The organism is Actinoplanes sp. NPDC049668 (assembly GCF_044465445.1).
GTDB lineage: Bacteria > Actinomycetota > Actinomycetes > Mycobacteriales > Micromonosporaceae > Actinoplanes.
In genome coordinates this window covers 167,460-225,130 of sequence record NZ_JBITLR010000011.1, presented here as the reverse complement: position 1 = coordinate 225,130, position 57,671 = coordinate 167,460, and the positions used below count along the sequence as shown (strand labels likewise).

At 72.8% G+C, this 57,671-nt stretch carries 40 protein-coding genes (1 of these 40 only partly in view); 26 read left to right on the top strand and 14 right to left on the bottom strand.

The genetic code is table 11. The annotated features are described in order from the left end of the window. Positions 1-210, top strand: partial view of a cellulase family glycosylhydrolase gene (locus tag ACIBSW_RS38425; protein WP_354721827.1) — the 3' portion only. Its footprint begins 1,671 nt before the window's first position; 210 of the gene's 1,881 nt are visible here — the last part of the coding sequence; the start codon falls outside the window, past its left edge; its stop codon occupies positions 208-210. Here ACIBSW_RS38425 and ACIBSW_RS38420 read toward each other — a convergent pair. Then, positions 207-4,427 (bottom strand): CHAT domain-containing protein, encoded by a 4,221-nt coding sequence (locus ACIBSW_RS38420; protein ID WP_404799589.1) that lies wholly within the window; start codon positions 4,425-4,427, stop codon positions 207-209. The genes ACIBSW_RS38425 and ACIBSW_RS38420 overlap by 4 nt on opposite strands. 340 nt (positions 4,428-4,767) lie before the next feature. On the opposite strand from ACIBSW_RS38420, the gene ACIBSW_RS38415 reads away from it, so the two are divergent. The 5 genes from ACIBSW_RS38415 (at position 4,768) to ACIBSW_RS38395 (ending at position 20,634) form a co-directional block, all read left to right on the top strand. Continuing rightward, positions 4,768-6,312, top strand: a complete 1,545-nt coding sequence (locus ACIBSW_RS38415) for an AMP-binding protein (protein ID WP_354721829.1) — start codon at positions 4,768-4,770, stop codon at positions 6,310-6,312. Continuing rightward, on the top strand, positions 6,306-7,607 hold the full coding sequence (gene gntF, locus ACIBSW_RS38410) for a guanitoxin biosynthesis pre-guanitoxin forming N-methyltransferase GntF (protein WP_354721830.1): 1,302 nt from the start codon (positions 6,306-6,308) through the stop codon (positions 7,605-7,607). The genes ACIBSW_RS38415 and gntF overlap by 7 nt, the downstream gene beginning before the upstream one ends. Positions 7,608-7,706: 99 nt before the next feature. Then, positions 7,707-19,001: a LamG-like jellyroll fold domain-containing protein gene (locus ACIBSW_RS38405; protein ID WP_354721831.1), complete on the top strand. Its 11,295-nt coding sequence runs from the start codon at positions 7,707-7,709 to the stop codon at positions 18,999-19,001. 5 nt (positions 19,002-19,006) lie between these two features. Beyond that, positions 19,007-19,498 carry a hypothetical protein gene (locus ACIBSW_RS38400; protein ID WP_354721832.1) on the top strand — a complete coding sequence of 164 codons (492 nt, stop codon included), beginning with the start codon at positions 19,007-19,009 and terminating at the stop codon, positions 19,496-19,498. After that, entirely contained in the window at positions 19,471-20,634 is a 1,164-nt protein-coding gene (locus tag ACIBSW_RS38395) for a Dyp-type peroxidase (RefSeq protein WP_354721833.1), read from the top strand. The genes ACIBSW_RS38400 and ACIBSW_RS38395 overlap by 28 nt, the downstream gene beginning before the upstream one ends. Positions 20,635-20,640: 6 nt before the next feature. Here ACIBSW_RS38395 and ACIBSW_RS38390 read toward each other — a convergent pair whose 3' ends face one another. Both ACIBSW_RS38390 and ACIBSW_RS38385 read right to left on the bottom strand, forming a co-directional pair. Then, on the bottom strand, positions 20,641-22,011 hold the full coding sequence (locus ACIBSW_RS38390; RefSeq protein ID WP_354721834.1) for an aldehyde dehydrogenase family protein: 1,371 nt from the start codon (positions 22,009-22,011) through the stop codon (positions 20,641-20,643). Beyond that, positions 22,008-22,877 (bottom strand): fumarylacetoacetate hydrolase family protein, encoded by an 870-nt coding sequence (locus ACIBSW_RS38385; protein WP_354721835.1) that lies wholly within the window; start codon positions 22,875-22,877, stop codon positions 22,008-22,010. The genes ACIBSW_RS38390 and ACIBSW_RS38385 overlap by 4 nt, the downstream gene beginning before the upstream one ends. A 103-nt stretch (positions 22,878-22,980) precedes the next feature. Here ACIBSW_RS38385 and ACIBSW_RS38380 point away from each other — a divergent pair, with 103 nt between their 5' ends. The 4 genes from ACIBSW_RS38380 (at position 22,981) to ACIBSW_RS38365 (ending at position 27,801) form a co-directional block, all read left to right on the top strand. Beyond that, on the top strand, positions 22,981-23,751 hold the full coding sequence (locus tag ACIBSW_RS38380) for an IclR family transcriptional regulator (protein ID WP_354721836.1): 771 nt from the start codon (positions 22,981-22,983) through the stop codon (positions 23,749-23,751). A gap of 181 nt (positions 23,752-23,932) precedes the next feature. After that, complete coding sequence (locus ACIBSW_RS38375) at positions 23,933-25,363, top strand: extracellular solute-binding protein (RefSeq protein WP_354721837.1); 1,431 nt, start codon at positions 23,933-23,935, stop codon at positions 25,361-25,363. Positions 25,364-25,389: 26 nt separating this feature from the next. Next, positions 25,390-27,378 (top strand): ABC transporter permease subunit, encoded by a 1,989-nt coding sequence (locus ACIBSW_RS38370; protein ID WP_354721838.1) that lies wholly within the window; start codon positions 25,390-25,392, stop codon positions 27,376-27,378. 18 nt (positions 27,379-27,396) lie between these two features. Further along, positions 27,397-27,801, top strand: a complete 405-nt coding sequence (locus tag ACIBSW_RS38365) for an MmcQ/YjbR family DNA-binding protein (RefSeq protein WP_354721839.1) — start codon at positions 27,397-27,399, stop codon at positions 27,799-27,801. Here ACIBSW_RS38365 and ACIBSW_RS38360 read toward each other — a convergent pair. Genes ACIBSW_RS38360 through ACIBSW_RS38345 form a run of 4 tightly spaced genes read right to left on the bottom strand, consistent with a single transcriptional unit; the run spans position 27,796 to position 33,718 of the window. Then, positions 27,796-28,410, bottom strand: a complete 615-nt coding sequence (locus tag ACIBSW_RS38360; protein WP_354721840.1) for a TetR/AcrR family transcriptional regulator — start codon at positions 28,408-28,410, stop codon at positions 27,796-27,798. The genes ACIBSW_RS38365 and ACIBSW_RS38360 overlap by 6 nt on opposite strands. Continuing rightward, the gene (locus ACIBSW_RS38355) at positions 28,403-30,400 is read right to left on the bottom strand and encodes a biotin carboxylase N-terminal domain-containing protein (protein ID WP_354721841.1); all 1,998 of its coding nucleotides are present in this window, start codon (positions 30,398-30,400) and stop codon (positions 28,403-28,405) included. The genes ACIBSW_RS38360 and ACIBSW_RS38355 overlap by 8 nt, the downstream gene beginning before the upstream one ends. A gap of 7 nt (positions 30,401-30,407) precedes the next feature. Beyond that, complete coding sequence (locus ACIBSW_RS38350; protein ID WP_404799588.1) at positions 30,408-32,006, bottom strand: acyl-CoA carboxylase subunit beta; 1,599 nt, start codon at positions 32,004-32,006, stop codon at positions 30,408-30,410. Next, positions 32,003-33,718 (bottom strand): acyclic terpene utilization AtuA family protein, encoded by a 1,716-nt coding sequence (locus ACIBSW_RS38345; protein WP_354721842.1) that lies wholly within the window; start codon positions 33,716-33,718, stop codon positions 32,003-32,005. Before ACIBSW_RS38345 ends, ACIBSW_RS38350 begins: the two co-directional genes overlap by 4 nt. 233 nt (positions 33,719-33,951) lie before the next feature. Here ACIBSW_RS38345 and ACIBSW_RS38340 point away from each other — a divergent pair, with 233 nt between their 5' ends. From ACIBSW_RS38340 to ACIBSW_RS38330, 3 genes are all read left to right on the top strand, one after another. Next, positions 33,952-35,097 (top strand): acyl-CoA dehydrogenase family protein, encoded by a 1,146-nt coding sequence (locus ACIBSW_RS38340; protein ID WP_354721843.1) that lies wholly within the window; start codon positions 33,952-33,954, stop codon positions 35,095-35,097. A gap of 81 nt (positions 35,098-35,178) precedes the next feature. After that, positions 35,179-35,730 (top strand): hypothetical protein, encoded by a 552-nt coding sequence (locus ACIBSW_RS38335; protein WP_354721844.1) that lies wholly within the window; start codon positions 35,179-35,181, stop codon positions 35,728-35,730. 133 nt (positions 35,731-35,863) lie between these two features. After that, complete coding sequence (locus tag ACIBSW_RS38330; RefSeq protein WP_354721845.1) at positions 35,864-36,367, top strand: hypothetical protein; 504 nt, start codon at positions 35,864-35,866, stop codon at positions 36,365-36,367. Between the two features lie 3 nt (positions 36,368-36,370). Here ACIBSW_RS38330 and ACIBSW_RS38325 read toward each other — a convergent pair whose 3' ends face one another. Further along, positions 36,371-37,495, bottom strand: coding sequence for an AI-2E family transporter (locus ACIBSW_RS38325; protein WP_354721846.1), 1,125 nt, complete (start codon positions 37,493-37,495; stop codon positions 36,371-36,373). Positions 37,496-37,582: 87 nt separating this feature from the next. Next, positions 37,583-38,005: a hypothetical protein gene (locus ACIBSW_RS38320; protein WP_354721847.1), complete on the bottom strand. Its 423-nt coding sequence runs from the start codon at positions 38,003-38,005 to the stop codon at positions 37,583-37,585. 179 nt (positions 38,006-38,184) lie between these two features. Between ACIBSW_RS38320 and ACIBSW_RS38315 the strand changes: the two genes are divergently transcribed. Beyond that, a complete protein-coding gene (locus tag ACIBSW_RS38315; protein WP_354721848.1) occupies positions 38,185-39,966 on the top strand; it encodes a sulfate permease in 1,782 nt (593 codons plus the stop codon). Positions 39,967-40,002: 36 nt separating this feature from the next. On the opposite strand, the gene ACIBSW_RS38310 is transcribed toward ACIBSW_RS38315, so the two are convergent. Further along, on the bottom strand, positions 40,003-40,395 hold the full coding sequence (locus ACIBSW_RS38310) for a hypothetical protein (RefSeq protein WP_354721849.1): 393 nt from the start codon (positions 40,393-40,395) through the stop codon (positions 40,003-40,005). A 151-nt stretch (positions 40,396-40,546) separates the two neighbouring features. Here ACIBSW_RS38310 and ACIBSW_RS38305 point away from each other — a divergent pair, with 151 nt between their 5' ends. The 3 genes from ACIBSW_RS38305 to ACIBSW_RS38295 all read left to right on the top strand — a co-directional run bounded on the left by ACIBSW_RS38305 (position 40,547) and on the right by ACIBSW_RS38295 (position 43,169). Then, positions 40,547-41,182, top strand: a complete 636-nt coding sequence (locus tag ACIBSW_RS38305) for a hypothetical protein (RefSeq protein ID WP_354721850.1) — start codon at positions 40,547-40,549, stop codon at positions 41,180-41,182. A gap of 150 nt (positions 41,183-41,332) precedes the next feature. Continuing rightward, positions 41,333-41,755 (top strand): hypothetical protein, encoded by a 423-nt coding sequence (locus ACIBSW_RS38300; protein ID WP_354721851.1) that lies wholly within the window; start codon positions 41,333-41,335, stop codon positions 41,753-41,755. A gap of 109 nt (positions 41,756-41,864) precedes the next feature. After that, positions 41,865-43,169, top strand: coding sequence for a cation:proton antiporter (locus tag ACIBSW_RS38295; protein WP_354725035.1), 1,305 nt, complete (start codon positions 41,865-41,867; stop codon positions 43,167-43,169). A gap of 1 nt (position 43,170) precedes the next feature. Here the strand turns inward: ACIBSW_RS38295 and ACIBSW_RS38290 are convergent, their stop codons facing one another. Further along, positions 43,171-44,358, bottom strand: coding sequence for a hypothetical protein (locus ACIBSW_RS38290; protein ID WP_354725037.1), 1,188 nt, complete (start codon positions 44,356-44,358; stop codon positions 43,171-43,173). Positions 44,359-44,569: 211 nt separating this feature from the next. On the opposite strand from ACIBSW_RS38290, the gene ACIBSW_RS38285 reads away from it, so the two are divergent. From ACIBSW_RS38285 to ACIBSW_RS38270, 4 genes are all read left to right on the top strand, one after another. After that, the gene (locus ACIBSW_RS38285; RefSeq protein WP_354725039.1) at positions 44,570-45,004 is read left to right on the top strand and encodes a hypothetical protein; all 435 of its coding nucleotides are present in this window, start codon (positions 44,570-44,572) and stop codon (positions 45,002-45,004) included. Between the two features lie 32 nt (positions 45,005-45,036). Beyond that, on the top strand, positions 45,037-45,585 hold the full coding sequence (locus ACIBSW_RS38280; protein ID WP_354725041.1) for a DUF2231 domain-containing protein: 549 nt from the start codon (positions 45,037-45,039) through the stop codon (positions 45,583-45,585). A 4-nt stretch (positions 45,586-45,589) separates the two neighbouring features. Then, positions 45,590-48,304 (top strand): MGH1-like glycoside hydrolase domain-containing protein, encoded by a 2,715-nt coding sequence (locus ACIBSW_RS38275; RefSeq protein ID WP_354725043.1) that lies wholly within the window; start codon positions 45,590-45,592, stop codon positions 48,302-48,304. A 73-nt stretch (positions 48,305-48,377) separates the two neighbouring features. Next, positions 48,378-49,829, top strand: coding sequence for an alpha-amylase family glycosyl hydrolase (locus ACIBSW_RS38270; protein ID WP_354725045.1), 1,452 nt, complete (start codon positions 48,378-48,380; stop codon positions 49,827-49,829). Between the two features lie 22 nt (positions 49,830-49,851). Here ACIBSW_RS38270 and ACIBSW_RS38265 read toward each other — a convergent pair whose 3' ends face one another. Both ACIBSW_RS38265 and ACIBSW_RS38260 read right to left on the bottom strand, forming a co-directional pair. Further along, positions 49,852-51,267, bottom strand: coding sequence for an MFS transporter (locus tag ACIBSW_RS38265; RefSeq protein WP_354725047.1), 1,416 nt, complete (start codon positions 51,265-51,267; stop codon positions 49,852-49,854). Positions 51,268-51,331: 64 nt separating this feature from the next. Further along, positions 51,332-51,667, bottom strand: a complete 336-nt coding sequence (locus ACIBSW_RS38260) for a carboxymuconolactone decarboxylase family protein (RefSeq protein WP_354725049.1) — start codon at positions 51,665-51,667, stop codon at positions 51,332-51,334. A gap of 150 nt (positions 51,668-51,817) precedes the next feature. On the opposite strand from ACIBSW_RS38260, the gene ACIBSW_RS38255 reads away from it, so the two are divergent. Genes ACIBSW_RS38255 through ACIBSW_RS38245 form a run of 3 tightly spaced genes read left to right on the top strand, consistent with a single transcriptional unit; the run spans position 51,818 to position 53,644 of the window. Continuing rightward, a complete protein-coding gene (locus ACIBSW_RS38255; protein WP_354725051.1) occupies positions 51,818-52,873 on the top strand; it encodes an AI-2E family transporter in 1,056 nt (351 codons plus the stop codon). Between the two features lie 50 nt (positions 52,874-52,923). Then, positions 52,924-53,343 (top strand): hypothetical protein, encoded by a 420-nt coding sequence (locus ACIBSW_RS38250; RefSeq protein ID WP_354725053.1) that lies wholly within the window; start codon positions 52,924-52,926, stop codon positions 53,341-53,343. 19 nt (positions 53,344-53,362) lie between these two features. After that, positions 53,363-53,644 (top strand): hypothetical protein, encoded by a 282-nt coding sequence (locus ACIBSW_RS38245; protein WP_354725055.1) that lies wholly within the window; start codon positions 53,363-53,365, stop codon positions 53,642-53,644. Here the strand turns inward: ACIBSW_RS38245 and ACIBSW_RS38240 are convergent. After that, positions 53,641-55,686, bottom strand: coding sequence for a GDSL-type esterase/lipase family protein (locus ACIBSW_RS38240; protein ID WP_354725057.1), 2,046 nt, complete (start codon positions 55,684-55,686; stop codon positions 53,641-53,643). The two genes, ACIBSW_RS38245 and ACIBSW_RS38240, sit on opposite strands and share 4 nt — an antisense overlap. Before the next feature lie 175 nt (positions 55,687-55,861). On the opposite strand from ACIBSW_RS38240, the gene ACIBSW_RS38235 reads away from it, so the two are divergent. Both ACIBSW_RS38235 and ACIBSW_RS38230 read left to right on the top strand, forming a co-directional pair. Then, entirely contained in the window at positions 55,862-56,980 is a 1,119-nt protein-coding gene (locus ACIBSW_RS38235; RefSeq protein ID WP_354725059.1) for a CinY protein, read from the top strand. 155 nt (positions 56,981-57,135) lie between these two features. Beyond that, a complete protein-coding gene (locus ACIBSW_RS38230) occupies positions 57,136-57,525 on the top strand; it encodes an SHOCT domain-containing protein (RefSeq protein WP_354725061.1) in 390 nt (129 codons plus the stop codon). Positions 57,526-57,671: the final 146 nt, after the last annotated feature.

Sequence of the window (57,671 nt, the reverse complement as noted above, 5' to 3'; positions counted from 1 at the left end):
ACGGCGGCGACCGCGCTGGCGGGCACCGGCCGGACGGTGTGGTTCGACCGCGGCGACAACCGCCCGCCGGGCAACCCCGGCGGCGACTTCGCCACCGGCGACTACAAGGGCCAGTGCGCCGACGGCGAGTACCTGGCCGGCATCGCCTACACCGGCCGCCTCGGCTCCTCCCGCACCCCCGACGCCCTCTACTGCCGTCAACTCACCTAAGGGGTGTCCTCGTCAGCCTCGAGCTCGCGTATCTTCGCAGCAATCTGAGTGGCCTCGCGTTGCCACTTGGTGTTGCTCGGGTCGGCGGTGGCCAGCCGTTGTGCGATCTCGTGGCTGGCCTGGTAGTGCTCGCGGGCGGTGGCAAGGTCCCCGGCCGCGACAGCGATGTCCCCGAGCCGTTCGCGGCTGACCGACAGGTCGCGTTGCCATGCGGTGTTGCTCGGGTCGGCGGTGGCCAGCCGTTGTGCGATCTCGTGGCTGGCCTGGTAGTGCTCGCGGGCGGTGGCAAGGTCCCCGGCCGCGACAGCGATGTCCCCGAGCCGTTCGCGGCCGACCGACAGGTCGCGTTGCCATGTGGTGTTGCGGGGGTCGGCGGCGGCCAGCCGTTGGCGGATCTCGTGGCTGGCCTGGTAGTGCTCGTGTGCGGCGGTCAGGTTTTCGGCCGTCACGGCGAGGTCCCCGAGTTTGTTGCGGCTGATCGAAAGGTCGCGTTGCCATGCGGTGTTGCGGGGGTCGGCGGCGGCCAGCCGTTCTGCGATCTCCAGGCTGGCCTGGTAGTGCTCGTGTGCGGCGGTCAGGTTTTCGGCCGTCACGGCGAGGTCCCCGAGTTTGTTGCGGCTGACCGACAGGTCGCGTTGCCATGCGGTGTTTCGCGGGTCGGCGGTGGTCAGCCGTTGCCGGATCTCCAGACTCGCCTGTTGATGCTCGTGTGCAGCGGTGAGGTCCCCGGCCGCGACAGCGACATCCCCGAGCTGTTCGCGGCTGATCGACAGGTCGCGTTGCCATTCGGTGTTGCTCGGGTCGGCGGCGGCCAGCCGTTGTGCGATCTTCAGGCCGGCCTCGTAGTGCTCGCGGGCGGCGGTCAGATCCCCGGCCGCGACAGCGACGTTCCCGAGCCGCTCGCGGATGATCGCGGGCCGGTTCCACCACCATGGGGCATCGCGTTCATCCGGAGACATGCCGGCGTTCAGGGCTGCCTGATAGTGGGCGCGGGCGCCGGCCAGATCGCCGACGGCGACGGCCAGGTCGCCGAGATCGACCAGCAGGACTGACAAGTTCGCCGCTGCCGTCTCGTCGTGCGGGTTGGCGGCGGCTTGCTGCTCGATGGACTGGCGCATGTCGTGCAGCAGAGCTTGGGCGCTGGAGAGATCACCTGCGGTGCGAACGGCCTCGTATTCCTGCTTGACCACCGAAACCCAGGCCGGCTCCGTGCGGGGGACCAACGCGCGGATCTCGGCGAGATAGGCTGCGGCGGCGAGCACTCCGGGTAAGGCCGCGACGGCCTGACGGGCCAAACCTGGGATCAGGTCGTACTGGCCGGTGGCGGCCAGGTGGCGAGGGATGTCGATCAGGTCGTCGTAGTCGGTGCGGCCCTGCTTGTTGCGGCGTAGCCGCATTCGCAGGGCGCGTTCATGGTGGCGGGCGCGGTCTGGGTCGGAGCGGCGTTCGAGGAGTTCGGCGGTCCAGGGGTGCACCAGGATTCCGTCGCCGGGGGTGAGCAGGGTCAGGTCGGCGAGGTGTTCCACCGCGGCGACCAGAGAAGGCGAGGCGGCGGCCTCCGTGGTGTCGGGAGCCGGGTCGATCAGGGCGTAGGCGAGGTCGTCGAGGGTCATCGGTGCGCGGCTGACCGACAGTTGCAGCAGGACGCCGTGTTCGTAGGTGGACAGCAGGCCGAGCAGTTCGTCGAGGAGGATGTCGGCGCTGCCGAGCAGCAGCGCGTCCTCGACCGCCTTACCGACCGGCCTGGGGCGGCGCAGGTCGATGCCCTCCCGGGCGGCGAGTCTCCCGAGCCTTTCCTGTACCTCTCGCAGCCGTGCGGGGCGGCCGCGCAGCAGCGCGTCGACGTACTCGATCAGGCGCGGATGGCCGCCGATGGTGCGGGTCAGCACGCGCAGGTCGTCGCCCGCCAGGCCGCGCAGCGCCGGCAGGCGCAGCAGCAGCCGGCGCAGCTCCGCCGGCGACAGCGGACCGACCTGTACCGGGACCAGATAGCGCTCGTCACCGGGCAGCGGATAGCGGCAGGTCACCAGGATCACCGCGGTTTCCGCGGCTTTGCACCAACCGGTGAACATCTCGTCGAAGGCCGGATCCAGGAACGCCGCACCTCCTGGGGAGAGGTTCTGCTCGAAGTCGTCGAAGACCAGCACCACCGGCGTCGACCGCAGGACGTCCCGGACCAGCCCGGCCTTCGCCGTGTCCGGCACCTCCGGTGAGGCCAGCGCGGCCGCCATCGGATCGCCGGCCAGCACCGCCGCGAGGCCGGCGAAGAGATTCGACGGGTTCCACCGGCCCTCGTGCACCACCGGCGGTATCCCGTCCCCGCGCAGCCGGGTGGCCAGCCGACCGGCCAGGGCGGTCTTCCCGATCCCGCCGACCCCGATCAACTGCACTCCGCTGATCACGCCGTGTGCGTCGCGGGCCGGTTCGGTGCGGCGCAGTACACGGGTCGCCTCCCGCAGCTGGGACCGTCGGCCGATCAGCTGACCCAGGCTGAGCTCCCGCACCGACGTACCGGACGGCACCGCCACCGTCGTCAGCTCGACCGGCGGCCCAGCGGCGTCGATCAAGGGCCTGTCGTCGTCGGCGCAGAGCAGCGTCGGCACCGCGTATTCGGGCGTCGGCGTCGGCTCGCCCGCCTGGTGGGCGCGTTCCAGGCAGCGCCGGGCCCGGGCCAACGCCCCCGCCGCCGAACCGCTGTCCGGAGTGATCGTCAACTCCCGGTAGAACTGGGCGAGCAGCCGGGTCGCGTAGGTGTCGGTCACCGGCGCCTGCATCGCCAGGACCCGGTCCGCTCCGGCCTGCACCAGGGCGGCCGCCAGGGCCTCGCCGCCACCGGCGGCGCCGGCGCAGGAGGACAACACGATCAGCGGCACCTCGGCCCGCGCGTCCCGGATGGCGTTCATCAGGTCACGGCACCCGACCGGGTGCGGGTCGCCGTCCTCGTCCTCCAGCTCCACCATCGACGCCGAGCCGTGCGCGGAGAGGTGCAGCACATGGAAGTCCGACTCCCGCAGGGCCTCGTGGATCTGCGACAGGGACGCAACCTCCAAGATCCGCACCTGGCCCCCGGAACCGGTCGCTAGATCACCGACCGCGTCCAGGAGCGCCTGCATCTCCGCCTCGACATCCAGCGGCGCGCTCCTTGTACGTGACTCCTCCGGCGCGGCCACCGCGGCCAGCACCCGCAACGGGCCCGGCAGGCGTACCGCACCCCGCCCCGGCCCCGCGCCGCGGACCTGCCGGCGCACGCTCACCCCGCCGATCAACGCCACCGGTCCCAGCTCCTCACCGCCGGTGGTGGTCAGGCGCAGCAGCTCCACCGGCACGTCGAGCGCGGTTCCCGTCGCCCGCCACACGACCTCCATCTCGTCACGCGGGTGCAGCCCACCTACCAGGTCGGCGACCAGCCGCTGTCCCGGCTCGTCGAACACGGCCCGCGCCAGCGCCCGCCCCGCCGCCGCGAGCTGGTTCTGCGCCACCTCCGCCGTTCCGGTCAAGGAATTCCACACGCGATCCAGCTCCGGGGGTAGCACCGCCTCGTGATTGCACACCGGCGCTCCCGCCAGGCTCACCTCGCAGGTGAGCCGCCGACCGTCCAAGGCGGCGTCGATCAGCAGCTCCGTCGCCAGACCCGCCGGGGTCGTGGCCCGGCCCGCGGCCGGCGCCGATCGTGGCGGCAACACCGGGGTCTTCCCCAGCGGTGGCTCGACGTCCCGGGGCTGGTCCGTCAGCACCCGGATCAGTTCCTCGATGCCCGACTCGGTGAGCTCCGGCACCCGGTAGGTCGTGCCGCCGGCAGGCAGCAACCAGTCCGGTATCCCGTCCGTGTCGCCACCCGGAAGGATCACCGGAACGATCGATCGCAGACCCGCCTCATGCTCCGCATACCACCGCTCCTGCAGTCGCTGTGCCTCCCACCGCACGCCCTTTCCGGAGGCCGGGTCACCGCGGTCCTCACCCCGTTCGCGATAACGGGGTGACGCCACCACCAGGACGAAATCGGCATCGCGGATCTGTTCGTTCATCCACTTCGGCCAGAACTGCCGCTGCGCCGTCGCCGTCAGATCCAGCTTGGCGTCCACACCCACGGATCGCAGCAAAAGCCACAACCGCCGAACCGACTCCGAATGATCGTCGTCGCCGTGCGCGTACGAAATGAAAACCCGAACCGGATCGCCAGGCTCACCCACGTGCACGCTCCAGCCGAAATCGATCATGAATGGGGTCAACGGGCCCCGAGCGACCATGCCTATCACACAACGGCCGGCCCAGGACGGTCGAGGAATGCGCACACCGACGAATGACAAAGTGGATCATTCGATCGCGGTTTACGGGCACCCGTCAGAACGTTGACAAACGTCCTCGTATCTGTCCGGCCTGCCGGTGCGTCTACGGCTTGTAATCGGTTGTATCCGCTGATCGATGGGATCCGCGACAGACATGATCTTTGAATCATCGCGATCGACGCCGCGCACACGATGGAGAAACGGTGCGCACACGGTGCCTCGTTACGTTCCCGCTCATCCGGCCTCGGCGCCGGCGAGCAGGGGAGCCACCATGACAGCGATCCGTACCCGGCGCAGCGACCTTCCCGACGTTCCGGTCGGCGGTGTCACCCTTCCCGGCCTGGTCCTGGCGCAGGCCGGCCGCCTGCGCGACAAGCCGGCCCTGGTCGACGGCGCGACCGGCCGGGCGATCAGCTACGGCGAGCTCGCGGCCGGCGTCGAGCGGGTCTCGGCGGGCCTGGCCGCCCGCGGCTTCGCACCCGGCGACGTCCTCGCCGTGTACAGCCCCAACGTGCCCGAGTACGCCGTGGCGGCGTACGGGGCGATGGTCGCCGGCGGCACGGTCACCGGCGCCAATCCGATGCTCACCGCCGACGAGCTGGCCGGTCAGCTCGTCGATTCCGGTGCGCGGATCCTGGTCACGGTCCCGCCGCTGCTCGAGCGGGCCCGGGCCGCCGCGGAGAAGGCCGGCGGCGTCGAGGTGCTGGGTTACGCGGAGCTGGACGCGGGGGAGTACCCGCCGGTCCGGGTCACGATCGACCCCGCGACGGCGCTCGCCGCGCTGCCGTACTCCAGCGGCACGACCGGGCTGCCCAAGGGCGTCGAGCTGACCCACTCCAGCATGGTCACCAACGTGCGGCAGGGCCGCGCGGTCCTCGGGCCGGAGGAGGACGACGTCGTGCTCGCCGTCGCGCCGTTCTTCCACGCCATGGGCTTCGGCCTGGTGCTGCCGGCGGCCCTGGCGGCCGGCGCGACCCTCGTCACGATGGCCCGCTTCGACCTCGAGCAGATGCTCCGCACGATCCAGGACCACCAGGTCACCTACACCGTCGTGGTCCCGCCGATCGCGCAGGCGCTCGCCGGGCATCCGCTGGTCGACGAGTTCGACCTGTCCTCGCTGCGTACCCTCGGCGTCGGCGCGGCGCCGCTCGGCGCCGATCACGAACTGCGCTGCGCGCAGCGGCTCGGCTGCCGCACCGGTCAGGGCCTCGGCATGACGGAGACCGCGGCCTTGATCGCCGCCGGCCCGCTGGACGCGCCGCGCCGCGGCTCGGTCGGCCGGCTGATACCCAACACCGAGGCGCGCATCGTCGACCCGGACAGCGGCGCCGACCTCGCCGCCGGCCGCGCCGGCGAGCTGCTGGTCCGCGGCCCGCAGCTGATGCGGGGCTACCGCGACCGCCCGGCGGCGACCGCCGCCACCGTCGACGCCGACGGCTGGCTGCACACCGGCGACCTGTGCTTCTTCGACGAGGACGGCTACCTGTACGTGACCGACCGGCTCAAGGAACTGATCAAGTACAAGGGATACCAGGTGGCGCCGGCGGAGCTGGAGCGGCTGCTGCTGACGCACCCGGCGGTCGCCGACGCGGCGGTGGTGCCCCGGCCCGACCCGGACGCCGGCGAGGTGCCGGTCGGGTACGTGGTGCTGCGCGGGACGGCGACGGCCGCCGAGCTGCTCGCGTACGTCGCCGAGCGGGTCGCGCCGTACAAGCGGCTGCGCGCCGTGCGGATCACCGAAGCCGTGCCGCGGTCGCCGGCCGGCAAGCTGCTGCGCCGCGTCCTGGTCGAGGCGGAACGGGGCGCCGCGTGGTGAGGCCCGTCGTGAAGTGGGCGGTCAGCATCGGCGCCACCGCCGCGTCGACGTACGCGCTGGACGCGGTCGCGACGGCGGCGGGGGTCGGCCTGGTCGCCGCCGGGCTGCTCGACGGCCTCGGCCGGCCCTGGCTGGCGGTGCTGCTGGTGGCGAGCTACGCGGCGTGGGGCTGGGGGCTGAGCACCGGGCTGCGGGCCAACTGGCGGCTGCTGGCCGAGACGGGCACCAGCACGAACGTGCTGTCCAAGGCCGCGTACGACCTGACCCGGCGCCGGACCGCCGGCGTGCGCGCGGCCCGCGTCGCGGCCGCGGCCGGCTACGCCGGCACCGAGCTGGCCAAGGAGGCGCCGTACTACGCGGGCGCGTTCGGCGCCGCGCTGGTCACCGACTCGATCACCGCCGACCGGGCGCTGATCTTCCTGATCGGCGCGAACCTCGGCGCCGCGTTCTACGAGTACGGGCTGGCCGGCCTCACCAACGCCGTGCTGCGCCGCCGGCGCGGCGGCTACGCCTCCTTCGAGCACGACTGGAAACCGGCGGAGTACCTGTCCGGCTACTACCGCACCGTCGACCCGGACGAGATCGCCACCATCGCGTTCCTCGTCGCGGCGTTGCGCCGGGCCGAGCGCGACCGGCCGATCCTGTTCTTCGGCGTCGGACCGACCCTGCACCACGTGTTCGCGGCCGCCGAGATCGCCTCCGAGATCCACCTCGGCGACTACCTGCCGGCGAACCTGGCCGAGATCCGGCGCTGGCTGGACCGGGCCCCGGGCGCGCACGACTGGCGGCCGTTCGTGCGCTACACCCTGCGCTGCGAGGGCGACCCGGACCCGACCGACGAGCAGGTGACGGCCCGGGAGGACCTCACCAGGGCGAAGATCACCGCGCTGCTCCGGGTCGACGGCCGGGACCCGCGCCCGGTGGACCGGCAGTACGCGACGGTGGTCAGCGCGTACTGCGCGGACTCGGCCACCGCGGACCGGGGCACCTGGGCGGCGTTCATGCGGCACATCACCGGGCTGGTCCACCCGGGCGGCCTCTTCGTCACCGCGGCCCTGCGCCGGTGCCGCGGCTACACCGTCGGGGGCAAGGTCTTCCCCGGCGCCGACGTCGACGAGCACGACCTGCGCGCGGTGCTGGGCACCGGCTTCGAGGTGCCGGACGGATCGATCGAGGTGGTTCCGATGGTGCGGTGGGCGCCGCACGGATACGCGGGGATCGTGCTCTGCGAAGCCCGCCGGCACCCCCGGCCGCCGGCGTCCGCGGGCGCCCTGGAAGTGGCCGCCACCACATAGATCGACATCTGTTGACTGCCGTCCACAGTGGCGTTAGCGTCACCTCGCGGTGACGTCCGGTACGGGGATCGGGCGCGCTCACGGGGGAAGGATGCGTCGATGGCGCGTCAGGGATTCACGCAGTCACTTCGTGCCCGCCGCCGGGTCGCCGGCCTCACCGCCGTGCTGCTGGGGGCCACCGCCGCCCTCGCCGGCGTGGCGCCGCCGGCACTGGCGCAGCCGCCGCTCGACCAGCGGGCCTGCGCCGCCCCGCGGCCCGACGAGGCCGCCGCGGTCAAGGCCGCCCGGGAATGCCGGCGGACGGTCGAGATCACGGACCTGACCACCGAGACGGATCGCGCCTGGGCCGAGCCCGACGGCACGATCACCTGGGAACACCGGTACCGGCCGGTGCGTGTGCGCCGCGGTGAGGCCTGGGTGGACGTCGACACGACGCTGCGCCGCGAGGCCGGCGGCCGGGTCGGCCCGCGCGCCGCGGCCGCCGACGTGACGTTCTCCGACGGCGGCACGGGCCCGCTGGTCGTGCTCGGGCGCGGCGCGGCGCGGATCAGCATCGGCTCGCCGTTCGGCCGGCTGCCCCGGCCGGTGCTCTCCGGCGACACCGCGACGTACGAGAACGTGCGGCCCGGCGTGGACCTCGTGCTCCGGGCCGATGTGGACGGCTTCCGGGCGCGCGCCGACGCGGCGGGGGAGCTGCGGCTGCGCACCACCGGCGCGGGCCTCACGGCCCGCGCGGGCGAGCACGGCGACATCCGGATCGTCGACGGCGCAGGCGAACCGGTCCTGCACGGCCTCGGCGCGGGCGTGCGCGGGCGCGACCTCGTCGTCGCGCCGGGCGGGCAGCTGAGCCTCACCCTCGGCCGCAGCGCCTGGAGCGAGCTGGACTCGTCCAGCCCGGACACCGCCCGGTGGAACGCGCCCGGCCCGGCGCGGGCCGGCCGCCCCGCGGCGGGAACGGGGGTGTACCGGTCGGTCTTCGGCGCCGACCTGGCGCGCTCGGCGGTCGCGGGCCGCAACGTGGTCGCCGGCCGGCTGCGCGTCGCGCCGGCCGAGGGCGCCGGGTGCGCCGCGGCGCCGGTCGAGCTGTGGGCCGCCGGGCCGCTGCGGTACGGCCAGACCTGGGCCGACCAGCCCCGCTGGGCCGGACGGCAGGGCAGCGCCGCGCCGGACCCGGCCGCCGGCTGCGTGATCGAGCTGGACGCCACCGCTGCGGCGAAGGCGGCCGCGGCGTCCCGGACGGCGCTGACGCTGGGCCTGCGCTCGCCGCGCGAGCAGGACCCGGCCGCGTTCGCCGAGTTCGACAACAACCCGACCCTGGTGCTCTCCATCGCGGCCGTCGCGCCGGTGGTCGGCGCCCGCACCATGGTCCCGGACGCGGCCTGCACCACCGGTACCGGCCGCCCGGTGATCGACACCGCCGCGCCCGAGCTGCGCGCCGTCATCACCGACGCCGACGGCGGCACGCTCTCCGCGACCATCGAATGGTGGGCGGTCACCGGGACGGCCGCGCTCGGCTCGGCGACGGTCGGCGGGCTCACCACAGGCAAGATCGCCGCGACCGCGGTGCCGGACGGCGCGCTGGCCAACAACGGCAACTACAAGTGGCGGGTCCGGGCCACCGACGGCACGCTGACCTCCGCCTGGTCGGGCTTCTGCGAGTTCACCGTGCGGGTGGAGGCACCCGGCCAGCCGTATCCCGCGCTCGCCGAGTACGACGCCTGGGCGGGCCGGCCCGCCGGGGTGAACATCTTCCCGGCGGGCTACACCGACGACCGCTACCTGCTGGCGCACTGGCCGCTCAACGACGGCTCGGGGCAGGCCGCCGCCGACACCGCCTTCCTGGGGCGCAGCCCGCTGGCCGTCAACGGCGCGACCTGGGCCGCGGACGCCGGCGGCTCCTATCTGAACTTCAACGGCACCAGCCAGTACGCCAAGACGACGGACCCGGTGCTGCCGGTCGACGAGGGCTTCACCGTCATGGCCTGGGTCAAGGTGCCGGCGGGTACGACGGGCAACCGCACGGTGCTGGCGCAGGAGGGCACCCGCGGCAACGCGTTCGCCCTGCAGTACGCGGGCGCCACGAAGCGCTGGGTGTTCAGCCGCACCTCGGCCGACACCGACGCCGCCACCACCACCTCGGTCACCTCCGTCGCCGAGGCGCGGACCGACGTGTGGACGCATCTCGCCGGCGCCTACGACCCGCTGAACCGGCGGATCGCGCTGTACGTCAACGGCCTCGAGGTGGCGACGGCCGCGTTCACCACGCCGTGGCCCGCCCGCGAGGCGTTCGTCGTCGGCCGGGGCAAGCGGGCCGGCGCGGCCGCCGACTGGTGGTCGGGCGCGATCGACGACGTCCGGGCGTACAACTGGTTCCTCAACTTCGACTCGGTGGCGCACTACGCCGGCGAGGCCGGGTACGAGTTCCAGCTGGACGGCGCCGCCGCGCCGACGGTGGTGCCCGCCCGCGGCACGACCCGCCTCGAGCTGACGCTGCCCGAGCCCGGCGACCGCACCCTGACCGTGTGGGCGCGCAACCGCGCCGGCCTGCGCTCCGAACCGGCACAGACGTCGTTCCACGTGAACAGCGCGTCCGCGGCCCAGCCGCCGGCGGCGGCGATGGAACCGGCCCTGCCGTGTGTCACCGGCCCCGGCCGGCCCGTGCTGCGGACCACCACCCCGACCCTGTCCGGGACGCTGGGCACGGCCGACCGGTACTACAACGCCGGCTTCGCCGTCGAGCCGCTGACGGCGCCGGGCGGCTTCATCTCCGGATCCGGGTACGGCCAGGGACCCAAGGTGTCGTGGCAGGTGCCGCCGGGCAAGCTCGCCAACAAGGCCTCGTACCGGTGGCGGGTCGACTTCTCCGGCGTCGGGGAGAACTGGGAGAACTCGCCGCGGTCGGCGCCGTGCGAGTTCACGGTCGACGCGCCCGTGCCCAACCCGCCCGCGGTGTCGTCGCCGGACTATCCCAAGGGCGACGAGCGGCACGGCGCCGCGGGTCAGCCCGGCGCCTTCACGTTCGGCCAGGCCGTCGACGAGTCGCAGGCCGCGCTGCGGGCCGGCTTCAACGAGGGCAGCGGCGCCGTCGCCGAGAACGAGTTCGGCGGCCCGGCCACGCTCAGCGGCGGCGCGGGTCGGGCGAGCGGGCCGACCGGCGCCGCGCTGAGCCTGAACGGCACCGGCGCCTACGCGAGCACCGAGTCCCGGGTCGTCAACCCGGGCACGGACTTCACCGTCGGCGCCTGGGTCAGGCCGACCGGGCTCGGCGCGTCCGCCACCGCGCTGAGCCAGCACTCGACCGTGCAGAGCATCTTCCGGCTCGGCTACTCCAAGACCGACAACAGGTGGGCGCTGATCCAGCCGGCGACCAACACCACCAATGCGCCGGTGGCGAAGGCGCTGTCGACGTCGGTGCCGCAGGCGGGCGTCTGGACGCACCTGGTCGGCGTGCACGACTCAGCCCGCAAGCAGCTTCGGCTGTATGTGAACGGCCGGCTGGAGGGGACCGCGTTCTACACCACGCCGCTGCGCGACATCGAGATGCCGTTCCAGATCGGCCGCGGGTTGATCAACGGCGCGCCGGCCGAGTACTGGCCCGGGCAGATCGACGACGCCGTGGCCTGGACCCGGCGGCTCGGCGACGCCGAGATCACCGAGCTGGCCCGGCCGGTGAGCTACACCTACCAGCTCGACGGGCAGGCCGCCGCCGAGGCGCCGGACGCGACCGGCGCGGCGAAGGTGACGATCACGCCCGACCGCAACGGGACGCGGACCCTCACGGTCCGGGCCCGCTCGGCGGCCGGCGAGCTGTCGGCGCCGAGCACCTACCGGTTCCGGGTCGGCACCACCGGGGTGCCGGACATGCCGGTCGACCTCGCCACCGTCCCCGCCACGAGCTGCGCCACCGGCGCGGACCGGCCCTACCTGACCACGGCGACGCCGCAGCTGCGCGCGCTCGCCGACGATCCCGACTGGGACCGGATCACCACGACGTTCGAGTGGTGGGCGGTCGGCGGGGACAAGGTCGGCGAGGCTTCGGTGACCGACTGGGCGTCGTACACCGCGACGGTCACCGTGCCGGCCGGGCAGCTCGCCGACGGCACGGCGTACGCCTGGCGCGCCCGCGGCGCCGACGAGACCGGGGCCGGCCCCTGGTCGCCGTGGTGCGAGTTCACCGTGGACACCAGCGGGCCGCAGCCGCCCGCGGTGTCGTCGCAGGACTTCCCCGCCGACGGTACGGCGCACGGCAACGAGGGCATTCCGGGCCGGTTCACGCTGACCCCGGCGGACGGCACCACCGACCTGGCCGGCTTCGACTACCGGCTCGACACCGACGCGGCCGCCGTCGAGGTCGCCGCGACCGGCGCCCGGACCGTGCTGCTGAGCCCCGCCGCGGGCGCGCGCACCCTCACCGTGCGGGCCAAGGACCGGGCCGGGCACTGGTCCGAGCCGGCGACCTACAGCTTCGTCGTCGGGCCCCCGCTGCCGTACGAGCTGGTGCACGACGCGGCCGGGCAGCTGGTCGGCGCGGTCGACCCGCGCGGCGACACGGCCGCGTACGACTACGACCGGACCGGCAACCTCACGGCCGTACGGCGCTATCCGTCGACGCAGCTCTCGGTGCTCAGCACGATCCCGGTGCGCGGCGCGCCCGGCACGCGGCTGAGCGTGCACGGCACCGGGTTCTCGGCGTCCGACACCGTCACCGTCAACGGGGTCGCCGCCCCGGTGGTGGAGGCCACCTCGGTCCGGCTCGTCGTCACCGTGCCGGACGCCGCCACGACCGGCACGGTACGGGTGAGCCGCGCCGGCGGCGCGAGCGCCGACGGCCCAGCGCCGTTCACGGTGGTCGTCGACGCCGCGAAGCCCGCCGTCACCGGGTTCAGCCCGGCGTCGGGCCCGGCCGGCACCAGCGTGACGATCACCGGAACCGGGTTCGCGCCCGAGACCGCCGGCAACACGGTGGCGTTCAACCGCACCCGCGCCCGGGTCACGGCCGCGTCCCGGACCAGCCTCACCGTGCTGGTGCCGGACGCGGTCACGGCCGGGCCGGTCTCCGTGCGCACCGCCGGCGGCCTAGCCACCACGGTCGCGGACTACCTGGTACCGCCGCCCGGGGTGCCGGCCGAGACGCAGGTCGACGGCGGCCGGGTCACGGTCGGCGGCGCCGGCGTGACCACGACCGTGCCGGGCGGCCGGACGGCCGTGCTGCGCTTCAGCGGCACGGCGGGGCAGAAGCTCAGCCTCGCGTTCAGCGGCAACACGGTGGGCGCCGCGAAGGTCGCGCTGCACACGCCGTACGGGCAGACGTTCGCCGCCGGGCAGTACGACAAGCCGCGGCCGCTGACCGGCAACCAGAGCTTCGCGCTGCCGCCGCTGCCGACGGCGGGCACCTACTCGATCGCGGTCGACCCCGACGGCGCCGCCGCCGGATCGCTGACCGTGACCCTGTCCACGCAGGTCACCGGCCAGCTGAGCACGACCGGGGCGGGCACGCCGATGCCGCTGGACCGGGTCGGCCGGCACGGCGAGTTCACCTTCACCGCCGCCGAGAACCAGCGGTTCAGCTTCGCGTTCGCCGACTGGACGTTCCCCAGCTCCGCGTTCGGCGTGATCCGGCTCTACACGCCGTACGGCACCGAGCACCTGAACTGGACGGTGTTCGACCCCGGCGCCACCGGCTCGTTCACCACGCCGTGGCCCGGCACCTGGCGCTTCGTGGTCGGCACCCGGGACCTCAGCGTCGGCTCCGCCACCATGTGGCTCTCCGAGCAGGTCGACGGCGGCGCCATCGCGGTCGGCGGCGCCTCCGTCGGCGTCACCGTCGCGCGTCCCGGCCAGGCCGTCCGGCTCGGCTTCGACGGCACGGCCGGGCAGCGGCTCGGCCTCGGCTTCACCGGCATCAGCGGGCTGAGCTACCCGCTGGTCGGCCTCGTCGACCCGAGCGGCCGGGAGCAGAGCCTGGCCGGCGGCGAGGAGAGCGATCTGCCGGCGCTCACCGCCGCCGGGCGGCACGAGCTGGTGCTCTCCGCGCCGAAGGCGGGCGCGCTGACCGTGTGGCTCTCGGCGGACCTGGACGCCGGCGCGCTGGCGATCGGCGCGCCGGTGCCCGTGTCGCTGTCCCGGCCCGGCCAGAACATCCGGCTGCGCTTCGACGGCACCGCCGGGCAGCGGCTGAGCCTCGGCTTCGGCGCCAAGACCCTCGAGGCGTACCTGCGCACCGAGGTCAGCCGGCCGGGCACGGCGGGACGGCTCGGCCTCTGGACCGCCCTGGACAACGTCGACCTGCCGTTGCTGCTCGACACGGGCACCCACGAGGTGTTCCTCGACCCGGACCGGGCGGCGACCGGCGAGCTCACCCTGGCGCTGTCGGCCGAGATCGACGCCGGTGAGGCCGGCACCGGCGTGCCGGCCACCCACCTGGACTTCGCCGCGGTCGGCCAGAACGCCCGCCTGCGCTTCACCGCCACCGCCGGGCAGCGGCTCAGCCTGGGCTTCACCGGCGCGGGCGCGGGCCTGGAATTCGTGTACGCCACCGTGCTCAAGCCCGACGGCACCCAGCTCGGCTCCGCCTCCTCGGTGTACACCCTGGACGACAAGGATCTCGGCGCGCTGCCCGCGACCGGCGTCTACCAGGTCGTGTTCGACCCGTACCAGGGCCGGACCGGCCCGCTCGACGTGACCCTCTCCGAGGAGGTCGCCGCCGGGGCGCTGACCGTCGGCGGCGCGGGCGTGCCGGTGTCCGTCGTCCGGCCGGGCCAGGACGCCCGGCTGACGCTGGCCGGCACCGCCGGGCAGCGCGCGCGGCTGGCGTTCTCCGACGGCACGCTGAACAACACCTGGGTCACGGTCCGGGTGCTGGCCCCGGACGGCGGCACGTTCCTGAGCGACCGGCTCCGCACCGCGGGACAGACCGTCGACCTGCCGGCGTTCGCCGCCTCCGGCGACTACGCGGTCGTGCTGGATCCGTACAACGCGGGCGTCGGCCAGATCACGATCGCCGCGACCACCCTGGCCGCGGCGGCACCCACCGGCACCGATCTCGTACGGGCCGCGGCGGCGGACCTGATGTCTGCGCTCGCGCCGAGGCCCGCGCCGGTGACCGCCGCGGCGGCCTGCGCGCCGGCCGGTGCACAGCGGTCCGGACCGCCGCCGGCGCTGGTGCCGACGGCCGGTTCGCCGGTGGTCGGCTGGGCGGCCTGCCCGCCGGTCAGGGCCGCGGCGCCGAAGGACGGCGGGCGTGGCACGCCGCCACGGCCGGCCGGTGGGTGGCGCCCCGGCGCCGACAACCTCGCCGGCAAGGGCTGGACCACCGGGTACGGCCCGGCGGCGGCGCCCGGCGGCCTGGCGCAGGCGCCCGCGGGCGTCACCGCGCTGGCCGGTCAGGTCCGCACCGTCGACGGCCGGGAACTGGGCAACGTCGCGGTCGCGGTCGGCGCGGTCCGCGGCCGCACCGACGCGCACGGCCGCTTCCTGCTCGCCGGCGTCACGCCCGGGCACCGGGTGCTGCGCGTCGACGGCCGCACGGCGAGCACCCGCGCGGCCGCGTACGGCGTCTTCGACATCGGGGTCGACATCGGCGCGGGCACGACGCTCGCGCTGCCGTACACGATCTGGATGCAGGCCCTCGACCCGGCGGCGACCGTCAGTCTCCGGACGCCGACCGACCGGGAGGTCGTCCTCACCACCTCGGCGATCCCCGGCCTCGAGGTGCACGTGCCGGCCGGCACCATCGTGCGCGACGGCGACGGCAAGGTCGCCCGGGAGCTCAACCTGACGGCGATCCCCGTCGACCGGCCGCCGTTCCCGCTGCCGGAGTCGAACGTCCCGGTCTACTTCACCATCCAGCCCGGCGGCGGATCCGTCTTCCCGGCCGGCGTCCAGCTGGTCTACCCGAACTACACCAAGCAGGCGCCCGGCACCCGGATGAACTTCTGGTCCTACGACCCGGAGGGCGCCGGCTGGCACGTCTACGGCAAGGGCACGGTCACCGCCGACGGCCGGCAGGTCAGGCCGGACGCCGACACCAAGGTCTACCGCTTCACCGGCGCGATGACCGTGGTGCCCGGCTACAACCCGCCGCCGAAGTTCCCGTCGACCGGCGGCGGCGCCCGCTCCGGTGACCCGGTCGACCTGGCCACCGGCCTGATGGTCGACCAGACCACCGACCTCGAGATCGACGACGTCGTACCGCTGAAGCTGACCCGGACCTACCAGCAGGGCGACCCGGAGACCCGGGCCTTCGGCATCGGCATGAACTTCAACTACAACCTGTACCCGTGGTCGAGCGCGATGCTCGAGTACCGCGAGGCCGACCTGATCCTGGCCGACGGCGCGCGGGTGCACTTCCGCCGGATCAGCCCCGGCAGCGGCAACGCCAGCTACGAGAGCGCCATCTTCCTGGCCGATCCGACGCCGACCGAGTATCACGGCGCGACCCTGGCCTGGAACGGCAACGGCTGGGACGTGACCCTGGTCGACGGCACCGTGGTCCAGATCGGCGACGAGGCGCCGCTGCAGGCGATCCGCGACAAGTACGGCAACACGACGACCATCACCCGCGCGCCGATGCCGCCGGACGCCAACGGCACCGTCCGGTCCAGCGGCCGGATCACCCAGATCACCTCGCCCAACGGCAAGTGGATCAAGCTGACCTACGACGCACAGCAGCGGGTGACCCGGGCCGAGGACAACTCCGGCCGGGGCGTCGACTACACGTACACCGCCGACGGGTACCTGTGGACGGTCACCAACCCGGCGGGCGGCGTGACCACGTACACGTGGGAGGCGGGCCGGCTCAAGAGCATCCGCGATCCGCGCAACATCGTCTACAACACCAACACGTACGACAGCGCCGGCCGGGTACGGACCCAGCAGGACGGCACGCTCGCCACCTGGCAGTTCGACTACACCACCGGCACCGACGGCAAGGTCACCACGACCCGGGTCACGGACCCGCGCGGGCACGTCCGCCGGGTCACCTTCGACGGCGCCGGTCAGGTCGTCACCGACACCGCGGCCGACGGCACCGCGCTCGCGCAGACCGTCTCCGTCGAGCGTGACCCGGGCAGCCCACTGCCGCGCGCGGTGACGGACCAGCTCGGGCGGCGCACCGAGTACGAGTACGACGTCGCCGGCAACCCCACCGCCGTCACCGAACTGGCCGGCACGGCGCTGCCGCGGGTCACCCGCTACACCTACAACGGGCCGTTCCGGCAGCTCGACTCGGTCACCAACCCGCTGGGCAAGGTGACCCGCTACACCTACGACGAGCGCGGCGCCCTGACCGCCCGGACCGACCCGACCGGCCGGACCGTGCGGCACACCGTGAACGACGCCGGGCAGAACCTGACGACGACCGACGACCTCGGCCGGACCACGACGGTCACCTACGAGCAGGGCGAGCCGGCCACGGTCACCGACCCGGCCGGCCGGATCTCGTCGACCGGCACCGACCAGCTCGGCCGGGTCACCCGGCTGGTGGCGCCCGGCGGCGCCGTCACGACGACCCGCTACGACGCGCTCGGCCGGGTGCTCGAGCAGATCGACCCGCTGGAGCGCAGCACCTCCTACGAGTACGACGGTAACGGCAACCGGCGCACGGTCCGGGACGCCCGCAACCACGCCACGACGTTCACCTTCGACAACGCCGACCGGGTCAAGACGGTCACCGACCCGCTCGGCAAGGTGGAGTCGTACGACTACGACGGCAACGGCAACGTCGTGCGGCACACGAGCCGGCGCGGCAAGGTCAGCACGTTCGAGTTCGACGACCTCGACCGCGGCACGGTGTCCCGGTACGGGGTGTCCGGCAGCACCGTCGAGAGCACGGTCACCACCGGATACGACGCGGGCGACCGGATCCGCACGGTCACCGACGCGACGACCGGCAAGCCGGTGCTGACCACCACGTACACCCCGGACGACCACGACCGAATCCGCACGGTGAGCCAGCCGAACGGCGTCGTCAGCTACGACTACGACCTGGCCGACCGGCTGCTCTCGATGCAGACCGGCGGCCAGCCCGCCCAGCGGTACGGCTACGACGACGCCGACCGGCTGACCAGCGTGGAGCAGGACGGCCGGGTCCTGGCCGCGACCACCTACGACGAGGTGGGCCGCCCCGGCGACGTGCGGCGCGGCGACTACCACCAGACCTACGCGTACGACCGGACCGGCGAGATCACCACGATCAGCTACCGGCACGGCGAGCGGCTGCTGGGCTACCTCAACTACGGATACGACGACGACGGCCAACGGGCCCGCTTCGTTGGGGACCTCGCGCAGCTCACCATCCCGGCGGCGTTCGGGCCGGCCACCTACGACGACGCCGACCAGCTCAAGACCCTGCCCGGCCGCACCCTGACCTACGACGACGACGGCAACCTCACCGCCGACGGCACCAGCTCGTACACCTGGAACGCGCGCGGCGAGCTGAGCGCGTCCTCCCGGACCGGGCTGGCGGCGTCGTTCACCTACGACGGTGAGGGCAACCGCACCGCCGCGGTCGTCGGCGGGACCACCCGCGGCTACACCTACGACGGCGCGAACCCGGTCCGCGAGACGGTGGGCGGCACCGGCTCGAACCTGGTGGCGACCGGCACGGACCAGTACCGGGCGCGGGTCGCCGACACAGGCGCGGCCACCAGCTTCCTGACCGACGCGCTCGGCAGCGTCATCGCCCTCGGCGACGAGTCCGGCGCGCTGGTCGCGCGGTACTCCTACGACCCGTTCGGCCAGACCGCCGCCGCCGGCGCCGACGGCGGTAACACCCTGCGTTACACCGGGCGCGAGGACGACGGCACCGGGCTCTACTACCACCGGGCCCGGTACTACGACCCGGCGCTGCACCGCTTCATCAGCCGCGATCCGCTGGGCTTCGACTCGGGCCAGATCAACCAGTACGCGTACGTCGGCAACAACCCGGTCTCGCTGATCGACCCGCTCGGCACCGCCGCGAAGAACCCGGGCCTCACCGCGACCCAGTACAAGAACCGCAAGCTGCCGAACGTCGACAACCCCTGGAAGAAGTACCAGAAGCACGTCACCGGCCGTAACTACGAGGAGTCGTGGAAGCTCAGCAACGGCCGCAAGGTGCAGGTGGACGGGCGCCGCGCCGGCTACATCGTCGAGGCGAAGTGGACCGGCAACGAGAAGCAGTGGAGCTCCTCGAACTACAACCCCAACCACGCCTGGTACGACGAGGCGAAGTACGTCGACCAGGCGAGCCGGCTGCTGAAGCTCAACGAGGCGATCGGCGGCAAGGGCGTGCGGTACGCGGTCTCCAACGAGGAGGGCCGGGCGATGTTCCAGGCGCTGTTCGAGAAGAAGTTCCCACAGGCCGTTCAGAACGGCACCCTGCGCGTCTATGTTGTCCCCGGCAACGGGATGTAGCTGAGGTGGTGGAGACCGTGGACGTGACCGAGCTGCTGCGGCGGCTGGCGGCGATCGAGTGGACCTGGACACCGGACGGGGTGCGGTCCGCGCTGGTCGACGCGGGCTGGGCACCGGTCGAGACGGCCGGCGGCCGGTGCACGTACCGGCTCGGGGACCGCAGCCTGGACACCTACGCCGACGGCGACCGCGTCGTGCGGGCCGAGGTCACCCTCGCCGCCTCCTGGCCGGAACCGGACGACGAGTACCAGGACGACCTGATCGACGAGTACTACCAGCTGTGGGAGGAGACGGCGGAGGCGGCGGTGCCGGTGCTGGGCAAGCCGTCGTTCAACGACGGCTTCGGCAACGACGGCTTCCCGTCCGATCAGAACGCCGGCTGGGCGACCGTGTGGCCGCGGGACACCGCCCGCATCATGATCACTCAGGTGCACGAGGGCAAGGAGCTGCCGTACCGCCTGCTGGCGGTGTGCGCCCCGCCCTGCCCGCGGGAATGAGCCCGGTGCGGCGGCGCGCGCTGCTCGGCGGCGGCGTGGCGCTCGGCCTGGCCGGCTGCGGCTCGCCGGGCCCCGCCGCGGCCCCGGCGGCAAGCCCTTCGGTGACCGGCGCCGCGCCGCCACCGGTGCTGCCGCACCAGGCCGGCATCGTCACGCCGCCGCCGGCCGCCGCGGAGTTCCGGGCCTACGACGTCGCCGTCACCGCCCGCGACGAACTGGCCGCGCTGCTGGGCCGGATCGGCGGCGTCGTGGCCCGGCCGCCCGCCTCGGTCACCGTCTCCGTCGGCGCGAGCCTGTTCGACGGGCGCTTCGGCCTGGCCGACCGGCGGCCCCTGCGGCTCACCGCGATGCCCGGGTTCCCCGGCGACGTGCTCGATCCCGGCCGCTGCCACGGCGACCTGCTGGTGCAGGCCTGCGCCGCCACCCCGGCCGCCGCCCGGGCGCTCGCCGACTCGGTGGCGCGGGCCGCGGGCCCCGCCGTCCGGCGGCGCTGGTCGGCGACCGGGTTCCGCCACGAGAACGGAACCACCGCCGACGGCCGCCCCCGGGACCGCAACCTCTTCGGCTTCTCCGACGGCGCGGGCAACCCCGACCCCGCGGACGCCGCGGCCATGGACGAGCTCGTGTGGGTCGGCGCCGGCTCCGGCGAGCCGGACTGGGCGGCCGGCGGCAGCTACCAGGTGGTCCGGCTGATCCGCTTCGCGGTGGAGCTCTGGAACGCCGACCCGGTCGAGCGCCAGGAGGAGGTCTTCGGCCGCCGCCGGGCCGACGGCGCGCCGCTGGGCCGCGAGCGCGAGATCGACGAGCCCGACTACGCCGGCGACCCGAACGGCCAGGCCATCCGCCTGGACGCGCACATCCGGCGCGCGAACCCGCGCACCCCCGAGACGCGCAACCAGCGGATCCTGCGGCGCGGCTACTCGTACCGGGCGGGAGCGGACGCGGCCGGCCATGCCGACGAGGGTCTGATCTTCGTCTGCTTCCAGCAGGACCTGGAGCGGGGCTTCGCCACGATCCAGCGCCGCCTGGCCGGCGAGGCCCTGGAGCGCTACATCCTGCCGTTCGGCGGCGGCTACTACTTCGCGCTGCCCGGCGCGCTGCCCGGCGAGCTCGGCCGCGGCCTGGCGGCGGGCTGAACCCGCCTACGGCGTCAGCGTGACCGTGACGGTCCGCGTGTAGAAGTCGCGGGCCGCGGTGCTCTGCTCGCGCGGGCCGTAGCTCGACTCCTTCGCACCGCCGAACGGGGCGTGGAAGTCCACGCCGGTGGTCGGGGCGTTGACCTTCACCATGCCTACCTCCAATCGGTTCGCCAGGGTCAGCGCCGCCCCGAGATCGCGCGTGTACAAGCCCGCGACCAACCCCTGCCGCACCTCGTTGGCCACCCGCACCGCGGCGTCCGCGGATTCCGCGGGCAGCACCACGCACACCGGTCCGAAGTACTCCTCGCTCCGCAGGTCGTCGCCGGGCGGCAGGTTCGCCAGCAACGTCGGGGGCTGGAACCACCCATCGCCGTCGGGCTGCCGGGCGCCGGTCAGCACCCGGGCACCACCCGCGGCGGCGCGCCGCACCGCCGCCCGGATCGCCTCGCGCGGCCGCGACTCGATCAACGGACCGACGACCGTCGCCGGATCCGCCGGATCACCGACCGGCAGCGCCTCGACGGCCGCGGTCAGCCGCTCGGCGAAGGACGCGGAGTCGCCGACCACGATCACCCGGCTGGTGGCGGTGCACTTCTGTCCGGCATAGCCCATCGCCGCCGCGGCGATCGCCGCCGCGGCCGCGTCCTGGTCGGCGTCCGCCAGCACGATGGCGGCGTTCTGGCCGCCCATCTCGCATTGCACCGGGATGCCACGGTCAACCGCCCTTCGGGCGACCGCCCGCCCGGTTGTCACCGAACCCGTGAACGAGACCGCGTCGGCCGCGCCGACGATCGCCTCGCCGGTTCCGCCGAGGCCGGTCAGCACCGTCAGCACACCGTGCGGGAGCACTCCGGTGAACAGTTCGGCCAACCGCAACGCCACCGCGGATGACTGCGGTGCGGGCTTGAGGAGGACGGCGTTACCGAAGGCGAGGGCCGGCGCGGCCTTCCAGAGCGGTATCGCCACCGGGAAATTCCACGGCGTGATCAGCCCGACCACACCGTGCGGACGACGGCGGGTGTGCAACAGTGACACACCGTCCGACGGCGGGTAGACCTCGCCCTCGGGGTGCAGAGCCTGCTGCGCGAAGTAGCGCAGGATCGCCACCCCGCGGCCGATCTCGGCGCCCGCCTCGCCGAGGGGCTTGCCGACCTCGCGGACCACCAGGTCGGTCAGTTCACCGGTCGCCGCCGCAACGGCCTCGGCGCAGGCATGCAGAGCGGCTGCCCGCGCGTGCGCCGGCCCACGGGCCCAGTCGACGGCCGCGGCCCGGGCGGCGTCGGCCGCTGTCGCCACCTTCTCCGGCGACGTGTCGGGAACGCGTACGACGAGGTCCGACGGCAGCTGCGGGGAGCGGCTCTCGATCGTTGTCATGGTTGTTCCTTCCCACCGGTGGCATCGCCGATCGCGATGACGGGGTTGGTCAGCGTCCCGAGCGCCGCGGACGTTATCTCGATCGTGTCACCGGGTCGCGCGGTGAAATCGGCGTCCGGTACGACGCCGGTGCCGGTCAGCAGCACCACGCCGGCCGGAAAGCTCAGCGCTCGGAACAACCAGCCGGCCAGCTCCTCGAAGCTGCGGACCATCGCCGACGTCGAGGTCGTTCCGGAGTAGGCCTCGCGGTCGTCACGCAGCACCCGCAGCCTGATCGGAAACGGACCCGGGTCGACCGCCCAGCTCGGCACGATCGCCGGCCCCACCGCACAGGAGCGGTCGTAGATCTTCGCCTGCGGCAGGTAGAGCGGGTTCTCACCCTCGATCGACCGGCTGCTCATGTCGTTGGCCAGCGTGTAGCCGAACACCTTCCCGGCCGCATTGAGCACCAGGCCGACCTCGGCCTCGGGCACGTCCCAGCCGGAGTCGCCGCGGACACCGACGGCGTCGCGATCGCCGACGACCCGCCACGGGCTGGACTTGAAGAAGATCTCGGGGCGGTCGCCCTCGTAGACGTGGTCGTAGAGGAAGCCGTGCCCGGATTCCTCTTTTCGTCCGTCGCGGCTACGCAGGTACGTCACCCCGGCCGCCCACACCTCCTGCTGGTCGACGGGGGGAAGCGTCTCGTCGCCGGGCATGCCGCCGCCGGCTCCGCGAGCGGCGGCCTCGACCACGGCCCGGGCCTGGTCGAGCGGCAGGGCGAGCAGGCCGGCGAGGGTACCGTCGAGCTCGCCCCATTCGCCGTCCTGGCACACCGCCCAGCGGGACGCGTGGCCGGCCCGCAGGCGGTGAAGGGAGATCGGCATTTGACCGTCCTAAGTCTGTGGCACCGTGGCCGCTACCCTGTTCAGGTGTTGTTCCGGGTGTAGATCGCTGACACGGCCCGGCATTTCGAAGGGACTCATCGACGTGCCCCGTGTGGTACCGGCGGTCATCCGCGCGCTCGACATACTCGAACTGTTCCTGGACCGCCCCCAGCTGTCGGCCCGGGAGGTGGCGGAGCGGCTGGACCTGCCCCGCACCACCGTCCACGAGCTGCTGGTCACGCTCGTGGCCCGCTCGTACCTGATCTCCGTCCCGGGCCAGCCGGTGCGGTACCGGCTCGGTATGCCGCTGTTCCAGCTCGGCGCGGCGTTCGCCGGCAGGCTCGACCTGGTCCGCGAGGCGCAGATCGTCTCGCGGGACGTGGCCGCGGCGTGCGACGAGGCGGTCCACGTGGCCGTCCTCGACGGCGCCGACGTCGTCTACCTCGTCAAGGTCGACAGCACGCACCCCGTACGGATGGTCTCCGGGGTCGGGCTGCGGCTGCCGGCACACTGCACGGCGGTCGGCAAGATACTCCTGTCGAGTCTCGATCGGCCGAGCCTGGACGCCGTCCTGGCCAAGGGCGCCCTGCCGGGCATGACGCCGGACAGCATCACCGACCCGGACGCCTTGCGCGCCCATCTCGAACACGTCCGGGCCGAGGGGGTCGCGGTGGACATCGGCGAGTCCGACGGCGCCATGCGCTGCGTTGCCGCGGCGATCCGGGACCATTCCGGCGCGACCATCGCCGCCATGAGCGTTTCCGCGCCGATCATCCGCTGGACCGCGCAGGCGCAGGTGGAGTGGCGGAACCTGATTCGCGAGGGCGCGGCAACGCTGTCGGCCCGCATGGGGTACTCGGCTCAGCCGGAATAGCCGGCTGGCCGTTCGCGGCCGGACGCCACATCGAGACATTGACACCCCTCACGGTGTTCCTCTACCGTCGCGTCCACACACCATACGGTATATCGAACACCGTTCGAAATGTCGAACGACGGCGGTTGCCAAACGCATCACGCTCGCGGCGCTGCCCTGCAGGCGGAGGAGGCGAACGGCTATGGGGGAACGCCTGGCGTGGTCTCGGCGCGACTTCTTGGGGATGGGGGCGGGGGTGCTCGGCGCGGCCGGTCTGGCCGCGTGCGGGGACACCTCCGATTCGGCCCCCAAGGCGCAGGCGGAGGTTCCGAAGGAACTGGTCGACGCCGCGGCGTCGATGAAGGGCACCTCGATGGGGGTGCTGTCGCAGAAGCTGTATTCGACGGCGGCCAACGAACAGCTCGACGCGTCGATCAAGAAGTTCGCCGACGCCACCGGGACGAAGATCGAGAACAGTCTGGTCCAGGCCGACGCCGGTGACGTGGTTGCCAAGATCGACGCCGAGGTCAAGGGCGGCGTGGCGCGCGACCTGGCGTTCATGACCGACTCGCGGTTCGTGGCACAGTTCCACGCGCTGGGCGATCTCGAGGACGTGACGGACGTCGTCACGGCGCTGACGGCCAAGTACGGCGAGCCCTGCGCCGAGGCCAAGAACTTCTGCGTCTTCGACGGCAAGTGGGTCGCGATCCCGTACCACTTCATCGGGATCGGGTCGTTCCTGCGCAAGGACTGGATGCAGGAGAAGGGAATCTCGCCCAAGGACGTCTACACCTGGGAGGAGCTACGGGATCTGTGCCTGGCGATCTCCGACCCGGCCAAGCGCCGGTTCGGCTGGGGCATGACGGTGAACCGGTCCGGTGACGGCAACGGCCTGATCGAGGCGCTGATCAACTCCTACGGCGGGGCGATCGCCGACAACGACGGCAAGAAGGTCACGTTCGACTCACCCGAGACGGTGCAGGCGGTGACCTTCCTCGGCGACATCTACACCAACCCCAGGTACAAGGCGATGTTGCCGCCGGGCGTGGCCAGCTGGATCGACACCAGCAACAACGAGAACTGGCTCGCCGGAGTCCTCGGCTACACGCGCAACAGCTTCAGCGTCTACGCGGACTCCAAGACCAAGAAGAATCCCGTGTACGCCGACACCCATGTCTTCTCCGACTGCATCGGACCGGCGACCGACAAGTCCCTGCTGCTCGGCCAGTCCCAGGGTTTCGTCGTCTTCAAGGGCGCCAAGAACCCGGCGCTCGCCAAGCTCCTGGCGCAGTACCTGGTCAGCGCGCCCGCGCTGGTCGGGGTGGCGAAGGAGGCACCCGGCCTGGTGATGCCCGCCTGGGAGAAGGTCTGGGACGCCGATCCGTACTTCACCGGCGGCGACCCGGCGTTTCCCATGGTGCGCAACCTGTCCCAGCAACCGCTGCCGCTGTCCACCAAGAACGGCCTGACCTTCCCGCAGAAGGCCAGCGCCGGCCAGCAGGCCGTCGTCGCGGCCTACGTCCTCACCGACATGATGCAGCAGGTCGTCCAGGGAGCGGCGGCCGCTCAGGCCGTGCGGGCGGCCCACGCGAAGATGGTGCAGATCTTCACCCAGCAGGGGCTGCCTCAGTGAGGTCGGTCCGTTCGGCGCCGGCCCCGGTGACGCGAGCATCCCCGCCACCGGGGCCCGGCTCCCTCACGACGACCCAGCGGTGGCTGGGTCGTGACTGGCGGCTGGCGGCACTGTTTCTGGGGCCGACGGCCGTGCTGGTCGGTGCGCTCGTGCTGGTGCCGATCGTCAGGTCGATCATCACGAGCACCACCGAGCGGCACGGGCAGGACATCGTGTTCGTCGGCCTGGACAACTACCTGGCCCTCGCCGGCGACGAGCAGTTCCGCACGGGCGTGGTGAACTCGTTCGTCTTCACCGCGTACGCCGAGGTGTTCAAGGTGGTGCTGGGGCTTGCCGCGGCCCTGCTGCTGCATCGCCTGCGGCGTGGTCGGGCACTGGTGACCGGCCTGCTGCTGGTGCCGTGGGTGGTGCCGACGGTGGTGACGGCGTTCAGCTGGCGCTCGCTGCTCGACCCGATCTTCGGCAGCGTCAACACCCTGCTCACCGAATGGGGGATCGGGCCGCTGCTGGCCTCCGCGCAGCTGGTCGACAGCTGGCCCGCGGGCTGGCTGTCCGACCCGTCGCTGGCCATGCCGTCCGTCATCCTCGTCAACGTGTGGAAGGGGGTGCCGTTCTTCACCGTCTGTTTCCTCGCCGGACTGAAGGCCATCCCGGCGGACCAGTACGAGGCGGCGACCATCGACGGCGCCTCGGCGTGGCAGCGGTTCGTCCACGTGACGCTGCCCGGACTGCGCCACGTGATCATCGTGACCGTCACCCTCTCGTCGATCTGGACGTTCAACAACTTCGACCTCATCTGGTTGCTGACCCAGGGCGGCCCGGGCGACGTGACCGCGCCGTACGTGCTCGTCGCCTACTCGAAGGCGATCCTGCAGCTGCAGTTCGGCGCGGGTGCGGCGGTCACCCTCGTCATGCTGCCGATCATCGCTGTTCTGGTGTTCGTGCTGGTCCGGATGTTGCGCCAGGACGCCGGAGCCAAGCCACCCCGGCGGACCCGGACGGCGCCGTGGATCGGGCCGGCCCGAAAGGCGCTGCCCTGGGCGGGCGCCGCGGCCTTCGTCGGCCTGCTGGCCTGGGCGTCACCGCAGATCTTCTGGAAGGCGGCGGTGGTCCTCGGTGTGATCCTGCTGATCGCGGCGGCCGTCGGCCGGGTGGTCTCGGGGCTACGGGCCCACGGAGGTCGCCGCGCGTCGACCCTGGTGTCGGGCTGGGGGTCCGGTGTCGCCCTGGCCGGGCTGCTGGCCTTCGTGCTGGGCCCGATGTACTGGATCGCCGTCACGGCCTTCAAGTCCGAGGGTCAGGTCGTCACGCGCGAACATGACCTGTGGCCGACGCCGTGGACCTTGGAGCAGTTCGGCGCCCTGTTCACCAACCAGCCGTTCGGCCGCTGGTACCTCAACACCCTGGTGGTGTCCGCGGCGTCGACCGCGGTGGCACTGATCTGCGCGGCCCTGGGCGGCTACGCGCTGGCCCGGCTGCGGTTCCGCGGTGCGCAGGGCTTCACCGTCACGGTGCTGCTCACCTACGTGATGCCGGGTGCGCTGCTGTTCATCCCGCTCTACCAGCTGCTCATCGGGGTGCGGCTCGCCGACTCGATGTGGTCGCTGGTGCTGACGTACCCGACCTTCACGCTTCCGTTCGCCACCTGGCTGCTGGCGGGGTACTTCGCATCGATCCCTGTCGACTTGGAGGAGGCCGCACTGGTCGACGGTTGCACCCGCGTCCAGGCGTTCCGCCGTGTGGTGCTGCCGCTTGCCAAGCCCGGGCTGTTGGCGGTCGCGCTGTTCACGCTGACCAATGCCTGGAACGAGTTCCTCTTCGCCTTCGTGTTCATCACGAAGGACGAGTACAAGACGCTCCCGGTGGGGATGCAGTCGATGATCGCCGGGGACGTCGTGCCGCAGGGACAGCTCGCCGCGGCGTCGCTGCTGGTCAGCATCCCCGTGGTGGTCATGTACGCCTTCGGGCAACGCTTCCTGACCGAGGGGCTCACCGCGGGCGCGGTGAAGGGTTGACCTGGGAGAATCCACCGCATGGCGCACCCCATCATGTTCGACGACGCGGACCCGCTCCTGGTCCGGCTGCGCGCGCTCGCGCTCGCCTACCCGGACGCCGCCGAGAAGATCTCCCACGGGCACCCCGCCTTCTTCACCACCAAGGTCTTCGCCTACTTCGGTGGATCGGTGAAGGTCGACGGCGTCTACCAGCAGCATGAACATTCAGTGATCGTGCTGACCGATCCCGGCGAACGCGCGGCGTTGCTGGAGGACGCCCGCTGCTACCTACCGGCCTACCTCGGCGCCGGCGGGTGGATCGGGCTGGACCTGGCTCCCGACACCGATTGGGACGAGGTCGACGAGCTTCTCGATGCCAGCTACCGCCTCACCGCCGGGCCACGCAGGGTTGCCGTGCTCGCCTCCCGGCGACCCCGATCATGAATGACGAGCATCGGTCGGCAGGGCGGCCGCGAGCTGGTTCGACCACGCGCGCACGACGCCGGCCCGGCGGCGGGAGTCGTCGGTCAGGACGTCGGCCAGGGCCAGGCCCCGGGCCAGGTCGAGGGTGGCCTGGATGAGGGCGCGTACAGCCGGGTCGGTGTCGTCGACGCCGAGCAGGCGTACCGCGCGGTGGTGCACGCCGCGGGCGAAGTGACGCTCCAGCGGGACGACGGCGGAGCGCAACTCGGGCTCGGCGGCCGCGACCGTCCACACCTGCAGCGCCGCCCGGAACAGCTCGCCGCCGATGGCGTCGACCAGGCCGGTCACCACCGCGTGCACCCGCTCCGGGCCGCAGCCGCCGGGGTCGGGCAGCGCGTCCAGCAGCGCCGCCCGCTCGGCGAACATGTGCTCGAGGGCGGCCAGGATGAGCGCTTCCCGGGTACGGAAATGGTGTTGCACCGCGCCGCGGCTGATGCCGGCCTCGGCGGCGATGAAGCCGACCGTCGAGGTCTCCCAGCCGTGGTCGGCCAGGCACCGGATGGCGGTCTCCAGCAGGTGCCGCCGGGTCGCCCGGGACCGGTCCTGCTTGGGTGCGGCGCCGTCAGCCATCCGCGTTCCGCTCGGACTCCACCACCGCGAGCGTCGTGCCCTGGGCGACCTGAGCGCCGACGGCGACCGGCAGTTCGGCGACCGTGCCGGCCGCGGGGGCGCGCACCACGTGCTCCATCTTCATGGCCTCCAGCCAGATCAGCGGCCGGCCGGCCGCGACGGCGTCGCCGACCCGGACGTCCACCCGCACCACCGTGCCGGGCATCGGCGCCACCAGCGCGCCGGCGGGCAGCCGCGACGACGGGTCGGTGAAGCGCGGCACCCGGCGCAGCTCGACCGCGCCGCGCGGGCCCTCGACGACCACCCGGTCGTCGAACCGGCCGACCGCCCAGGCCCGCCGCACGCCGTCGACGTCGAGGACGACCCGGTCGGCGCCCGCCTCGACCAGCGCGAGCTCGGTGACGCCCGGCGGCGGCGCCGCGAGCTCGAGGCCGTCGCGGCCCAACCGGTACCGGACCTCGATCTCCCGCTCGCCGGCGGCGTAGCTTCGGCTGCGGTAGCCGACGGGGATGCTGCGGAACCCGGATGCGAGGCCGGGCAGCAGCGGGCCCCGCTCGTGGGCGGCGTCCGACAGGGCCGCGACCAGGGCGCCGAGGGCCGGCTCCAGGCCGGTGCCGGCGGTCAGCGCGGCGGGCGGGTTGGCGGCGTAGAAGCCGGTGTCGGCGGTGCCGGCCAGGAAGTCCGGGTGCAGCAGGCTCGCGACCAGCAGGTCCCGGTTGGTGGTGACGCCGTGCACCCGGGCGCGGCGCAGCGCGGCGGCGAGCTGCCGGGCCGCCGCCTCGCGGGTCGGCGCGTACGCGACCACCTTGGCGAGCATCGCGTCGTAGTGCGTGCCGACGACGCTGCCGTGCTCGACGCCCGAGTCGAGGCGGATGCCGTCGGGCGCCGTGCGGTCGAACCGCGAGGTCACGCCGGGCACGTCGAAGGTGACCACGGTGCCGGTCTGCGGGCGCCAGTCGTCGGCGGGGCTCTCCGCGTACAGGCGTGCCTCGATGGCGTGGCCGGTCATCGCCGGTTCCGGGCCGGTCAGCGGCTCGCCCGCGGCGACGTCGAGTTGCAGGCCGACCAGGTCGGTGCCGGTGACGCACTCGGTGACCGGGTGCTCGACCTGCAGGCGGGTGTTCATCTCTAGGAACCAGAAGTCGCCGTTGCCGTCGGCGAGGAACTCCACCGTCCCGGCGCCGCGGTAGCCGACGGCGGCCGCGGCGTCGCGGCCCGCGGCGAGCAGCCGCTTGCGCAGGCCGCCGCCGATCCGGTCGACGAGCGGCGCGGGCGCCTCCTCGATGACCTTCTGGTGGCGGCGCTGCAGCGAGCACTCGCGCTCACCCAGCGCCCAGACCGTGCCGTACGCGTCGGCCAGGATCTGCACCTCGACGTGGTGCCCGGTGGGCAGGTACGGCTCGCAGAAGACGGTGTCGTCGCCGAACGCGGCGCCGGCCTCGCGGGCGGCGGACGCCAGCGCGTCCGGCAGCTCGGCGAGGGTGCGCACGATCCGCATGCCCCGCCCGCCGCCGCCGGCCGACGCCTTGACCAGCACCGGGAGCTGGGCCTCGGTGATGGTGTCCGGGTCGAGCCGGTCGAGCACGGGCAGGCCGGCGGCGGCCATCCGGCGCTTCGACTCGACCTTGGAGCCCATCACCTCGATCGCCTCGGGGTCCGGCCCGATCCAGGTCAGGCCCGCGTCGAGTACGGACCGGGCGAAGTCCGCGTTCTCGGCGAGGAAGCCGTAGCCGGGGTGGATCGCGTCGGCGCCGGAGCGCAGCGCCGCCTCGATGACGAGGTCCCCGCGCAGATAGGTGTCGGCCGGCGCGGCGCCGGGCAGGCGTACCGCGCTGTCGGCCTCCCGGACGTGCGGGCTGCCGGCGTCCGGGTCGGCGAAGACGGCGACGGTGGCCAGGCCGCGGCGGCGGCAGGTGGCGAAGATCCGGCGGGCGATCTCGCCGCGGTTTGCCACGAGGACGCTCGTGATCGGCCGGTGTTTCGTGGTCATTCTCGCCTCACATCCGGAAGACGCCGAAGGCGTCGGTGCCCTGTACCGGCGCGGTGTGTATCGCGGACAGGGCGACGCCGAGGACGTCGCGGGTGTCGCGGGGATCGATGATGCCGTCGTCGTAGACGAGTCCGGACAGGACCATCGGCATCGCCTCCGCGGAGATCTGCTGCTCGATCATGTGCCGGACCACCTGGGCGCCGTCCTCGTCGAACGGCTTGCCCTGCGACAGCGCGGACGCCTTGGAGACCAGGTAGGTGACCTCGGCGAGCTGCTGCGCGCCCATGACCGAGGACCGCGCGCTGGGCCAGGCGAAGAGGAACCGGGGGTCGTACGCCCGGCCGCACATGCCGTAGTGCCCGGCGCCGTACGAGTTTCCGACCAGCAGCGAGATGTGCGGGACGGTCGAGTTCGACACCGCGTTGATCATCATGGCGCCGTGCTTGATGATCCCGCCCTGCTCGTACTCCTTGCCGACCATGTATCCGGTGGTGTTGTGCAGGAACAGCAGGGGAGTGTTCGACTTGTTGGCGAGCTGGATGAACTGCGCCGCCTTCTGCGCCTCGGCGCTGAACAGCACGCCGCGGGCGTTGGCCAGGATGCCGACGGCGAAGCCGTGCAACTGGGCCCAGCCGGTCACCAGCGAGTCGCCGTACAGCGGCTTGAACTCGTCGAAGTCGCTGTCGTCGACGATCCGGGCGATGAGCTCCCGGGGGTCGAACGGCGACTTGAGGTCGGGCGGCACGATCGCCAGCAGCTCCTCGGCGGGGTACCGCGGCGGCCTCGGCGCGGCCGTCGCCGGCCCGGACGCCTTGCGGTGGTTGAGCCGCGCCACGATGCGCCGCCCGATCCGGATGGCGTCCTGCTCGTCGACGGCGTAGTAGTCGGCGAGGCCGGAGACCCGGGCGTGCATCTGTGCGCCGCCCAGCGACTCGTCGTCGGACTCCTCGCCGGTGGCGGCCTTGACCAGCGGCGGGCCGGCGAGGAACACCTTGGACCGGTTCTCGATCATCACCACGTGGTCGCTCATGCCGGGCAGGTAGGCGCCGCCGGCCGTGGAGTTGCCGAAGACCAGCGCGATCGTCGGTATCCCGGCGGCGGACAGGCGGGTGAGGTCGCGGAAGACGGCTCCGCCGGGGATGAAGACCTCCTTCTGCGTCGGCAGGTCCGCGCCGCCGGACTCGACCAGCGCGATGATCGGCAGCCGGTTCCGCAGCGCGATCTCGTGCATCCGCAGCGACTTCCGCAGCGACCAGGGGTTGCTCGCGCCGCCCTTGACCGTCGGATCGTTCGCCACCAGCAGGCACTCCACGCCGCTGACCACGCCGATGCCGGCGACGACGCTGCCGCCGACGGTGAACTGCGAGCCGTAGCCGGCCAGCGCGGCCAGCTCCAGGAACGGGGAGTCCAGGTCGAGCAGCAGCTCGATCCGTTCCCGGGCGGTCAGCTTGCCGCGGGCCCGGTGCCGGGCGATCGCCTTCTCGCCGCCGCCGGCCACGGCCTTGGCGGTCTCGGCGGCGACCTCGCCGAGGGCGTCGAGCATCGCCTGCCGGGCGGCGCGGGCGTCCGCGCCGTCGGCGTCGATGGTGGACCGCAGGATGGTCACGGGCGCTCCTCGGGCAGCAGAGATGCGGGGATGTCGACGTGGCGCGAGCGCAGCCATTCGCCGAGCCCCTTGGCCTGCGGATCGAAGCGCGCCTGGTAGGCGACGCCCCGGCCGAGCAGGCCCTCGATGACGATGTTGACGGCCCGGATGCCGGGCAGCCGGGTGATCCGCACCGGCAGCGCGGCGGCCTCCGGCAGCAGCTCGCGGACGGTGTCCTCGGTGATCAGCGCGGCGAGCCAGGGATACGCCGCGTCGTCGCGCACCCAGAGGCCGACGTTGGCGTTTCCGCCCTTGTCGCCGGAGCGCGCGCCGGCGATCGTCCCGAGCGGCAGCCGCACGACCGGGCCGGGATCGCCGGGCGCCGGGCCGGGCGCGGGCCCCGGCAGGGGCTCGACGGCGCGGGCGAGCGGCGGCGGGCCGACCGCCTCGACGGTCCCGTCGTCGTGCACGACCTCGTGCGCGGGCACGCCCTGCGGCACGTACCCGGCGGTGAACACGCCGTACGGATGCGCGCGCCCCGGCGGCGTCGTGCTGAAGAAGCCGGGGTACGAGGCGAGCGCGACCTCGACGGCGGGATTGGTGAACGCGCGGCCGGCCACCTTCTCGTCCGGGTCCCGGGCCACGACGGTGAGCAGGGCGGACGCCTGTTGCTGCGTCGGCGCGTCCGGGGCGTCGACCCGGGCCAGGTCCCAGGTGACCTCGGCCGGCTCGGCCTTGCCGCGGGCGTCCTCGAACTGGCGCCGGAACAGGTCGGCCTTGGCCTCGATGTCGAGCCCGGTCAGCACGACCGTCAGCTCGTTGCGGTAGCCGCCGATCGAGGTGCACGACACCTTGACGTCGGGCGGCGGCGCCTCGCCGCGCACGCCGGTGATCTCCACCCGGTCCGGCCCGGCCTGGCGCAGCGACACCGTGTCGAGGCGGGTGGTGACGTCGGGGCCGGCGTACCGGGCGTCGTCCACCTCGTACACGAGCTGGGCGGTCACCGTGCCGACGGTGACCGCGCCCGCGGTGCCCGGGTGCTTGGTGATGACGCTGGAACCGTCCGGGTGCAGCTCGGCGATCGGGAAGCCGGGCCGGACCAGGTCGGCGATCTCGGTGAAGAACGGGTAGTTGCCGCCGGTGGCCTGCGTGCCGCACTCGATGACGTGGCCGGCGACGGTGGCGCCGGCGAGCGCGTCGAGGTCGGTCCGGCCCCAGCCGAAGTGCGCGATCGCCGGCCCGACGACCAGCGAGGCGTCGGTCACCCGCCCGGTGACGACGACCTCGGCGCCGCCGGCGAGGGCCCGGGCGATCCCGAACGCGCCGAGGTAGGCGTGCGCGCCGAGCGGCGAGCCGAGCCCGAGCGCGCCGGCCCGGCCGGTCAGGTCGTCGCCGCGCACCAGGGCGACCCGGGCCGGGCCGAGCTCGCGGATCGCGGCGACCAGGCCGGCCGGGTTGACGCCGCCCGCGTTGGCGACGATGCGGACGCCGCGGTCTTGGGCCAGCCGCAGGCAGTCCCGCAGCTGGGCCAGGAACGTCCGGGCGTAGCCGGCCGCCGGGTCGGCCATCCGGTCCCGGCCGAGGATGAGCATGGTCAGCTCGGCCAGGTAGTCGCCGGTGAGCACGTCGAGCTCGCCGCCCTCGAGCATCTCCCGCATGGCCGAGAGGCGGTCACCGTAGAACCCGGAGCAGTTGCCGACCCGCAGCACCCGGGCGTTCGTGAGCTCGCTCATGCCATCCCCTCCGCTGGCGCTCCGGCGATGACATGAGTTTCAACCTGAGCTGATGATTCGCTCGCAAGCTCGCTCATGCCATCCCCTCCGCTGGCGCTCCGGCGATGACATGAGTTTCAACCTGAGCTGATGATTCGCTCGCAAGCTCGCTCATGCCACAGGACCCTGGCACAGCCGGGAAAAACAAGCAAGCATGCTTGTTTCTGCGGTGAGTCGTCGCTACCGTTCGGCGTATGCGGCTCAACGAGGACCACCGCGCCTTCTCCGACAGCGTCCGCCGGTTCGTCGACACCGAGATCAACCCGCATGTCGACGAGTGGGAGGCCGCCGGGCGGGCGCCCCTGCACGACGTGTTCCCCAAGGCCGCGGCCCTCGGCCTGCTCGGCCTGGAATACGACGCGGCCTACGGCGGCGAGGGCGCCGACCACAGCTTCCAGATGGTCGCCGCCGAGGAGTACGGCCGGATGCACGCGACCGGCATCGGGATGGCGCTGGGCGTGCAGGCGATGATGGCGACGCCGTCGCTGCACGAGTTCGGGTCGGCCGAGCTGAAGGAGCGCTACCTCGCGCCCGCCATCGCCGGCACCGCGGTCACCGCGATCGCCGTCACCGAGCCGGACATCGGCTCCGACGTCTCCCGGCTGAGCACCCGCGCCGTGCGCGACGGCGACGACTGGGTCATCACCGGCCGCAAGATCTTCATAACCAACGGCGCGCAGGCCGACTGGATCTGCCTGCTTGCGCGCACCTCGGACGAGGGCGGCCACCGCGGGATGTCGCAGATCGTGGTGCCGACCGGCCTGCCCGGCTTCAGCGTCGCGCGCACCTTCGAGAAGCTCGGCAACCGCTGCTCCGACACCGCCGAGCTGGTGCTGGACGGGGTGCGGGTGCCGGTCGCCAACACCATCGGCGAGGTGGGGCGCGGCTTCCAGCAGCAGATGCGCCAGTTCGTCACCGAGCGGATGTTCGCCGCGTACACCACCGTCGGCCAGTGCCAGTACGCCCTGGACCGCACCCGCCGGTACATCCACGACCGCACGGTCTTCGGCCGCCCGCTCGCCGACCGGCAGTACGTCGCCTTCCGCCTCACCGAGCTGCAGGCGGAGGTCGACCTGCTGCGCAGCCACAACCTGGTCACCTGCGAGGCGCTGATGGCCGGCGAGGACATCACCCGGATGGCGACGGTGGCCAAGCTCAAGGCGGGCCGGCTGATCCGCGAGGTCGCCGACCGGTGCCTGCAGTTCCACGGCGGCATGGGCTACCTCGAGGAGACCTGGACCGCCCGCATGCTGCGCGACACCCGGCTGACCTCGATCGGCGCGGGCGCCGACGAGGTGATGCTCCAGGTGCTCGCCCGCCTGGACGGCCTGCCCGCCTAGCCGGTAATCACTCTTTTAGGGCAAAACTGGGCAAAGTATGTGACCATTGGATCTCCGCATGCATATTTCAGGAGACCCGACATGTACTCCCGCCTCGTTGCCGTCCTCGCCGTCGCCCTCGCGGGCGTGCTCGTGCCCGCCACGGCGGCGTCCGCCTCGATCAGGTTCGACCCCGCCACGGGCACCGGCTACGTCGGCGGCGGCGACGTGCGCACGGCCTACCGCTGGACCGGCGCGATGCTGCGGGTGCGCGCGGCCGGCCTCACCTTCAGCCACAGCACGTCGATCGAGGACACCTACGACGTCTTCTGCGGCAGCACCGGGCAGGCGCCCGTCGAGGTGACCCACCTGCGGCAGAGCGCGCGGGTCGAGCTGGGCGTGTCCGTCGACTATGACGCGCCGTCCGGCTACGGCGCCGGCCGGCGGGGCGGGGTCGCCGGTTTCCGGCTCACCGGCGCGGTCAGCGGGATCTCGGGCACGACCGTCGGTCCGGCGGTCGGCGCGCCCTGCCCGGCGGCCCGGGCCGCCGCCGACACCATCAAGAAGGTACGGCTGAAGTCGACCGCCACGACCTCGGTGCTGGCCGCCTCCTATCAGGGCGTCGACCGCGACCTCCTGGTGAGACGTACTTAAAAGAGGATCTCGTCCGCCGGGGATGACGCGGCGCGGGCCGGCGCGTCCGAGACTGGGGCGAGCCCGGTCGGGTCGATGATGCCGGCCGCCCACCGCACCTCGGGCGTGGGCGAGACGAAGGCGAGGCGAGATCATGTCATGCACGGGTACCAGGGTGCGCCGGTCCGGCCTGCTCGCGGCCCTCGCGCTGGTGCTGGCGGCACCCGCCTGCGGTTCCGGCGACGACTCCGGCGACTCCGGCAACACCGCGACCCCGCAGGTAGTCACCGGCACGGTGCAGGCGGTACCCAAGCCGGACCCGTCGCAGGCGGCTCTCTGCGACGCCCGCGACCAGCTCGGGGCGTCGGTCGGGGCGCTGCGCGGGCTCGACCTGGCGACGGCGGGCGGGACCAAGCTGGCCGCCGCGGCGCAGCAGGTGCATCAAGACCTGGACGCCCTCGGCGCCGCCGCGCAGGCCGCGTACCAGCCGACGATCGCGGCGCTGCGCTCGGCGCTGACCTCCCTGGCGGGGACGGCGTCCGAGGTGAGCGACAGGGAGAGCCTCCGGGCCGCGATGCCCGAGCTGACCGCGCAGGTGGCGGCCGTCTCGGCGAGCTGGGCCGCGCTGAAGCAGCAGCTGGACAACCGCTGCGGCTGATGGTCAGCGGGAGTCTTCGGGCGATTCGTCCGGCGCCGGCTCGGGCGCGGGTTCGGGTTCGGGTTCGGGCGGCGGTGTGGAGCCGCCGCCGGAGAGCAGCACGTTGATCCACTGTGTCGACGGGTCGACGTCGACCAGCAGCCCCTTGGTCAGCAGGCTCAGCGGGATGGCCAGCAGCGCCCCGAGCGGTCCGAGCACCCAGGCCCAGAAGACCAGGGACAGGAAGGACACGGTCGAGGACAGCCCGACCGCGTCGCCCACGATCTTGGGCTGGATCACCGACTGGATGACGAAGTTGACGACGCAGTACAGGACGATGACCGCCATCATCTTCTCGACGCCGCCGTCCAGCAGCCCGAGCAGCGCCGGCGGCACCAGGCCGATGACGAAGCCGATGTTCGGGATGTAGTTGGTGATGAAGGCGAGCAGGCCCCACAGGACGGGCAGCGGGATGTCCAGCGCCCACAGCATCAGGGTGTCGATCACCGCGACGATCAGGCCGAACACCGTCGAGACCAGCAGGTAGCTGCGGGTGCCGTGGGCGAAGGAGCGCAGCGCGCCGACGACCTGCGGGCGCTGGTCGGCGGTCGAGTTCAGCCGGGCGGGGAAGCTGACCGCGTCCAGGCACATGAACAGCAGCACGGCGAGCAGGAACACCGCGTCCGACAGGACGTTCGTGATCCCGCCGAACACCCAGCCGACCAGGTCCGTGATCGCGGTCGGGTTGGCGCGCTCCAGCACGCTGGCGAGCTGGGCCTCGCTGATGCCGAGCCGGCCCAGCGCCGAGACCAGGTCGGCCTGCAGGTCCGCGAACTGTGCCTGGTAGGTCGGCAGCAGGTCGATCAGCTGCGCCACGGAGACGACCATGGCGGCGCCGAGCCCGAACAGCACCACGTACACGACGGTGACGGTGGCCAGCATGGCCACCCAGACCGGCGATCCGTGCCGGCGCAGCCACTCGCTGAGCGGGCTTACCGTGACGGTCAGCATCAGCGCCAGGAAGACCGGGGCGATCAGATGGGCCACGCCGCGCAGCCCGGCCACCGCGATCACGACCCCCGCGATGCCGAGCAGGACGATGACCCCGCGCGGCATGACGGCGGGCGGCTCGCCCGCGGGGCTGGTCACGCGGGGTACCGGGACACCGCACGGCTCACGGCCTGCCCCCTCTCGCACCGAGGGCCGGCCGCAGGGCCGGCCCCGACCTGTGTGAATTCAGTTCTTGAGCTCACGGCCGTGGACCGCGAGGGCGTAGATCACCAGGATGTCGACGGCGATCACGATGGTGGACCAGACCGGGTAGGCCGCCAGGAACAGCATGTTGGCGAACGCGCTGAGCACGGCGATCACGATGCCGGTCACCCGGGCCCAGGTCTGCCCGCTCAGGATGCCGACGCCGGCCGCGATGGCGACCAGGCCGATGAGCAGGTGCGTCCAGCCCCAGGCCGTGAAGTCCATGCTGAGGACCAGGCCGCCCGAGGTCGCCAGGTAGTACTCGTCGTTGAACAGGGCGACGAGTCCCTCGATCACCTGGAATCCGCCGAGCACCGTCAGCATGATGCCGCCGAAGATGACGAAGCCCACCCAGCCGGATGCCGTGGCGTCGGTACGTACGTTGGAAGGATTGGATGCGGTCATCTGCACTCCTCGTACGGTCCGCCTGCCGGACCTTGGTCGTATCCTGCTGCCGCGCCGCTCACCGCACGCCACCCCGGGCGAATGAACCGGCGCCCGGCGGCCGTTGTTCATTCGCCCGGAGTGAGGCCCGGCGCCGCCGTCTGTAGCTGACTGGGTGCACGCGAACCGTGGAGGGCAACGTGACGAACCGGGAACACGCCGTCGCTCCGGCCGCCGGGGACCCGCCGCAGGACGACGAACTTCCCCGGGGCGTCACCCGCTGGATACCCGGCCTCCAGGTCATCGCGAACTACCGGCCCGGCTGGCTGCCGCGCGACGCCGTCGCCGGCATCGTCCTGACGACCCTGCTGGTACCGCAGGGCATGGCGTACGCCGAGCTGGCCGGCCTGCCGCCGATCACCGGGCTGTACACGTCGATCTTCTGCCTGCTCGCCTACGCGGTCTTCGGCCCGTCCCGGATCCTGGTGCTCGGGCCCGACTCGTCGCTGGGCCCGATGATCGCCGCGGTGCTGCTGTCCGCCCTCGGCGCCGCCGCGGACCCGGCGCAGGCCGTCGCGCTCGCGTCCATGCTCGCGCTCATGGTCGGCGTGCTGCTGGTGGTCGCCGGCGTCGCCAAGCTGGGTTTCCTCGCCGACCTGCTGTCGCGGCCGACCCAGATCGGCTACATGAACGGCCTGGCCCTGACCATCCTGGTAGGACAGTTGCCCAAGCTGTTCGGCTTCTCGGTGGACGGCGACGGCCTGATCGAGGAGGCCGTCGGCTTCGCCAAGGGCGTCGCCGCCGGCGAGACGGTGCCCGCCGCGGTCTCGATCGGGCTGCTCGGGCTGGTCCTGATCGTAGTGCTGCAGCGCTGGCTGCCGAAGGTGCCCGGCGTTCTCATGGCGGTCGTGGCCGCGATCGTGGTCGCGCAGGTCTTCAACGTGGCCGACTACGGCGTCGGGCTGGTCGGCGCGCTGCCGCAGGGCTTCCCGCCGCTCACCGTGCCGACCATCTCGTGGTCCGACTTCAGCATCCTGCTCGGCGGGGCGTTCGGCATCGCCCTGGTCTCGCTGACCGACACGATCTCCACCTCCTCGGCCTTCGCCGCGCGCAGCGGCCAGGAGGTCCGCGGCGATCAGGAGATGGTGGGCATCGGCGCCGCCAACGTGGCGGCCTCCTTCTTCCAGGGCTTCCCGGTCAGCACGAGCGGGTCGCGGACCGCGGTCGCCGAGCAGTCCGGCTCCCGTTCGCAGGTCACCGGCGTGGTCGGCGCGGTCGCCATCGCGCTCATGCTGATCCTGGTGCCCGGCCTGCTGCGCAACCTGCCCCAGCCGATCCTGGCGGCGGTCGTGATCGCCGCCTCGATGTCGCTGGCCGACATCCCGGGCCTCACCCGGCTGTGGCGGCAGCGGCGGGTGGAGTTCAGCCTGTCGATCGCCGCGTTCCTCGGCGTGGCGCTGCTCGGCGTCCTGCCCGGCATCGGCATCGCGGTCGCCCTGTCGGTGCTCAACGTGTTCCGCCGGGCGTGGTGGCCCTACCAGGCGGTGCTGGGCCGGGCGGCCGGCGTCGCCGGCTACCACGATCTGCGGGACTACCCGGATGCCGAGCACCTTCCGGGCCTGGTGCTGTTCCGCTTCGACGCACCGCTGATCTTCGCGAACGTCCGGGTCTTCCGCGATCAGATCCGCCGGCTGGCAAGCTCGGACCCGCGGCCGAAGTGGATCGTGATCGCCACCGAACCGATCACCGACATCGACACCACCGCCGCCGACGTGCTGACCCAGCTCGACGAGGAGCTGAACGCCGACGGCGTCTCGCTGGTCTTCGCCGAGATGAAGACGCCGGTCCGCACCAAGATCGACCGTTACGGGCTGACCCGGACGATCGATCCGGAGCACTTCTTCCACACCATCGAGGACGCGATCGACGCGTACCGGGCGGAGACCGGTGTGGAGTGGACGGCCAGGCCGGGGCGGCGGTGAGCGGGGCGCTCACCGCCGTCGCACCGGCGCGCGGGTCTACTCCGCGGCGCCGCGGGTAGCGGGCTCCGGCAGCGTCGCCGGCTCCTCCGTGCCGGCGGCGGGCTGCGTGTATCCGGCCTCCTCCGCACGCCACGCGGCGATCACGCGCTGCACCGCCAGCGCGGCGACCGCGCCGACCGCGCATCCGGCCGCCGCGGCGAGCGCCAGCGCGCCGAACCCGCGCCGCGGCGGTGGCGCTCCACGTAGCACCGCCCAGGCGTCGCCGGTGCGGTGTGCGCCCTCGACGCCGGCGGCCGCGGCCCGCCGGCCGAGCCGTTCGCCGGCCGTGGTCAGGCCGTGTCCGGAATACCTGCCGGCCTCCAGCAGTGCGTCGAGCGCCCGGCCCGCGGCGACCATCGGCTCCAGCTCCTGAATTGCTCTCGACCTCACGTCAACCACCTCAAATGGCTAGGTTGCCCCCGAGCCTGTCCCGCGCGCGCGGCGCGGGCCTCACCCGCGCGGAGTGAGCCGCGGCGCACGCCGGCACCATCACCCGGCGCGGGTGATCCCCTGAGCCGGCGTTCAGCGAAGACTCGGCGACATGGCCCAGTCTCGTGTCACCGCGATATTCCTCACGCTGTCCTCGGCCGTGCTGCTCGCCGCCTGCGGCGACTCGGACACGCCGTCGAGCAACGGCTCAGCAGGCCCGGCGACGACGTCCGACGCGACCGTCGCCTGGGCCAACGGCGCGTGCACGGCGTCGACCGACCTGGACGCCGCGGTGCAGAGCGCGGGCGAGAAGATCCGGGCCGTCGACGCGTCGGGCTCCCCGGACGAGGTCCGTTCGCAGGTCAAGGACGCCGTGACGGAGGTGCAGGACGCGGCGGCGAACCTGGCCCGGGTGCTCGCCGGCAAGCCCGGCGGTGTCGTTCCGGAGACGGCGCAGGCGCAGGAGGATCTGCTGGTGGCGGGCACCGCGGCGCAGGGCGCGGTGGACAAGCTCGACTCGGCCTCCGACCAGGTCGAGGCCGCGAAGACGCCCGAGGAGCTCACCTCGAGCCTGGCCGGGCTCAAGACCGCGGCCGCCGAGGCGGCGACCGGCCTCGCGGCCTATCGCGAGGCGGTCCGCAACGTCATCGTCGGCAGCGCGGAGGCGGTCAAGTACGCGTTCGAGGCCGCGCCCGCATGTCAGAGCCTGATCGTCGCGGCCTCGGCCTCGGCCTCGCCGACCTCCTGATCCGACGCCACATCCATGGCTGTCGATCGATGGCCGCCGGTCCCGTTCACCCGCCGCGGATGACGCCTATCCGGGTCGCGGGCCTCACGCTCGGTGCTCAACGGCGGGGTCCACAAAGGTCCCACCGGTTCAGTCTGGGGAGGAATTGGGATGTCCGACCAAGCGCAGGCAAGAGCGCACGCGGAACCGACCGGCTGGGTGGGCTGGGTCGTCTTCAGCGGCATCATGATGGTCCTGCTCGGCTTCTTCCAGGGCCTCGTCGGCCTGGTCGCCCTGTTCAACGACACCTATTACCTGGTGACCCGTAGCGGCCTGGTGCTCTCCTTCGACTACACCGTCTGGGGCTGGATCCACCTGCTCCTCGGCATCGTCGCGCTGGGCGCGGGCTTCGGCGTGCTGGTCGGCCAGACGTGGGCGCGGGTGACCGGCATCGTGCTGGCCGTGCTGAGCGCGATCGCGAACATCGCGTTCCTCGCGGCGTACCCCATCTGGAGCACGATCATCATCGCCGTCGACGTCCTGGTCATCTACGCGCTGGCGGTGCACGGCCGCGAGGTGAAGCCCTACGAGTAAGCGGCGCCGGACGGCCTCCCGCCGGCCCCGGGGTGCCACCGCGGTCGCGCCGCGGCGGCACCCCGGGGCCGGCGACCGTCCGACCTCACGTTCGAAGTAGGGGGAGCGCATGGATGTCGCGGCCGTCGCGCTGGTCATGCTGTTCGTCTTCGGCTGGGCCCTGTTCGCGACGCGGCTGGGCCGCGCGGACCTGAGCGCTCCCATCGTCTTCGTCACCGTCGGGCTGCTGCTCTCGCAGGTGGTGCACGTGGTCGACGCGGACCTACCGCACGAGGCCATCAAGCTGCTCGCCGAGGTGACCCTGGTCTGGGTGCTGTTCGCCGACGCCTCCCGGGTCGGGCTCCGGGACCTGCGCGCCGACGCCGGGCTGTACACCCGACTGCTGGCGGTCGGGCTTCCGCTGACGATCGTGGCGGGCACGCTGCTGGCGGCGTGGTTCTTCGGCGACCTGGGCTTCTGGCTGGCGCTCGTGGTCGGCGCCGCGCTGGCGCCCACGGACGCGGCGCTGGGCGCCGCGGTGATGGCGGACCCCGCCGTGCCGGAACGAATCCGGCGGGTGCTGAACGTCGAGAGCGGGCTCAACGACGGCATCGCGACCCCGGTCGTGATGTTCGCGGTCGCGGGCGCGGCGGTCGCCGGGACCATCCATGGCGGCGGCGGCCTCGGCGGCGGCCTGGTCGACCTCGCGATCGGCCTCGCCGTCGGTGTCGGCCTCGGCGGGGCGGGCGGCCGGGCGATGCGGGTCGCGCGCCGGCGGGGCTGGATGTCGGAGGACTTCGCCGGGCCCGGCGTGCTGGCCCTGGCCCTGGCCGCCTACGCCGGCACCCTCTGGCTCGACGGCAACGGCTTCGTCGCCGCGTTCGTCGCCGGCCTGGCGTTCGGCAACTCCGCCGGCCGCGGCGGGGTCAAGGAGGTCTTCTACGTCGAGCAGACGGCCGGGTTCGTCTCGCTGCTGACGTGGCTGACCTTCGGCGCGGTCGCCGTACCGATCGTCATCGAGGAGATCGACTGGCGGGTGGCCGGCTACGCCGTCCTGAGCCTCACCGCGGTCCGGATGCTGCCGGTGGCGCTCGTCCTGATCGGCGCAAAGCTGTCGCGCCCGACCGTGGCGTTCGTCGGCTGGTTCGGGCCGCGCGGCCTCGCCTCGATCATCTTCGCGCTGATCGCCCTCGAGGAGCTGCACGGAGAGGCCGACCGGGTCGTGGCGATCATCGGGACGACAGTGCTCTTCAGCGTGTTCGCCCACGGCGTGAGCGCCAAGCCCCTCGCCGGCCGGTACGGCGCGAACGCCGGCGCCGGCGCCGCGCCGGCCGACGCTGCCCAGCTGCCGATCCGCGGACTGCTGCACCGACACCTGCCGCCGGCCGAGCCGGCCCGCCCGGCACCGGAGCCCGGCGACAGCCGGACCGACTGACTCACGCCCCCGCCGCGGCCTGGCAGCCGACGGATGACTCGCACCGCTCGGGGCCGCACGCCGCGTCCCGCTCGCCGTTGCGGCGCCCCTCGCACCGCAGGCCCGCCGCGGGCGGATCGGTGGGGGAGAAGCGGATCTCGTACACCGGCCGGAAGCGGTTCTCCAGCAGGGTGATCAGGCTGAGCAGCAGCACGAAGAACAGGGCCGCGGGCTCGTTGATATCGCCGCCGGCGCGGGTGACCAGCCAACCGGCCGCCCAGACCATCGCGCTGTTCATCAGCACCCGGAGGCAGAACGCCGGCAGCGCGCGCTCGACGCCCCGCCCCGACCGGGCCACCCAGAGGCTGACGGCGGCGTTGACCACGACGAACGCGGCGGTGCCGACGAAGAGCTGGAGGCTGGAGGCCGAGGTGCCGGGCAGGACCTGCGAGTAGATCACCCAGATCAGGCCGACGAGCACCACGCTCTCCAGCGTCCGGGCAGAGACGAGCCGGCCGTGCTCCGCCAGCCACCGGTTGCGGGCGGCCACGGTGACGGCCCCCGCGGGCAGCGGGTCCGCGGCGACGTGCCAGGACCAGTCCGGCGGCCGTTGCCGCGGCCGCACCGCGTACCAGTAGATCAGGCAGATCGCGGCGACGGCGACGACGATCGCCGGGCCGAACCACGGCACCTCGGCGATCATGTCGGTGACGTCGAGCTGCGCGATGTGGATCCACCACTCCTGCGGCAGCTTGACGAACACCCAGATCGCGGCCGCCGCGGTGATCCACGAGCGCAGCGAGACCCGCGCCGGGTTCCAGAACAGCCGGTACGCCTCGTACGCGATGAAGAAGTACTCGAACGTGTTCGGGAAGATCAGCAGCAGCGCCCGGGTGTCGGTCAGCTCGAACGCGACGACGCCGACGAGGCGGTAGAAGTAGAGGAACATGGCCACCCGTACGGCCGGCCGGCTCGTCCAGTTGCGCAGCGTCGCCAGGTAGGCGATCGCCAGGTAGTAGACGTCCATCGCCTTGTCGTAGCCCTGGTAGCCGGGCGGGTCGTACCCCATCGCCTGGAAGATGGTCTGGTCGACACCGTCCAGCACCAGCGCCGCGATGATCGCCGGCAGGGGATACCGGGGAATCAGCAGGGGTACGAAAAACCGTGCGCCCACCACCGCGACGAATACGACCATCGCCGTCGTGTTCATGAACGCCTCGATTCACCTCGGTGACACGCGTCTTTCCACCCCTGATCGGGCTGCTGCCAGCCTGCGGCAGGCCGCCCGGCCGGGCCTCACCCGACGGGGGTGAAGCCCGGGCCCGGGCGCCCGGCTCATTCCCGTCGGGTGATCCGCGGGGACGGCCGGCGGGGCAGCCTGAAAAGGCAGTCTTTTCGCGTACACCCAAAGGGGGCCAGTCATGGCGCACGCACACGATCCCGTCGCCGGGTACCGCGACGACCGGGTGACCGGATGGGTCGGCTGGGTGCTCTTCGCCGGCATCATCATGCTGACCGGTGGTTTCTTCAACGTGATGGGTGGCATCGTCGCGCTGGTCCGCGACGACTTCTACCTGGTGGGTTCGAGCGGGCTGGTGCTCAGCGTCGACTACACCGCCTGGGGCTGGTTCCTGCTGCTCTTCGGCGTGCTGCTGCTGTTCGCCGGCTACGGCGTCATGGTGGGCCAGACCTGGGCCCGGGTGACCGGCATCGTCCTGGCCGTCCTCAACGCGGTGATGCACATGGTCTTCATGCCCGCGTACCCGGTCTGGTCGATCATCGTCATCACCCTCGACGTCTTCATCATCTTCGCGCTCGCGGTGCACGGACGGGAGACCAAGCAGATCAACCCCTGACTCCGGTGGCACGCCGAGGACGGTGACACTGCATGCGCAGCCGGCTCCGGGTCGCTGACAACGCCGTACAACCACTACTGCTGATGTTCCCGTTCGGGCTGCTCGCGAACGCGGTCATCTTCGACGTGGCCACCATGCTCGGGGCGCCGCGGATGATCGCGACGCTGGCCTTCTGGAACATCGTCGCGGGTCTCGCCGGCGGCGTGCTGGCCATCTCGGCCGCGGCCGTCGACATCACGCCGGCCCGCCCGGGCCGGGCCGCCCGCGCCGGCACCATCGGCCTGCTGCTCGACCTCTGCGTGCTGATCGTCTTCGCGGTGATCGCGCTGATCCGGCTGCGCAGCCCCGACCGCGGCGCGGACGCGGGGCTGCTGCCGGTCGAGGTGCTCGGGCTCGCCGCCGCCGGGATCGGCACCTGGTTCGCCGGCCGGCTCGGCCCGCGGCGGCCGAGCGCCGCGGCCGCCCGGGGCGTACGCATACCGGGGCCCCGGCGCCCGGCCGATCCCCGGCGCCGGCCGGCGTCACGCGGCGTCTCATCCGGGTCGGGTGAGCCGTCGCGCGCGCGGCCGCTGCCACCATGAGGCCATGACGAATGCGGCGCCCGGGGCCGAGCAGAGCCGACTACGTGAAGCCGACAGCGACGCGGGTACCTGGCGCCGCTGGGGGCCATACCTCAGCGAACGCCAGTGGGGCACGGTCCGGGAGGACTACAGCGCCGGCGGGGACGCCTGGGACTACTTCGGACACGACCAGGCGCGCTCGCGGGCGTACCGGTGGGGCGAGGACGGCATCGCCGGGATCAGCGACGACGAGCAGCGGCTGTGCTTCGCCCTCGCGATGTGGAACGGCAACGACCCGATCCTCAAGGAGCGCTTCTTCGGCCTGACCAACGCCGAGGGGAACCACGGCGAGGACGTCAAGGAGCAGTACTTCTACCTGGACAGCACGCCGACCCACTCGTACATGAAGATGCTGTACAAGTATCCGCAGCGGGCGTACCCGTACGAGGATCTGCTCGCGACCAACCGGTCGCGCGGCCGCGGCGACTTCGAGTACGAGCTGCTCGACACGGGAATCTTCGACGAGGGCCGCTACTTCGACGTCTTCGTCGAGTACGCCAAGGCCGCCGAGGAGGACCTCCTGGTCCGGGTCACCGTGCACAACCGGGGCCCCGAACCGGCCACGCTGCGCCTGCTGCCGACCCTGTGGTTCCGCAACACCTGGTCCGGCGGCCCGGCGGACGGGCGGCCGGAGCTGCGCGCGGAGCCGGACGTGCCCGGCCTGTCCGTGGTGCGGGCCGACCACGAGACGCTCGGCCGCCGCTGGCTGCTCTGCCAGGGCGACCACGACCTGCTGTTCACCGAGAACGAGACCAACTCCGAGCGGTTGTTCGGCAGCCCGAACCCGACCCCGTACGTCAAGGACGGCATCGACCGGTTCGTGGTGCACGGCGAGGCCGCGGCGGTGAACCCGGCGCGCACCGGCACGAAGGTGGCCGCCGACGTGGTGCTGGAGCTGCCGCCCGGCGGCTCGGTGGCCGTCCGGCTCCGGCTCACCGACCAGGCACCCGCCGCCGGCGCCGCCGACTTCGACGAGCTCCTCGACCAGCGCCGCGCCGAGGCCGACGAGTTCTACGCCGGCCGGATCGCGCCCGGGCTGGCCGAGCCCGAGCGGCTCGTGGTCCGCCAGGCCCTGGCCGGGATGCTGTGGAGCAAGCAGTACTTCGGCTACGACGTCGAGCAGTGGCTCGCCGAGCACGGCCTCGACCCGCTGGACGCCCAGGGCGTCCGCAACGGCGAATGGTTCCACCTGGACAGCCACGACATCATCTCGATGCCGGACACCTGGGAGTACCCGTGGTTCGCCGCCTGGGACCTGGCGTTCCACGCGGTCACCCTCGGCATGGTCGACACGGCGTTCGCCAAGGGGCAGCTGGACCTGCTGCTGAGCCGGCGGTTCCTGCATCCCAACGGACAGATCCCGGCGTACGAGTGGAACTTCAGCGACGTCAACCCGCCGGTGCACGCCTGGGCCACGTACCTGCTCTACGAGCTGGAGAAGTCCCGGACCGGCAAGGGCGACCAGGCCTGGCTGGCGAACGCGTTCCACAAGCTGTCCAAGAACTTCACCTGGTGGCTGAACCGCAAGGACGTCGACGGCCGCAACGTCTTCCAGGGCGGCTTCCTCGGCCTGGACAACATCGGCGTCTTCGACCGCAGCGCCCCGCTGCCGACCGGCGGCCACCTGGATCAGGCCGACGGCACCGCCTGGATGGCGCTGTACTGCCAGAACATGGTGCAGATCGCGGTGGAGCTGGCCGAACAGGACCCGGTCTACATCGAGCAGGCGCAGACCTTCATCGAGCACTTCGCCTGGATCGCGGTGGCGGTCAACCGCTCGGCCGGCAAGGCCGAGACGATGTGGGACGACCAGGACGGGTTCTTCTACGACCTGCTGCGCCTGCCCGACGGGAGCGCCACCCGGATGAAGGTGCGTTCGCTGGTCGGCCTGCTGCCGCTGGCGGCCGCGACGGTGGTCGGGCCCGAGGTGATCGCCCGCCACCCGCAGCTGCTCGAGCAGACCCGCGACTTCATCGCCCGCCACCCCAGCGTCGGCTCGGTGCTGTCCGGCGGGCGGTACGCCGGCGAACGTGGCCACTTCCTGCTGGCCCTCTTCGACGAGGAGCGGCTGCGCCGGATCCTGTCGCGGATGCTCGACCAGGACGAGTTCCTCAGCCCGTACGGCATCCGCTCGCTGTCGCGCTCGCACGCCGAGCAGCCGTTCGAGCTGCGGGTCAACGGCGATGTCTACCGGGTGCCGTACCTGCCGGCGGAGTCCGACAGCGGCATGTTCGGCGGGAACTCCAACTGGCGCGGTCCCGTCTGGTTCCCGATGAACGCCCTGCTCATCCGGGCCCTGCTCAACCTGCACGTGTGCTACGGGGAGGAGTTCACCGTCGAGTGCCCCACCGGGTCCGGCGTCCGGATGACGCTGTTCGAGGTGGCCAGGGAGATCTCCGAACGGCTCACCCGGATCTTCCTGCCGGGCCAGGACGGGCGCCGGCCCTGCTACGGCGGTAACCACGTCTTCGCCGACGACGAGCACTGGCGCGACCTGCTGACGTTCTCCGAGTACTTCCACGGCGACAACGGCGCCGGGCTCGGCGCCAGCCACCAGACCGGCTGGACCGGCCTGGTCGCGGTCTTCCCCAACCTGTTCGCCAACATCACCAGCCGGGACCTGCTCGAGCGCGGCCTCGTCGGCGGCTTCCGCCCCCTGCCCGGTACGGTGGAGCGATGAGCGAGCCGGCGAGCGAATCATCAGCTCAGTGCCGAGCTCTTGGCATCGCCGGAGCGCCAGCGGAGGCGATGTCATGAGCGGCTGGCCGTCCGCACCCGTCGTCTACGAGGTCGACACGTGGCCGTGGCTCGGCGCCTCGGCGACGCTCGCCGACGTGCCCGCCGCGGTGTGGGACGAGCTGGCGAGCCACGGCGCGGACGCGGTGTGGCTGATGGGGGTGTGGGAGCGCAGCCCCGCCGGCCTCGACATCGCCCGCCGCGACGAGGGGCTGACGCGGGCGTTCCGCGCCGCGCTGCCGGACCTGGCCCCCGAGGACGTCGCCGGCTCGCCGTACTGCGTGCGGCGCTACGTCGTCGACGCGCGCCTCGGCGGACCGGCGGGCCTGGCCGTGGCCCGCGCGGAGCTGGCCCGGCGCGGGCTGCGGCTGATCCTCGACTACGTGCCCAACCACGTCGCGCCCGATCACCCGGCCGTGACGGCGCACCCGGAGTGGTTCATCACCGGCACGGCGGGCGACCTGGCGGACGCGCCGCAGGCCTGGTTCGACGCCGGCGGCCGGGCGGTGGCCCGCGGCCGGGACCCGTTCTTCCCGCCGTGGCCCGACGTGGTGCAGCTCAACGCGTTCGACCCCGGGCTGCGCGAGGCCACCGTCGACGTGCTCGGCGCCATCCTGGACCAGTGCGACGGTGTCCGGTGCGACATGGCGATGCTGATGACCAACGAGGTGTTCGGCCGGACCTGGGGCGAGCGGGCCGGGCCGGCGCCCGCCGAGGAGTTCTGGCCCCTGGTCATCGACCGGGTCCGGCAACGGCACCCGGACGCCGTGCTCATCGCCGAGGCGTACTGGGACATGGAGTGGACGCTGCAGCAGCAGGGCTTCGACTTCTGCTACGACAAGCGCCTCTACGACCGGCTCGCGCACGAGGACGCGGACGCGGTGCGCAAGCACCTGGGCGCGGGGACGGACTACCAGCGCCGGCTGGTCCGGTTCATCGAGAACCACGACGAGCCGCGCGCCGCCGCGGTGCTGCCCGGCGGCCGGGACCGGGCCGCCGCCGTGGCCGTCGCCACCCTGCCCGGCGCGACGCTCTGGCACGACGGCCAGTTCGACGGGCGGCGGGTGCACCTGCCGGTGTTCCTGTCCCGGCGCCCCGACGAGCCGGCCGACGAGGAGCTCGCGGCGTTCTACCGCCGGCTGGTCGGCGCCGCCGGGGAGGTCCGGCGCGGCGACTGGCGGCTGCTGGACTGCCAGGGATGGCCGGACAACCCCACGCACCAGGACCTGCTGGCGTGGGCCTGGCACGACGAGTTGCCGCGCCACCTCGTGGTCGTGAACCTGTCCGCCGGCCCCGCGCAGGCCCGGGTGGCGCTGCCCTGGCCGGGCCTGCGCGGTGCGCGGTGGCGGCTGGCCGACCTGCTGGCCGACCTCGCCTACGACCGGGACGGCGACGACCTCGCCGACGCGGGCCTCTTCGTCGATCTGCCGCCGTGGGGCTGCCACGTGCTCCGGGTGGAACCGGCCTGACCCCGTGGCCCGCCCGCCCCGCCTACTGGCGCGGGACGGGCGCCGGGGCGGGTGGCGTCGAGGGCAGCCGCGCCGCGGCCAGCAGCCCGATGAGGCTGATGCCCCCAAGCGTGATCATCGCGAGCGCATACGCGTGCCCCGGCCTGTCCGTCACCCCGGCGACGAGGATGGTGCCGGCGATCGCGGCACCCATGGACGAGCCGAGATTGGACACGCTGCGCGACAGCCCGGAGATCTCGCCCTGCAGGTCCTCGCCGAAGCTGGACTGCACGATGTTCACCGACGGTGTCAGCATGGCGCCGACGCCGAGACCGATCATGAAGAGCCCGGGCCCGAAGGCCCAGACGCGGCTCTCGATGTCGACCATGGCGAGGAACACGACGATGCCGGCGATCGTGATCACGAAGCCCGCCAGCACGAGGGTCCGCTGCGCCCGGCGCTTCGCCATGATCTCGGCCGTCAGCGACGACAACAGCAGGCCGACCGTCGCCGCCGTGAAGATCACGCCGGTCTCGATGGCGTTGTAGCCGCGCACCACCTGCAGGTACGCCGAGACGACGAACGAGACACCCATCAGCACCAGCCACTGGATGTTCTGCGTGATCATGCCGAGGTTGGAGGTGCGGTTGTGGAACAGGGCCGTCGACAGCAGCGCCTCCCGACCCGCGCGTTCCTTGGCGCGTACCGAAAGGAAGAACCACACCAGGAAGAGGATGCCGGCGGAGATCAGGCCGAGCATCAGCCAGATGTTGTTGTCCGTCGCCAGGATGCCCATGACGATGAGGATGAGCCCCACGGCCGACAGCACCGCGCCGCCGGTGTCGAACGGGCGCGTCGGATCCGCCGGGAGCGGGTCCTCGACCCACCGCCGGCCCAGCACGATGATCACCACGATGACCAGGGCCTGGAAGACGAAGGCGGCCCGCCAGCTGATCGCCGAAGTGATGAGGCCTCCGATCAACGGCCCCGCGGCCGCGCCGACGCCACCCGCCGCGCTGATCGCGCCGAACGCGCGGGCACGCGAGGCGACAGTCGTGAACAGCAGCGTGGTGAGGATGTAGACCGGCGGGATCAGCAGAGCCGTGCCGATGCCCTCGAGGATCGAGTTGCCGATGATGAGCACCGGCAGGCCGGGCGCGACCGCGCTGAGCAGGGCGCCGACGCCGTATACGGCGAGGCCGACGTTCAGGCAACGCTTGCGGCCGTACCGGTCGGTCAGCTTGCCGCCGGGGATCATCAGCGCGGCCATCACCAGCAGGAAGATCGTGATGGCCAGCTGCACGCCCTGCACCGTCGTGTCCAGGTCCTCGCTGATGTCGTTGATCATCACGTTCATGTTGGAGCCGGCGAAGCTGCAGATGAACTGGGCGAGGGCCAGCGGGATGAGGACACGTCGCAGCGCGCTCGACGGCCCTTGCGTCGAGGCTTGTGAAGTCATGCGGCCTGCTTCCAATCGGGCTTCATCCGTTGCGGATGATCCGGTACGGGTGACGGGTGGGGTTCTACAACCGCCGGGCCGTGGCGAGCGCGCTGAGCGCCTTCTCCGCGCCCGAGAACGCCCGCGCGCTGCCCACCAGCGGCGCGAGCGCGATCAGCACGCCGCGCACCTCGTCGGCGGTGATGCCGAGCTCGTCCGCGACGGTCAGGTTCACCACGTAGGACGAGGCCGGGGCGTCGACCGCCACCAGCGCCGCGATCCGCACCAGCAGGTACGTCCGGTCGTCGAGGCCGGACTGCGCCTGCACGTCGCTGTGCATCCGCATCAGCGTCTCCGCGAGCGGCGCCTCGCCGGGCAGCACCGATTCCAGTAACGCGGCGACTGCTTCGTCCACAGACATGGTCGGGTCTCCGTCCGTCGGGTTGCGAGCGTTGCGCCCGAGTCTTCGCGGATGCGCACCCGCCTGCCTCATCCGCGTGGGAGGAAAGGGCGGCGCGCCGTCCGCCGCGAGTGATGCGGCGCCGCGACGGACCCGCCGACACTCGCACCCATGAGCGTGCCGCGGAGCGACCTCGTCCCACGTTGGCTCGCCCGGCTCGGCTGGTCCGGCTGGCTGGTCGCGGGCGCGGTGCTCGGCGTCGCCGCGTTCATCGTGGTGGTCGCCGTCGTGCTGCCGTACCTGACGCCGGTGATCTTCGCGGTGATCCTCGCGGCGGTGCTCCAGCCGTGGGTCGGCTGGATGCGCCGGCGCCGGGTCCCGCTCGCCGCGGCCGCCGCGATCGCGGTCACCGCCGTTCCGGTGGTGGTCGGCCTGCTGATCGTCGTGGTCGTGATCGGACTGCGTGGCCAGAGCGAGGTGTGGGCGCAGACCATGGAGTCGGCCTCGGACCGGCTGACCTCGGCCACCGGCGCCGATCCGCTGACCCCGGTCGTCGATCCGGCGCGGCGGCAGGAGATCCTGCTCGGGCTCGCCGGCTCCGCGTTCACCGGCGCGGTGGCGGTCATCGCGCTGATCTTCGTCGCGCTGGTCGCCCTCTACATCCTGTTCTTCCTGCTCATCGACGGGCAGCGGTTCGGCGCGGCGATCGAGCGGCACGCCGCGCCGCCGGCCGCGACGGTGCGGGTGATGCTCGCGGACGCCGCGGACGGGCTGCGCCGCTACATGGTCGGCACGACGTTCGTCGCGACCATGAACGCCGTGGTGATCGGGCTCGGCGCGGTCGTGCTGCGGCTGCCGCTGGTGTTCGTCATCGCGCTGGTCACGTTCGCCATGGCCTACGTGCCGTACCTGGGCGCCTGGCTGTCCGGGATCTTCACGGTGCTGGTGGCGCTCGGCGCGGGCGGGGTGGGCGACGGGCTGTGGATGCTCGCGATCGTGCTGGTGACCCAGATCCTGCTCGAGGGGCTGGCGCGCCCGCTGGCCTTCGGCGCGGCGCTGGACATGCATCCGCTGGCGGTCCTCGCGGTCACGGTGGCCGGCGGGATCCTCGGCGGCATCCTCGGCGTCTTCATCGCGGTGCCGCTCGCCGCGATCGCCCTGTCCTGGCGAAGGACGCTGCGGTCGCCCGAGGCCCTTCATTCGGACGGGATGATGCCCGGTACCTGACCCGGTGCGACGATCCGGGCGACGGCAGCCCCGACGGGGGAGGGAACGGGATGGTCGCGAACAAGAGCACGGCGTGGGCCGGCATGGTGGTCTTCGCCGCCACCATGATGTTGATCATGAGTCTGCTCAACATCATCGAGGGGCTCCTGGTGTTGTTCAACGACGACCAGCTCGTGCTGGTCCGGGAGAAGCTCGTCCTGGTCGACCTCACCACCTGGGGCTGGACGCTGCTGCTGTTCGGCCTCGTCCTGTTCGTGGTCGGCGTCGGCCTGCTGGCGACGCAGACCTGGGCGCGGATCGCGGCGATCATCGTGGTCGGCCTGCACGCCGTGTGGCAGGTCGCCTCGCTCGGCGCGTACCCGCTCTGGTCGCTGCTGATGCTCGCGATCGACACCTTCGTGATCTTCGCGCTCACCGCACGGTGGTCGAGCGTGCGGCCGGAGCCGGAAAGGCTCATCGACCAGCCATAGCCCCAGGACGGGAGTTCGGATGGGTTGCCTGTTCGCCATCTTCGCGGCGGTGTTCCCGCGGTTGGCCCTGTTCATCATCTGGCTGGTCCGGCCCGGCTTCGTCGACGCCGCGTTCGACACCTGGATCTGGCCGCTGGTCGGCCTCCTCTTCCTGCCGTTCGCCACCCTGCTCTACGTCATCTTCTACACGCCGGGTGTCGGCCTGGTCGGCTGGGAATGGTTCTGGGTGGTCATCGCCGGGCTGTTCGACCTGGCCCACCTCGCCGCGGGCCTCTTCCAGCAGCGGGCCCGCGCCCGCTAACCCGGGCGACCGTCCCGGCGGGCCCAGGCGCGGCGGGACCGGGCGAACAGCGCGACCGCGACACACCACGCGCCGGCGGCGGCGAGCACGGCGAACCCGCCGTAGCTCAGCAGCGTCCAGCCGACCTGCCGGTAGGCCCACCGCTGGCCCTGCGGGCGGCAGCCCTGCCCGGTGGCGTCGAACAGGCCGCACGGCGGCGCCTGCCGCGCCGCCGTCGCCCGCGCCTGGTCCCGGGTGGTCCGCTGCCGGTCGGTCACCGCGTCCGCGTAACGGTCCCGCGCGGGCACGCCGACGGGCTCCCGCGCGGCGATGGTCGCCCGCTCGGTCGCCCACCAGGTCTGGAACACCCGCAGCATCGCGGCGTGCCCGCGCTCGTTGGGGTGCAGGCTGCTGTGCGTCCAGTTGGCCGGGTTGAAGCGCTGCTCGGCGATGCCGCGCACGGAGCGCAGGCCGATGAAGTTGATGCCGGGCCGACCGTCGTTGAGCGGGTCGCACAGCTGCAGGTGCGCCCTGGCCAGCGCGTTCTGCATGCCCGCCAGGTAGTGGAAGCCGAACTCCTCGGCGGTCTGCCGGATCACCTGGTTCAGGCCGCCGGTCAGGAACTCGTGCACGAACCGCTGCTCCGCGCGGGAGAGCGCCACCTGCCGGCAGCCGTCCTCGCGGATGCTGATCGGGTCCGGGTACGGGACGACCACCACCGGCACGTCCGGGAACGCCGCGTCGACCTCGAGGTAGGTCGCGCGCAGCTGCCGGCGCACCTGGTCCAGCGAGTCGCGGAACAGCCCGGCCCGGCCGGCGCAGTCGCCCGGCGCGACGCACATCACGCCGATGGTCGAGAAGCCCGCGTCGTTGCCGCCGACGCTGAGCACCACGATCCGCGGCCGGAACGTCCCGCGGATCTTCTGGTACGCGTCGAGCTGGGTGCGCGCCTCGCCCCGCTGCGGGCCCGGCACCGGCATCCCCATCCGGGCCTGCGCCGTGCCGGCGACGGGATGCTCGCTGAGCACGTTGGCGGTGCGGGCTCCGGAGCAGGCGAGGAACGCCAGCCCGTCGAAGTTCGCCTCGTCCTGCGCGGCCATCGCCGCCCAGGCGGTCGGCGAACGCCGGCACTGGTTGCCGCCGCCGTCGTCGGTGCCCTCGAAGTAGATCGAGGCACCCTCGCCGGACATGTACGAGTCGCCGAGCGCGACCAGCACCCCGGTGCCGCCGCGCGGGTCGAGCTGCCCGTGCTCGGACGCCTGCAGCGGGGTCACGCCCATCAGCGCGACGACGGCCATCACGGCGACGATGTCGGCCTGGGTGGTCGACACGAGGGCGACGACGAGCAGCCCGAGCACCGCCATGACGGCGATCAGCCACCGCGAGTTCCACAGGCCGGCCGCGGCGGCGGTGACCGCGACGAAGACCGCGCCGCCGGTCACGCCGAGGCCGAGCAGCCGGGCCCGGGCCTGCTGCCGGCGGCAGAGCCGGCGGATGACCTGCTCGGACCAGATGGCCAGGCCGACCGGGAGCAGCACCAGCACGGCGAGGACCACGAGCAGGGCACCGGGTACGACCTGACCGGCGGGGCCGAGCAGGGCCGCGCCGCCGAACGCGAGCACGACGCCCGCAACGGTGAGCGGAAGGCCCCAGCGCATCGGGTGTATCTCGGCGAACCGCCGGCCGCCCCGCAGGCGCAGCAGGTGCACCGACTCGCTCTGCCGGACCTGCGCGATCGCGGAGCCGGCGACGAAGTACGCCAGCAGCACCCCGATGACGGCGAACGAGCCCTGTTCGAGCGCGTGGTACAGGACCACCAGGACGACGGCGGCGGCCAGCAGGAGCTCGCCGAACCAGCGTGGGATCACCCACTGCCGTCCGTCGAGGCTGTCGGCGTACTGCCCGCGCAGCCAGATCGTCGCGGCGGCGATGAAGGCGGTGAAGAGCACCTGGACGGTCAGCGAGGTCGCGCCGGAGCGGGCGAAGTAGAGCAGGACGGCCAGCGCGGCGGCGAACACCAGGGTCCGGCGGATCGATCCGGCCGGGTCGAGCGTGGCTGTCATGTCGGGACCTCGCTTTCCCGTTACCGACGACGGTCCCACCGCGGTGCGCCGCCGGGGACCGCTTTGCGCCAAGCGCCCTGTCCGGAACGCGACCGACGGGGGTTCATCCCGCCGGGGTGAACCGTTTCCGAGTGCGGCCGGAGAGCCTGAGGGGAGCCGCGATCGGAGGTGCTCGATGCGGGGAGGGTCCGGCCGGGCACTGCTCGCGGCCCTGGCCCTGGCCCTGGCCGGCTCCATCGTCTCGGTCCCGGCTCCGGCGGCGGGCTTCGGCACGATCGACGGCGGGGGACAGCGGCGCGAGCACGAGCGGATAACCCGCGCCGCGGTGGCCTGCCCGGCCGGCACCGGCTCGGACGGCGACTGCTTCGAGCCGCGGTCGGTGGCGCAGCTCGCGGGGCACGGCAACAGGTTCGGCGCCGTCGGTGCCCCCGACCGCACGGAGGTGTCCGTGCCCGCCGCGCACTGCGACGACGCCGACTTCCTCGCCGGCGACTACCCGCGCACCCGCGATCAGGCCACGGCCGTGCTCCGCGCCTGCGTCGACCACCTGCGCCGCCGCTTCCGGGAGGCGGTCGGCGCCGCGGCGGGGCTGCTCGACGGCGAGGGCCGGCTGGCGCCCGCCGCCGTGGACCTCGGCACCGACTGCGTGCTCGACTCGGCGGCCGAGCAGCGGGCGAAGTGCCGGTCGCTGGAGAGCTTCGGCCGGGCCCTGCACGGCGCCCAGGACTTCTACGCGCACAGCAACTGGGCCGACACGGCGGACCCGGCCCGCCCGACCGGCCCGGACAACCCGCCGGGCCTGAACCTGCCGGCGCCGAGCCCGCTCCTCGACCTGCGCGGCGGCGGCGCCCGGGCGGTGCCGCGCGACCTGACGACCGGGTGTTTCGGGGTGTGCGAACGGCGGGTCACCCACGCCACGCTCAACAAGGACAACGGGCTGGTCGATCCCGGCAGCGGCGCCGCGACGGATCCGACGACGCCCCGGGGGCGGGTGGGTGACAACTTCGCCAAGGCCGTGACCGGCGCCGTCGTCGAGACCCGGCACCAGTGGCAGGAGCTCCAGGTCGCGCTGGCCGACGAGTACGGCGCGGAGAAGGCGGCGCTGATGGCGTGCGCACTCACCCACGACGATCCCGCCGGGGGCTGCCGCGATCCGGAACCGGTGGTGCGCGATCCGCTGGCGCGCGGTACCGGCCGTGCCGGCCCGGTGGCCGCCCTGGCCGTGCCGGGCGCGCTCCTCGGCGTCGTGCTCCTGCTGCTGCTCCTGCGCCGCCGGAGGCATCGACGGGGCTGACGCCCCGGCCCGCTTTCATCCGTTCCGGATGACGGCCGGGGTGTGCGCTGCGTGTTCTGCTGTCTACGGGCTGAGGAAGCTTCGCACCACGGCCCTGGCCAGCCGCAGCACCGCGATGAGTGCCATCGGGCCCATACGAGTCAAAGGGGTTTCACGTGAGTTTCGGCGAGTTTCTCTGGAGCCTACTGATCTTCTACTTCATCTTCTTCTACTTCCTGATCCTGTTCCGGATCCTGACGGATCTGTTCGGCGACCGCGACACCAGCGGCTGGATCAAGACCGTGTGGATCCTCGCCCTGCTCTTCCTGCCGTTCCTCACGATGATCGTGTACCTGATCGCCCGGGGTAAGAGCATGGCCGAGCGCACGATCGCCCGGCACGAGGCCCGGGCCGCGGACGAGCAGGCGTACATCCGCCGCGTCGCCGGGGCCAACGGCAGTGTCGGCGATCCGGCGGCACAGATCGCCAAGGGCCAGGAGCTGCTCCAGTCCGGCGCGATCACCCAGCAGGAGTTCGACTCCCTCAAGGCCAAGGCGCTCGCCTGACGGTTGCCAGGGCCTGATCCGCACAGTCGTGGGGCCCCCCCCCGGGGGGGCCCCCCCCCCCGGGGGGGGGGGGGGGGGCGCCGGCCCCCGCCACCCCCCCGCCCGCCCCCGGGGCCCGGGTGGGGGGCCAACCCGCCCGGGGGTAG

What these genes read in the sequence shown, in the direction of transcription:
- ACIBSW_RS38270 (WP_354725045.1), top strand. Translation starts at nt 48,378, where the DNA reads ATGAGCGGCTGGCCGTCCGCACCCGTCGTCTACGAGGTCGACACGTGG.
- ACIBSW_RS38385 (WP_354721835.1), bottom strand. Translation starts at nt 22,877, where the DNA reads ATGCCGATCTCCCTTCACCGCCTGCGGGCCGGCCACGCGTCCCGCTGG.
- ACIBSW_RS38365 (WP_354721839.1), top strand. Translation starts at nt 27,397, where the DNA reads ATGGCGCACCCCATCATGTTCGACGACGCGGACCCGCTCCTGGTCCGG.
- ACIBSW_RS38255 (WP_354725051.1), top strand. Translation starts at nt 51,818, where the DNA reads ATGAGCGTGCCGCGGAGCGACCTCGTCCCACGTTGGCTCGCCCGGCTC.
- ACIBSW_RS38335 (WP_354721844.1), top strand. Translation starts at nt 35,179, where the DNA reads ATGTACTCCCGCCTCGTTGCCGTCCTCGCCGTCGCCCTCGCGGGCGTG.
- ACIBSW_RS38355 (WP_354721841.1), bottom strand. Translation starts at nt 30,400, where the DNA reads ATGACCACGAAACACCGGCCGATCACGAGCGTCCTCGTGGCAAACCGC.
- ACIBSW_RS38360 (WP_354721840.1), bottom strand. Translation starts at nt 28,410, where the DNA reads ATGGCTGACGGCGCCGCACCCAAGCAGGACCGGTCCCGGGCGACCCGG.
- ACIBSW_RS38280 (WP_354725041.1), top strand. Translation starts at nt 45,037, where the DNA reads ATGCGCAGCCGGCTCCGGGTCGCTGACAACGCCGTACAACCACTACTG.
- ACIBSW_RS38340 (WP_354721843.1), top strand. Translation starts at nt 33,952, where the DNA reads ATGCGGCTCAACGAGGACCACCGCGCCTTCTCCGACAGCGTCCGCCGG.
- ACIBSW_RS38250 (WP_354725053.1), top strand. Translation starts at nt 52,924, where the DNA reads ATGGTCGCGAACAAGAGCACGGCGTGGGCCGGCATGGTGGTCTTCGCC.
- ACIBSW_RS38375 (WP_354721837.1), top strand. Translation starts at nt 23,933, where the DNA reads ATGGGGGAACGCCTGGCGTGGTCTCGGCGCGACTTCTTGGGGATGGGG.
- ACIBSW_RS38275 (WP_354725043.1), top strand. Translation starts at nt 45,590, where the DNA reads ATGACGAATGCGGCGCCCGGGGCCGAGCAGAGCCGACTACGTGAAGCC.
- ACIBSW_RS38285 (WP_354725039.1), top strand. Translation starts at nt 44,570, where the DNA reads ATGGCGCACGCACACGATCCCGTCGCCGGGTACCGCGACGACCGGGTG.
- ACIBSW_RS38295 (WP_354725035.1), top strand. Translation starts at nt 41,865, where the DNA reads ATGGATGTCGCGGCCGTCGCGCTGGTCATGCTGTTCGTCTTCGGCTGG.
- ACIBSW_RS38305 (WP_354721850.1), top strand. Translation starts at nt 40,547, where the DNA reads ATGGCCCAGTCTCGTGTCACCGCGATATTCCTCACGCTGTCCTCGGCC.
- ACIBSW_RS38390 (WP_354721834.1), bottom strand. Translation starts at nt 22,011, where the DNA reads ATGACAACGATCGAGAGCCGCTCCCCGCAGCTGCCGTCGGACCTCGTC.
- ACIBSW_RS38300 (WP_354721851.1), top strand. Translation starts at nt 41,333, where the DNA reads ATGTCCGACCAAGCGCAGGCAAGAGCGCACGCGGAACCGACCGGCTGG.
- ACIBSW_RS38320 (WP_354721847.1), bottom strand. Translation starts at nt 38,005, where the DNA reads ATGACCGCATCCAATCCTTCCAACGTACGTACCGACGCCACGGCATCC.
- ACIBSW_RS38265 (WP_354725047.1), bottom strand. Translation starts at nt 51,267, where the DNA reads ATGACTTCACAAGCCTCGACGCAAGGGCCGTCGAGCGCGCTGCGACGT.
- ACIBSW_RS38345 (WP_354721842.1), bottom strand. Translation starts at nt 33,718, where the DNA reads ATGAGCGAGCTCACGAACGCCCGGGTGCTGCGGGTCGGCAACTGCTCC.
- ACIBSW_RS38415 (WP_354721829.1), top strand. Translation starts at nt 4,768, where the DNA reads ATGACAGCGATCCGTACCCGGCGCAGCGACCTTCCCGACGTTCCGGTC.
- ACIBSW_RS38240 (WP_354725057.1), bottom strand. Translation starts at nt 55,686, where the DNA reads ATGACAGCCACGCTCGACCCGGCCGGATCGATCCGCCGGACCCTGGTG.
- ACIBSW_RS38330 (WP_354721845.1), top strand. Translation starts at nt 35,864, where the DNA reads ATGTCATGCACGGGTACCAGGGTGCGCCGGTCCGGCCTGCTCGCGGCC.
- ACIBSW_RS38290 (WP_354725037.1), bottom strand. Translation starts at nt 44,358, where the DNA reads ATGAACACGACGGCGATGGTCGTATTCGTCGCGGTGGTGGGCGCACGG.
- ACIBSW_RS38420 (WP_404799589.1), bottom strand. Translation starts at nt 4,427, where the DNA reads ATGATCGATTTCGGCTGGAGCGTGCACGTGGGTGAGCCTGGCGATCCG.
- ACIBSW_RS38260 (WP_354725049.1), bottom strand. Translation starts at nt 51,667, where the DNA reads ATGTCTGTGGACGAAGCAGTCGCCGCGTTACTGGAATCGGTGCTGCCC.
- ACIBSW_RS38245 (WP_354725055.1), top strand. Translation starts at nt 53,363, where the DNA reads ATGGGTTGCCTGTTCGCCATCTTCGCGGCGGTGTTCCCGCGGTTGGCC.
- ACIBSW_RS38405 (WP_354721831.1), top strand. Translation starts at nt 7,707, where the DNA reads ATGGCGCGTCAGGGATTCACGCAGTCACTTCGTGCCCGCCGCCGGGTC.
- ACIBSW_RS38235 (WP_354725059.1), top strand. Translation starts at nt 55,862, where the DNA reads ATGCGGGGAGGGTCCGGCCGGGCACTGCTCGCGGCCCTGGCCCTGGCC.